Here is a 57,671-nt window from a genome sequence, read left to right on the forward strand (position 1 = left end):
AAAATTATTGTCTGGTAACTTTAATTTTATCAAAAGGTGTCCTTTTTGTATGCATAAAAAGAGCGGTACTCACCAACTTATTGGCGAGTACCACTCTTTTTAATTACTGGGGTTTTGTCCCAGCCTCTTTATTAGATGTCAAGGATCTTATGTAGTATTCTTAACAAATAATAATAAAAGGTTTATCTCAATATCCTTTAAAGCGAGGTGTGTTCCGACTTATTCATAGTTTGTTTCTCCTCTTAAACTACTTATCTCCAGATAATATGTTTTTAAGGCTATTCAACCAATTATTTTTAAGCGTGTCTACCGCTTCTTCTTTATATTTCTTATTTTCCAACCCATCAATAATCATGTCATGCTCATTAATAGACTTTTGTTTTGGGATGGCATTATGAAAGTAGAATGATTCTATTCTTATTATTTTCTCTTTTAATTTAGTTAATAGCTTTTCAAGCTCTTTATTCTTAGACATTCTAACAATATGCCCATGAAACTCAATATCGTATTGGAGACATTTTTTGGCGTTGCTTTCTTCAATAGCACTCTTATAAAGGTTATTTATTTCTGCAAGCTGCTTCAATTGTGAAGGAGTGGTGTGAATGAATGCTTCTTGTAGTGCAAGTGATTCCAGAGCAATAACTATGCTATAAGTTTCTTTAACCTCCGTAATGTTAATAGGTGCAACCATGGTGAAACTATTCGGTTTGCTAACAATAAAACCCTCATCCTCTAACCTTAACATAGCCTCTCTTATTGGTGTCCGGCTTATACCTAATTGCTCTGATAATTCCTTATCCTTAATCTTCATCTCAGGTTTTAATTCACCAGATATAATGGCATCTTTAATGATTTCATAAGCATTATTACGCATCGATACACGATTAATTTTATTCCCTTTTAAATTCATTTTATCACCTGCAAAAAAGTATTTACTTTTTGATATTTAATATGTAATATATCAGTTATGATGAGTTTATTCAAGTCTGGAGGGGGATTTATATGAAGCCGAAAAACATAAATGTTTTACTTGTTATTACAATTGTTTGTATTTCTTTATCAGCTATTTTCGTTAAATTATCTAATGCACCTTCTACCATTATGGTTATGTATCGGATGTTTTTAGGATGTCTGTTATTATTGCCGTTTGTTCTAAAGTATAGAAAAACACTAAAACAGATTACAAGAAAAGAATGGCTTGCTATTATCTTCGCGGGTATGTTTTTAGCTGGTCATTTTGGATTGTGGTTTGAATCACTTAATCATACATCTGTTGCAAGTTCTACTTTGATTTTAGCCTTACAGCCAGCGATAGCACTAATTGGAGGGCTTATTTTCTTTAAAGAAAAAATACATTTACGTACACTTTTAACTTTGGGCATTGCTTTTTTTGGAGTTGCTATTGTTGGAGGAGGTAACCTTGGATTAGGCAGAGATGTATTATTTGGAAATATATTATCACTACTATCTGTTTTTTCTGTAGTATTTTATCTGTTAATTGGTCAAAGAAACGTGAAATCACTTAATCATTGGGTTTACAGCTTTCTAGTTTTCTTTTTTGCGGGTACAACCATGATTATTTTTAATATCATTGGTGAAATTCCTCTTAACGGTTATTCAGCTAATGATTGGATGGTATTTATATTACTTGCCATTTTTCCAACTGGGGCACATATCATATATAACTTATTGTTGAATTATGTAAATACAACCACTGTATCTATGAGTACTTTAGGTGAACCTATCGGTGCTTCATTATTAGCTATTGTTTTCTTGAATGAAATGTTAACATTTGTAGAGATATTTGGTGGCTCTTTAATCATTATTGGGATTTATCTGTTCTTAAAATGGCAAAGTGGTACAAACAAGGTCTTATCAAAACAAGCAAAAAATGCTTAATGACTGATTAATCCCACAGATAAGAATTTGAATATTAAAAGAGCATAATTTAAAAGTTGATTAGACATTTTGGGTTAATAACCTTTTTTTTTGGTTTTTTAAGGATTCGTATTAAGTTATTAAAATAACAGGAATCCTTATCAAGAAACTCGAGCGACTATTCAATTTACGTTGATCGGATGTTTTTACCATGGTAAAAAAGGGCAGTTTATTTGGGAGGTAATTGGAAAGGATATGATTTTACATGAGATTATACGATAAGCCGATTAAAGCATATTTACATAACGATTTAAGTGCTGTTGAGGAACATGGTAGGCAACTCATATACTTTTTTGAAAAGGGGTACGTGACAGTTCTTGGTGAATTTGAATGTGAGAAATATATTGGAAAAACAGCTTATATTATTTTTAATCAGGAGGATGTTATATCTGTTGGTAAAGGAATGCAGCGATTTGTTGATGGCGAGGACAAATAAATCGTTCGTACTGCATGATGATAGGACTCTTCTTGAAGTCATTGGTGAAAGTGTTAAGTAAGGCGATCATTAATTTGGTCGTCCTTTTTTTAGGGTGTATTAATTGAATATTATGGTATTATTTAAGAAGGAGATATTGCTTAAGCGGCAAAGTAGCTAAAGAGTCCAATTGGATTGTGTTCAACAATCGAGCCATGCTGTTAAAGACCTAGCAATAACGAATAAGCAAATATTGGGATTGACTACTAGCATCTTTTTCTTTGACGAAGGTACAGGTTTGTTCTGCGGTATTAGAAAATTAAAAAGTTTTAAACGAGGGAGTTTGAAAATGGAAAATGAAGAAGTAAAAATGTTAAAAAGGGAACTGCACAAAGAAATTATTGTTTTGAAAAACGAACAAAAATCATTCAAGCGACGTGTCAGCACTATTGCAAACATAATTATTCCTGGAATTGGATTTGTCTTCTATGGTAGCTCTTTTTTAAAAGCTCTTATCTTTTTTCTTCTTTTCTTCTCCTATAACATTATATATTTTAATAATCTTTACCCTCTAATTGGTGGTATAGGTATTGCTATCATATATTATATTCCAGCAGTAATAATTTGGTTTGTCAGTACAATAATGGTCGCCAGTCTGGATGATTGAATTTTTCACGGGTGGGTGCATTCTGATTATCTTTACAATAATCCGGCAAGATTGGTGAAGTAAATTTAGAGAAGGTGCGCCTTTTAATTAATAAAACAGAAAGTAATTGTTTGAAAACACAGACGAGAAACGAGGTAGGTATGGTGTGGAAACAGAGCTTTATTGAGACAAGCCGAGGAAGATTTGAATATTTTCAAAAGGGAAACGGAGAGCCACTATGTGTAACTCACCTGTATAGCGAATATAATACAAATGGAAATACATTTGCCCAACCATTTACGGATCACTATACGGTTTATTTAGTGAATTTGAAAGGATGCGGTAACTCGGTGAAAGCAGTGCATGAATCAGAGTATCGTATGTCTGAAACGGTTAAGGATTTAGAGGCAATTCGGGAAGCATTAAACATTGCGAAATGGGGATTTGCAGGGCATTCAACAGGAGGAATGCTTGCATTAATGTATGGAGCAACAGCACAGGAGAGCCTAACAAAAATAATTGGCGGAGGGCTATGCGCATCAGCTGCATATATGGATCACCCAGGAAGTATCTATTGTAAAGAGAATCCGAATAACGCTCGTATAATTGAAATTTTACGCTTGCTTGATTCACCAACAACCCCGATTGAAGAAAGAAGAGCATTAAATAAAGAGTGGTTTTTAATGTCTATCTTCGACTGCGAACAGTACGAAGAAATTATAAATCGTCCAAACAGTGGAAAAGTGGTCAGTCCACGTCTCAACTATTTTTCATACCAAGAATTGAAAACCTACGACGTCAGACCCTTGTTACCTAGTATTCAAATTCCTGCATCTATTTATTGCGGGCTTTATGATGCGCAATGTCCGCATGTTTTTTCAAAAGAAGCAGCAGATTTAATGCCAAATGCAAGTATGACAAATTTTGAGAGAAGCAATCATAATCCATTTGTAGAAGAGGAAGAGTCGTTTGTTCAGTTTGTTCAAAGTACGGTAAGCAATTAGGTTAACTATTTAGAATATAAATTAGGTGGTGTAATAATGAGAGCTCTGCTCGTAATCGACGTGCAACATGCTATTGTAGAATGTAAAGATTTCCAGCAAGAACTGAACAATATAGAATCTATTATTCGTGATTTTAAAGAAAATGAGGAGCCCATAATTTTTATAAGACATTTAGAAGGTGATGAAAAAAGTCCATTTTATAGGGAATCCCCAAGCTCAGAATTGCATCATGCTTTAAAAAAATATGCAGATATTGTAATTGAAAAGAAGACCCCAAGTTCCTTTTTTCAGACAAATCTGAGTGAAAAGTTAGATCAACTCGGAGTAAATCATCTCTTTATAACAGGATTCGAAACAGAATTTTGCTGTCAATTTACTGCAATCGCTGCTTATGACAGAGGCTATCGGGTAACGTTTATTGAAGATGCAACTGGGACGGTTAATGACGAAGCTACTTATGAAATGAAAGGATTGGATATAAGAGATTTCGTTGGAACTGTATTGCATTGGTCAACTGTTATAGAAGTACTCGACCAAGAGGAGTATGTGGGGAAGTATCAATCTTCAACCAAAGCTTAAAAGATAGAACCTGTACGTGAATGGGCAGTTTCCTATAGGGAACTATCAGATTTATGATAAGATGATTGTATACAAAATCGTTAAAGAAGGTCACTACCCAATGAAGAAAAAAAAGATACAAAAAACGAATGCCATCCGCTTGTTGGATAAAGAAAAAATTGACTATACCATTTATGAATATCCGTGGAACGAGGAGCAGTTAGATGCTCGGACTGCTGCGGAAAAAGTAGGTATGCAACTTGATAAAATATATAAAACCTTAGTGACAGTCGGTGATAAGACTGGTGTGACGATAGCCTGTATCCCAGCTGAAAATGAACTCGATTTAAAAGCATTAGCAAAAGTAAGTGACAACAAAAAGATGGAAATGCTACCGATGAAGGATTTAGAAAAAACAACAGGCTATATACGTGGTGGCTGCTCACCGATTGGAATGAAAAAAAGTTTTTCAACGTATCTTGCTGCTGAAGCTAAAACGATGGGAAGAATCGTTGTCTCAGCTGGAAAAAGAGGGATGCAAATCGAATTAGCACCATTTGATTTGATAACTGTAACAAAAGCAGCCTATGCAGAAATTGCTTCAAGAAATAGTTAAATAATTTATTACCTTAGGAATCAATTCACCCTATAAGTGGATTGATTTTTTTCCTATTACCTAGTTATCTCCTTTAACTTCTCTAAAAGAAAAAACATTGCATCTACATCATACACCTTTCAACACAACCTAGAAAAAATTCGTAATGAGACAACCTTGCACTTTCATACACTATAATTGGAGTTTTTTTCGTGATTCACCGGTATGATTCACCATTCTTAAGGAAAGAATAATTTAATATACACAAAGAGAGGGAAATGAGTTATGAACCAGTATTTAACACATACGGAATTAGAGAACTTACATTATTTGATAGGTGAACATCAGAAAATTGCCAATCAGTTAGAAGTGCTTGCACAAACTTCAGCAAACCCTAAAATCAAATCGAACCTGAAAATAGCTGCAGAATCTGCGAAAGCAGCACATAATCAATTGTTATCATCTTTTCGTTAATGAGCCTGAGTATAAACTACTCGGGTTTCTTTATTTACCGATTCAAATCAGGATATGATGTTATCATTTAAAAAACCTGTCTCACTGATCCGCGAGACAGGTTTTCCGTATTAACGATTGTTGTTGTTATTGTTTCTGTTACGTTTATTATTGTTATCGTTGTTGTTATTGTTGTTATCTAAATCATCTAGAAATTCGTTCGCGAACTCAACGTTATTAACTTCCTGGTTATTATTGTTATGATTGTTGTTATTGTTGTTTCTATTGCGGTTGTTCTGTCTGTTATTCATGTTATTCCTCCTAGGATTTGTTTGTAAAAACAATTCACTACATCATAAAGTGGCTTTTACAATCCATATTGTGTACCATTTTAAAAAAAATACTCCTACAAATACAAAATATTATTTTTCATCTTGATTTGTTGGATCATTTGGTTTATCTAACTCCGAACTAAACTCTGTTTGGAAATATCGTTTTGGAAGGTAAACAACTTTGTTCTCCGTATTTTTTAAATTTCGTAACACTTCTCGCCTCATATATTGATGGAAAAATACTTCCCCAACGGTGATGACGGCGGCAGTTATAAATGCTGCTGAACCAATTGGAACGGATGCGTTAAAGAGCATATTTCCAATAAAGAGCACAACTACCCATGCAAGGATAAAATCGCTGATTAATGCCATGCTTTTTTCAATCAATGGTATAACAAACACATCACCAAGAAAAGCCAGTCCAGTAAGAAGCACACTTGTTGTTATTACTCCTGCAAAAGAAACATTGAAAAAGAGTCCAAGCACAATGCTTACAATGACAGTTGTTAAAATAAATTTAATGATTAACGGTTTGATATATTTCATAGAATCCGCATCCTCTCTATAGTGAACATACTTTTTATAGGTTATCCCATTCTAAGAGAAGTCATTCATTGGAAAATAAACATGGTTAGTTAACTATTCATGACAATAAAAAAGACCCCTTCAAAATTGAAGGGACCCAACTTCCTAGCTTTCTTTTTTTAATGCTTGGCGGATATAGGTAAGAAATTCATTTGCTTTTGCTTCGGGAGCTTTTGTTAGTAAACTAACTCCAATAAAAAGAATCGTTGAAATTCCAATTCCCCAAAGTCCCGAGGCAAGTCCAAATGGTTTCACTTGGAAAAACTCGAGAAGAATAACAATAATCCCAGCAACTAAAACACTGGAAAGAACACCTGCTGCACTTCCTCTTTTCCAAAAGAAGGTTCCAATGATTGCTGGTACAACTACAATTAATCCAGCCGAGGAAGCTACAGAAAGCACTGCAATTAAATTCAGTTGCATTTCAGCAAAAAGATAGGCAAGGAGAGCGATGATTGGAATAACAATTTTTCCAACTCGAAGCTGTAATCTGTCACTCGTATTCTTTTTGATATTTCCATAAACATCCTTAGCAAAAAGGGATGATAACGTTAATAAAATCGAATCGATTGTTGAAATTGCCGCCGCCATGATCCCAACCATGACGATAACCCCAAGGACAGGAGGTACTAATTCTGAAGAAAGCACCAATGGTGTTGCAAGATCGGCGTTTTCTAAGTTAGGAAACATGATTGCAGCAGAGTAGCCCCAGATAATAGCAACAAAGGTATAAATAAAACCAAATACAAGAAAGCCCATCAGCATATTTTTTAAGCTTTTTAAGGATGCTGGCATATACAAACGTTGACTGACTTGTGGATTGGAAAGACTAAAGAAGAACCAAGGAATCGTTAATCCTAGAAATGTAAGAAAACTAAAAAATCCGTTACCTGGAACCGTTAATAATTCAGGTTGCGTCGTTTCAATCGTTTCAAAGAATGTAGTAAACCCACCTAATCCGTTCACAAGAATAAGTACAACCACTGTAGAGCTAACAATCATAAACAATGCTTGAAGGGAGTCTGTCCATGCTACAGAACGAATACCGGCAATGTATGTAAAAACAATCGCAAGTAGTGTAGCAATAAGGACACCTGTCGTATAAGGAATAGCATTATTCGTAACACCTTGCAATAAGTAACCGACACCTGAAAGCTGAACAGCACTGTACGGTATAAGAAACAAACAGTTTGTAACCGCAACAACAATTGCAACATATTTATTATCATAACGATCACCAAGCATTTCAGATGGTGTCACATACCCATACTTTTTTCCCACCACCCAAAATCGAGGACCAAAGAAGGCAACTAATGAAACACCCATCAAGTATATTAGTTCAAACCCGAGTGCTCCTACACCACCACTATAGGTTAGACCAGCTAGCCCCACGAGCATAAATGCACTGTAAGTGGTAGCGCTGTAGCTAAGTGCTGAGACAAATCCACCCATTTTTCGGTCGCCGAGAAAATAGCTCTCCATATTATGCTGTTTGCCCGTTCTGGATAGAAATGCAATAACGAGGGCCAGCAAGACGTAAATCGAAATAGCCCACCAAACAAGAGAAGTTGTCATTATTTTTTACCCCAATTCTTTGTCAAGAAATAATTCATGATAATTGTAATAAGTGCCAAAGCAATCCATAACAAGAAGCTTCCATACCATTTTGTAACATTCGCGAGCACGGTATAGGGAAGGATAAATGCTAGTAAAACAATAACCAAGATAAGTAATGCCCATGTTAACTCATTTGTTTTCATCAAATACCTCCGAAACATGTAATCAATAATCTATTTTGCCACTGAAAGATAAGGTCATCCGTAAATCGTTTACAAATTGTCGTTGTCTAATTAAAGCATGAATATGATATTTAATGTGAAAAAATTCACATTAAAAGGACTACTTAGTATAAATTTTGGACAAACCTCCTATATCAACATTTAAAATATATAAGAATTATCATAGCAAATAGATTTAATTTTTGCCATATTTTATTTGAATTTATAATAGGTTTTATTTAAGTGGATATTGGAGTTGGGGGGGAGAATCTTGAAATAATTATACAATAGACGATCTATGGAGGAAATTAAAAAAAGCAGGTATCGTTAACAGATGCCTACTTATGAAATCATTCTTTCCATTGCTGTTCAATTTGTGAAATAGCTATTTGCAATATTTCTTCATCACTTGTATCGTTTGTTGTGATTACATTCGTGTTGTAGAGCTTACCGTCATAGTCGATGGTAAGATTAATTTGAATCATTTTGTGTCCTCCTGTCAAAAAAATGAAATTAATGTCGAATTGACTAAATATTATATCAATTACATTTATTATACGATAAGTTTACCTGTTTGTATAGGTAATTGCCTGCAATTTTACAAAAACTTAGTATGGAATTAATATGAACGTTTGCTAGTTAGACTGTGACTAGTCCGGGGAGGGGAATTGATGCAATGGCTTTAAGCGGTAAAGATAACTTGAAGACAATAAAAGCTACCTTAAAAGTAATTATCTTCTAAAGTAGCTTTTGTTGTCTTCTTATACAGTTTGTTTCGTGTCGATAATCCCACCAGTTTCTACATCTACATAAAATTCATATTGCTTATTTTCACCATCGATATTACGGGTAATGCCGCCGCGATAGGCATTATAAAGAAGGCCATTACGTTCGACTTCCTCTGGTTTCATATAAATCCATGATCCACTAATTGGCCCTTTGCGTTTAAACATTTCTTTTGCATGATTTAAAGCTTTCTCTGGAGTTACTTTTTGATAGTGGTTGACTTGTTCCCTTGCCAAGTATCCGATTGCAAAACCGAATGCAGCGGCAAGAATCACTTTTCTTCTGCTCAATACGTTCACCTCTTGAAAAAGATTAGTAGACTGTATATGAAGTGCGTGTTGAACACCTCTATTATGTGCAAGTATACAGGATTATCGCATAAAATGAAAACGATAGTGCGTGATAAGTGGAAAGTTTTCGACGGTTTCAGTTATACTAAAATTGGATGTTCTAAATCGTTTTTACCTATTTGGAGGGAAATAAGATGAAACAAGTTACACTTGAGCTATTTAAAAATCTGACAGAGCTGCAAGGTGCGCCGGGGAATGAGCATCTTGTCCGTTCTTTTATGAAAAAAGAATTAGAAAAGTATGCAGATGAGATCATTCAGGATAACCTTGGTGGCGTTTTTGGTGTAAAGCATGGAGAAGGACCGCGCGTTATGGTGGCAGGCCATATGGATGAAGTTGGCTTTATGGTGACGCAAATAACAGACAATGGTATGCTTCGCTTTCAACCACTTGGTGGCTGGTGGAATCAAGTAATGCTTGCGCAGCGTGTCCAAGTAATGACGAAAAACGGTCCTGTAATTGGTGTGATTGGTTCAATCCCGCCACATCTTTTAACAGAGGCACAACGTAAGAAGCCGATGGAAATTAAGAATATGCTCATTGATATCGGTGCAGATGATCGGGAGGATGTAGAGAAGATTGGCGTACGTCCAGGAGATTCCATCGTCCCAATCACACCTTTTGAGCCGATGGCAAACAATAAAAAAATTCTTGCTAAAGCTTGGGACAACCGCTACGGCTGTGGGCTTGCTATCGAATTAATGAAGGAATTACAACATGACACATTGCCAAACCAATTGTATTCTGGTGCAACTGTACAAGAAGAAGTTGGGTTACGCGGAGCACAAGTAGCAGCGAATATGATTGGACCAGATATCTATTATGCACTGGATGCTTCACCAGCAAATGATGCATCAGGCGATAAAAAAGCGTTTGGTCAATTAGGCAAAGGCGCATTGCTTCGTATTTTTGACCGGACGATGATTACACATCGCGGTATGCGTGAATTTGTTTTGGATACGGCAGAGTCGAACAACATTCCATATCAATATTTTATTTCGCAAGGTGGAACAGATGCCGGGCGTGTACACCTGTCTGGTGATGGTGTGCCGTCAGCAGTTATTGGAATCTGTTCACGTTACATTCATACGTCTGCATCCATCATTCATGTAGACGATTATGCAGCAGCGAAAGAATTGTTAGTGAAGCTAGTTAAAACGACAGACCAAAACATGCTTGAAGTAATAAGAAAGGCGTAAAGGAGTTTCGAGTTTATTGTTTATACAAGCACGAGGTGAATGAAAATGAAGATTATAATTGGTTCAAAAAACCCAACGAAAATTAATGCAGTTTCCGAAGTTTTTCCAGATGCTTCGATAACTGCTTTCAATGCAAGTTCTGGCGTATCGAAACAGCCATTTTCAGACGAAGAAACAATGCTTGGAGCAGTAAATCGAGCAACGCAATGTGCGGAAGTTGAAGACATAGCAATTGGCATCGGACTAGAGGGCGGTGTCATGTACGTCGACAGCAGGTTATATCTATGTAATTGGGGCGCACTTGTTACACCAGAGGGCCAGATATTTACGGCTAGTGGTGCTCGAGTTGCTTTACCAAAAGAACTAGAAGCTGGATTGCGTGATGGTGCAGAGCTAGGCGATCTAATGGATCGCTATGCAGAAAAGCAAGCAGTACGGACTCGAGAAGGAGCGATTGGAATTTTCACGAATGATCTGGTATCGCGACAGGAAATGTTCGTGCATGTTGTGAAGCTGTTACGCGGTCAATGGGAATACTGGAGTGAAAAAAATAACCGAAAGTAAGGGAGACCCCTTGCTTTCGGTTATTTCGTTCGGAGCGCAGTCGGTACATCGCTAATCAGGCACTTGCGCTTTTGTTCTTCTTATTCATAAATATATGCTAATACCTCTAATGCCTGATCGACTGTTTCTACTGTAACATTCGCTTTATTGGAAAGCTCTTTCAACGGATGAATTAAAGATTCTGGACGAATAATAATAGTTGGTTTATTCATTGCAATGGCAGCACTTGCGTCCATTGCAGTGTTCCATTGCTTATACTGCTCTCCAAATAGCGCAATCACAACATCCGATTTCTGCATTAATACTTGTGTACGGAAGTTATTTACACTGGAAGCGGCGTCGTCTTTATACAACTTGCCAGGCTGTTCACCTAAAATATCCTCTCCAATATCATCCGAACGGTCATGATTGGTTTGTGGTGCAACAAATTTTAATGGAAGATCTCGTTCCTTTGCTTTTTGTTGTACCTCATCACGCCAATCTGTATGAATTTGCCCCGCTAAATATACAGTTAGTTCCATTTTTATCCCTCCCAAGATTGATTCTACTATTAATAGTAACGAATTTTAAACTGATTGCAAAGAAATCGCTGTTGAAATTTTATTTTCCAGAAGTAATTCTCCTATCGGATAAACTATTACGCGTTTCTCGCAATGCAAACCTTGAATAGCAGTGCCAGCAATGATAATTTCAGGGAATCCGAAATCAAGAACTCTGCTTCTGGGAATGAAAATATATTCCATGCTGTTATGCCTAGTGCAATGTGATTAACAGCATCTTTCTTAAAGTGTATATATACCCTTTTTTTATGAAATAAATTCTTCACGAAAATTGTTAACAACAAAATATGGGGTCTCGCAAATTTCAGGTAGTCTTTGAAAATAAGCCCTAAATTACTAAAAAAAAATTCATTCATGTCTTAAGGCTGGTTTTGTTTTATTACACATAATCAATTTTACTTATCCATTAATAAATGACCTTTATAGTACTCGAAAAAATAAAGCATTACCTTAGCAATAGGAACAGAAGAGCAAATAACATAAACGATGGAAAAACACTTGATTTTTAAAATTTTCAAGCCTATCATATATCTTTAGTTGATATTGATAATCATTTTCAATTGTGTTTTATTGTAAAAGTACAATATTTTACGTTTTTAAAAAGTGATAAACAAAGAAAAAACTATGTATTTATACTTAAGAAATACAGGTGTAGTACAAAATTACCAAATGATAAAAAATTAAGAAAAATAGTTGATTTTCACGTTAATAGCGTCTATGATGGGTGTCAACGATTGATAATGAAAATCATTCTCAATTATTTTTTTTCACCCAGAACCAATTATTCGAAAGGAATGGTGCTATGAATGTGAGTGAAATCAATGGGAAAATTGCTGTCGTTACTGGGGCGGCAGGAGGGATGGGACAAATTATTTCCGAGAAGCTTGCTGAGAATGGTGCAGTAATTGCGGCTATCGATACAAATAGTCAAGTACTGAAAAAGTGCGTAAAAGAATTGCAGGATAAAGGCTATCAGGCTACAGGTTTTTCAATAGATATCAGCAATTTAGATGCTGTTGAGGAAGTTGTTGCTTTTATTGAATCCGATGTCGGACCTATCGAGGTCCTAGTAAATGCGGCTGGTATGCTGCGATTAGGAGAGATCGATGTGCTCGATAAAGAAGATTGGAATGCAAGCTTTGCTGTCAATGCTACCGGCGTGTTTCATGTATCAAGTTCTGTTTCTAGGCGCATGATCCCTCGTAAAAGTGGAGCCATCATTACGGTAAGCTCTAATGCGGCTCATATGCCAAGAATGGCAATGGCTGCATATGGAGCTTCTAAAGCGGCCGCAACAATGTTTACAAAATGTATGGGACTAGAGCTCGCCCAGTATAACATTCGCTGTAATGTTATTTCTCCCGGTTCCACGGAAACAAGTATGCTGAAAAAACTTTGGAAAGATGAACACGGTGCCCAAAAAACGATAGAAGGCCAATCTGAGGCATACCGAGTTGGAATTCCTCTGGGTAAGCTAGGCAAACCAAAGGATATTGCTGAAACGGTACTATTTTTAGTTTCCGATCATGCATCCCATATAACCATGCACGATATGGTTATCGATGGAGGAGCTACTTTAGGCATATAACATGGAGGAGGTAATTAGAAAGTGAGTAAAACAAGTGTTGCAAAACATAAATCGATGCTAGATGAGTATGCAGCAGGAGATTTCTTCCTAGCATCGCCAAATCAAACGATGGTAGGAAAAGGTATATTTTCAGTTATTGAGAAGGCAATGGAAACTGAAAATCAATTATTTAGCCTACCATCACGTGTAGAGGCTGCTCTCAATCAAGCGAAGCAGGCTGGACACCCTTATCCTGTTGCTGTGGGAGCAGTACCTTTTGATTACTCGGAAGATTCGGAAATAATTATTCCTGAGAAAGTGGATGTTTCCGAGCCTTTAGATATAGACGAAGAACAGCAGGAATCTTTATTCGACATGTATCCATATGAAATGCAGCCTATACCAGAACCAGAGGAATATATGAATGGTGTTAACCAGGGGTTGAAGAAGATTGCAACAGGACATATCGACAAGATTGTTGTTTCCAGGGCTTTGCATTTTAGCACAGTGGAGCAGGTTGATGTTAACCAGCTTTTAAGAAATCTGGCGCTACATAATAAGCAAGGGTATACATTTGCAGTCGATTTAACGGATGAAAAACCGACCAGAAAACAAAAGGAATCTAAAGGAAAACGTACGCTAGTTGGCGCAAGCCCAGAACTGCTTGTATCCAAATGCGGACATACTGTATTTGCAAATCCCCTTGCAGGTTCCCGTCCTCGCAGTGATGATTCAGTCGAAGATCAAAGGCGGGCCAAGGAGCTGCTAGATTCGGAAAAAGACTTATATGAGCATGCTGTCGTAGTTGACATGGTGAAGGAAGCACTTGCTCCTTTCTGTGAAACAATGGAAGTGCCAGAGTCACCGTCCTTAGTGAAGACAGAAGCAATGTGGCATCTCTCGACAGAGATACGTGGAACTTTAAAACAGCTCGAAACATCTTCGCTGGAACTCGCTATTGCACTGCATCCGACACCAGCTGTTTGTGGTTATCCAACAGCATTAGCTCGTGAAGCTATCTATGAGATAGAGCCATTTGACCGAGGTCTCTTTACCGGAATGGTCGGTTGGTGTGATGAAAACGGGGATGGAGAATGGATTGTAACAATACGCTGTGCCGAAGTAAAGGAACGTTCTATACGGCTGTTTGCAGGTGCGGGAGTGGTAGCTGGTTCAAAAGCAGAAGAAGAATTGAACGAGACTTCAGCCAAGTTTCGAACGATGCTCCAGGCAATGGGTATAAAAGACTGATAGAAGTTTTGCAGGAAACTATAAACGAATGAGCAGGGAGGAAACTATTTTGTTAGATGGATGTCAACCTTGGCCCCATGAAATTGCCGCATTTTACCGTGATACAGATTGCTGGCGGGGTGAAACATTTGGGCAAATATTGCGTGATAGAGCCGCTATGTATAGTGAGAATATTGCTTTAACGTATGGTGAAGAGCATGTGAGCTATAAAACATTGGATGAGAGAGTAGATCAATTAGCTGCAGGATTTCAGCGAATAGGATTAAAAAAAGAAGACCGTGTTGTCGTTCAATTACCAAATACAATTGCATTTTTTGAGGTTTGTTTTGCATTGTTTAGGCTGGGTGTATTGCCAGTGTTTTCACTTCCGACGCATCGATATAGTGAGATCCAATATTTCTGCGCATTTTCGGAAGCGAAGGCGTATATTATGCCAGATCATTTCAATGGCTATAATTATTTCGACATGGCTCGGGAAGTACGTGAAAATACACCTTCCTTGCAGCATGTTATTACACTTGGTGAATCAGAGGATTTTATGAAATTAGCCGATTTATATATCGATGATCAATATATACAGCCTGAAGTATCACCTAGTGACATTGCTTTTCTACAGCTTTCAGGAGGAAGCACAGGGCTTTCTAAACTGATACCGAGAACACATGATGAATATATTTATAGCTTGCGCAGGAGCAATGAAATATGCGACCTAAACGAGCAGAGCGTCTATTTGGCCGTTTTGCCGATTGCGCATAATTATCCGTTAAGTTCACCGGGGGTGCTTGGCGCACTTTATGCTGGTGCCAGGATTGTTCTTTCATCTGGTCCGAGTCCAGATGAAGCCTTTCCACTGATTGAAAAAGAGAAAGTAAGTATTACAGCATTGGTTCCGCCACTAGCAATTATTTGGCTGGAAGCTGTCAAAACACGTTCTTGCGATTTCTCCAGTCTTCAGGTTATTCAAGTCGGTGGTGCACATTTCAGTTCAGAAACTGCTAAAAGAATTCAGCCAGCATTTGATTGCAAATTGCAGCAGGTTTATGGGATGGCTGAAGGTTTAGTGAATTATACCAGATTAGATGATCCCGATGAAATTGTCATCCATACCCAAGGGCGTCCGATGTCCCCTTACGATGAAATCCGGATTGTTGACGAGGAAGATCGTGAAGTAGCACAAGGAGAAGCCGGAGAATTGTTAACTCGTGGCCCATATACAATCCGGGGATATTATAAAGCAGATCACCATAATGCAAAAGCATTTACTTCAGATGGGTTTTACCGTACAGGGGATTTAGTGAGTTTAAATGAAGCAGGATATATCGTTATGGAAGGCCGAGTCAAAGATCAAATTAACCGTGGTGGTGAAAAAATAGCAGCAGAAGAAGTGGAAGATCATCTGATTGCACATCGTCATGTATTAGATGTCGCGATTGTCTCCATGCCTGATAAATTTCTCGGTGAGCGGTCTTGTGCATTTATTATCCCATTTGAGCAAACACCGTCTGCCGCTGAAATAAAGGCGTTTCTGCAAAAGAGAGGGATTGCAACTTATAAAATTCCTGATCGAATCGAGATCGTTAATTCCTTTCCGCAAACACCTTTCGGGAAAGTCAGTAAAAAAGCTTTACGTAAGATGATTACAGAAAAATTAGCAAATGTATAAAATCAAAAATATGAAAGGAAGTGTTTTAATGGGTATTCCTAAGATTCCATCTTATTCAATGCCGAATGTATCGGATTTTCCAGAAAATAAAGTTTCATGGCAGGTGGACCCGGACAGGGCTGTTCTGCTTATTCATGATATGCAAGATTACTTTTTAAATTTTTATGACAGAGGTCAATCACCGGTGACGGAGCTGGTAGACCATATTGAATTACTGAAAGCACAATGTAAAAAACAATCTATTCCAGTAGTTTATACAGCACAGCCAGGTGATCAGAATCCTGAGGATAGGGCACTGCTAACAGATTTCTGGGGTGAAGGGCTTTCGGATGATCCAGCGCAGACTAGCATCATTGATGCACTCACACCCGAGGAAAATGATTTAATGCTTACGAAATGGCGGTATAGTGCATTTAAAAGATCAGACTTTCTGGATATTATACAGAAACAAGGGCGTGACCAGTTAATTATTTGTGGTGTTTATGCACATATCGGGTGTCTTCTAACTGCTGCTGAAGCATTTATGTATGATATACAGCCTTTCTTTGTTGCTGATGCAGTTGCAGACTTTTCATTGGATGAGCATAAAATGGCGATCGAATATGCAACAAAACGATGTGCAGCTACAACTTCTACTGCTGACATACTGCGAGAATTGCAAGTGATTGAGGGGAGCAATACAAAGGAAGAAACAGACATGACAGGATCATTTACTTTTGAAGCAATGCGCCAACAAGTTGCCGAACTTCTGGATTTGGAGGCTGAAGAACTTTCAGATACTGATGATCTGTTCGATTTAGGGCTTGATTCCATTCGGCTGATGAGTTTGGTTGAATCGTGGAGACAAAACGGATTAGAAGTTAATTTTATCAGGTTGGCAGAAAAAGGTAACTTATCAGCATGGTGGAATTTAATCGATAGGGTAAGTGACAAGGTATAAATGAAAAAGGAGGTTCAAAGATATGCCTAGATCGATAGTGGCGCACCATTCATTGACTGGTGCTCAGGCCGGTATTTGGTATGCACAACAACTGGAACCAGAGAATCCTATTTATAATACGGCTGAATATGTTGAGATTAACGGTAGTCTACAGCTTGAACACTTTGAAAAAGCACTACGGCAGGCAATCGAAGAGGCAGATTCGCTACATACCAGGTTTGGAGAGAGTGAAGACGGTCCATGGCAGGAAGTTCGTGAACAGAGAGATTTTTCCTTTCATTTTATAGATGTAAGTGGGGAGAAAAATCCGCGACAAGCTGCTGAAAGTTGGATGAAGGTCGACCTTGCTGAAGCAATTGATCTGACGCAAGATTTGCTGTTTAAGCAAGCCTTATTTAAGGTGAGTTCGGATCAGTATTTCTGGTATCAGCGTATTCACCATATTGCTGCGGATGCATATGGGTTTGCGCTCATCGCACAGCGAGTGGCAGATATTTATACATCACTTGTATATCGCCATCCTGCTGTAGACAAGCTGGGGTCATATCAAGATGTGTTAGAGGAAAATGAGGCATATCTAACTTCAGAGAAATACATGCATGATCGCACTTTCTGGATGAACCGTTTTAGCGATCAACCCGACGTAGTAAGTTTCGCAGATACTTCGTCGCGATTATCAAACCAGATCATCTATCAGACAGGCTATGTACCAACTGATACAGTGGATCAATTGAAACAAATGGCCAATAGAGGAAGTTTGTATGAAGTAATTGTTGCGGCTGTAGCTGTTTATATGCAGCGTTTAACGAGTGCTGAAGATGTTGTTCTCTGTTTACCGATGATGTGCCGTATGGGCACATCATCGGTAAAGGTACCTGCAATGGTAATGAATTTGCTGCCATTACGTCTTGCGGTGCGTCCAGGTATGACTTTTTCAGAATTAATGCAGCACGTGCAGCGAGAAATGCATGAAGTTCGTTTGCATCAGAATTACCGACATGAAACATTACGGCGAGACCTGAAATTGGTGGGTGGAAATCAGCGATTATTCGGTCCGCAAATTAATATGATGCCGTTTGATTATGAATTAAATTTTGCTGGAAGTATAGGGAAAACGCATAAGCTTCATACAGGACCAGTCGATGATCTTTCTCTAAATATTTATGATCAGCGTGATGGCAAAGGGCTAAGAGTCGATCTTAACGCGAATGCAGATATTTATAGTGAACAGGAAATAGAACTTCATCTCGGGCGTCTTTTACATGTAATAGAAAATATTGCAATGACAGAAGCAGATGTGAACGTTTCGAAAATGAATGTCCTTTTACCAGAGGAAAAAGATAATGTCTTATACAGATGGAATCGTACTTCGTTAGAGCAAGAGCAAGTAACTGTACAGGAAATGTTCGTAAGACAGGCGATATCTACACCGAAGTCTCAAGCGTTGATATTTAATGAAAAGACGCTTACGTATTCTGCATTGAATGAGAAAGTTAATTGTCTTGCCCACTTACTAAAAGAACATGGGCTGGGACCTGAGAAATTTGCTGTATTAGCACTGCCGCGATCAGAAGATATGGTTATTGCCATCTTAGCTGTTCTAAAAACGGGAGCAGCCTATTTACCGATTGATCCGGATTACCCATCTGATCGTATTGCTTATATGCTGGATGATGCCAAGCCTATGTGTATACTGACACATCAGTCAATACAGTATGGTTTGCCAGAAAGTGAAGTTCCGAATCTCGTGTTAGATGATTTAGTTGTTCAGGAAAGGTTAGCTGCCTATGCTAATATCGATTTTCCTTGCGTACCAATAGCACCTCAACGGCCAGCATATATGATCTATACATCTGGTTCGACTGGTCGGCCGAAAGGGGTTGTTGTGACCGCGGAAGCCTTAATGAATTTCCTTCATTCGATGCAAAACAGATTTAAATTAGGGGAGGAGGATCGACTTTTAGCTGTTACAACAATCGCTTTTGATATATCGGCACTGGAAATGTTTCTCCCGCTTATTAGCGGATCAAGTTGTGTTATTGCAGAAAAGGACATAGTTAAAGATCCCGTTTTATTAGCGCATCTTATTGAAGAAAGCAGTATTTCTGTCATGCAGGCAACACCAACTCATTGGCATGCCCTCGTCTCGTCATTCCCGCAAAAATTACGGGGACTACGGGTGCTTGTCGGTGGAGAGGCGCTTACAGCTAATCTAGCAGAAGCACTTAATGAACTTGATTGTGAAGTAACAAACCTTTATGGACCGACAGAAACAACGATATGGTCTACAGCGATGACCCTTAATCCGAAGCAAACAGGTATTCCTTCCATTGGGTGCCCGATTGGAAATACACAGGTATTTGTGCTGGATTCCAGCTTGCAGCCTGTGCCCCCTGGAATGAGCGGAGATTTATATATAGCTGGAAAAGGACTGGCACGAGGATATTTTAACAGACCTGATTTAACTTCGATAAGCTTCATTGCCAACCCATATGGGTCACCAGGAGATCGAATGTATCGGACTGGCGATGTTGTCCGTTGGGGAGCAGATGGCAGGCTTGAATATATAGGTAGATCAGATCATCAGATTAAAATCAGAGGTTTTAGAATAGAGCTCGGGGAAATTGAGACTTTTCTTGCAAAAGACTGCACTGTTAATCAGGTAGTAGCTGTCGTTCGGGAGGATCAGTTAGGGGATAAACGCTTAATTGCTTATCTTGTACCAGAAACAGGGGAAGAAATTGATCTAACTGAACTTCGCCAATCTGCACGAAATAAGCTGCCTGCCCATATGGTTCCTTCCGCATTTGTTATATTAGATGCCTTGCCATTAACGCCTAATAAGAAAATTGATCGAAAAGCGTTACCGGAACCGGATATCATGAAAGGCGATCAAAGCCGAGAACCAAGAACCCCACAAGAAGAAATATTATGTGATCTTTATAAACAAGTTCTAGGTGTTTCGCAAATAGGCATTGATGATAGTTTCTTTGATCTTGGTGGACATTCGCTGCTCGCTGCCCAGTTAGTTAATCGAATTCGTGAAGTGTTTGAGGTTGAGATCGGCATTGGAAAAATTTTTGAGACTCCGACTGTTGCAACTCTTGTTAAGCAGCTGGACAAGGGTAAGCAAGTAAGACCACCTATTGAGAAGGCAGAAGCTCAAGAAATGATTCCATTATCATTCGCGCAACGACGTTTATGGTTCCTATACCAGCTGGAAGGTCCTAGTCCAACTTATAATATCCCAGTTGTCGTTCATTTAAAAGGAACATTAAATTACGATGCATTACGGGATGCGCTGGTGGATGTGGTTGAGCGACATCAATCCTTAAGAACAATTTTTCCGGAAGAAGCAGGGGCCTCCCAGCAACTGATATTGGATACCGAGGCGGCCAAACCTGTACTGCATGTGCATCAAATTGAAGAAGTGAAATTAAATGATCAATTGAACAAAGCTGTAAGGTATTGCTTTAACTTGGCAGAGGAGCCAGCATTTCGGGTTGAACTTTTTGAAGTAGAAGCGGATAAGTATGTGCTTCTCCTATTACTACATCACATTGTGGGTGACGGATGGTCGCTCACACCATTAACAGAGGATCTAAAGCGGGCATATGTCAGTCGTTGTCAAGAAGAAGCTCCAAAATGGACAGCATTACCCGTGCAGTATACAGACTATGCGCTTTGGCAAGAAAAACTGCTAGATAACAAACAGGATACCAAAACTTTAGCTGATGAACAGCTTGCTTACTGGCAAGAAACATTAGCAGACTTGCCTGACTACCTAGAATTACCGACAGACTATTCCCGCCCATTGGAGTCTAGCTATCAGGGAGAGACATACCAATTTACGATTCGTCCGGAACTGCATCAGCAGTTGCTGGATATCGCTGCACAAAACGGGGTCAGTTTATTTATGACATTACAAGCAGGGCTGACAGCATTGCTGACAAGACTGGGAGCAGGAACGGATATACCTTTAGGGAGCCCTGTAGCAGGAAGAAATGATGATACGCTAACCGACCTTGTTGGTTTATTTATAAACACATTGGTATTGCGTACAGACACATCCGGTAATCCAAGTTTCCGGGAATTGCTCGACAGAGTGAGAACGGTCAATATCAATGCTTATGAAAACCAAGATCTACCGTTTGAAAGATTAGTAGAGGTACTAAATCCAGTTCGTTCGAGATCAAAGCATCCATTATTTCAAATTATGCTCGCACTACAAAATACAACTGCTCCAGACCTGAATTTACCTGATCTAGAGAGTGATTTATCGATTTATAGTGTAGGGGCAGCTAAGTTTGATTTTACGTTAGAGTTTCGTGAACGTTTTAATGACATTGGAAATGCAGATGGTTTAGATGGTTTCCTGGAATTTAGTACGGATCTTTTTACGGAAGAAACGATCGTATTGATGGTAAGACTGCTTATCCTGTTATTGGAATCAGCTGTGAAGGATCAGGGGCAACCGATTGGGCGTCTTGAAATATTGGAACAGGAAGAAAAGCAAAAGTTGCTTACACTTGGAAGTGTGAAGGAAGGTATGCAAGAGCTGTCCTTACCATCACTATTTGAAAAGCAAGCGATGTTTCATCCAGAAAACATTGCACTCGTAATTGAAAACGAAAAAATGAGTTACCAAACATTGAATCAGAAAGCGAATCAGCTTGCACATTTATTAATAGCTGAAGGTGTTGGCCCGGAGCAGTTTGTCGCACTTGCTCTACCAAGGTCATTTGAAATGATAATCGGTTTATTAGGGATATTGAAGGCTGGAGCAGGTTATGTACCGCTCGATCCGAATTATCCAAGTGAACGTATCGCATTTATGCTAGAAGATGTAGAGCCAAAGTTTATCATTACAAATGAAGCATATGCTGCCAAACTTCCGGAAACGGATGTGACTCCAAGTATTGTCTTGGACAAAAAAGAAATTGTAGAAAAGTTAAATGAAAATAAGGTTACAAATCCGACAGATCATGAACGAGTCCAGCCGTTGATGCCGCTTCATCCAGCTTACATTATTTATACTTCCGGCTCAACGGGTCTTCCAAAAGGGGTTGTTATTCCTCACCAAAATGTTCATCGTTTGCTTACAGCAACTGATCAATGGTTCCAATTTAGAGCAGATGATGTATGGACACTGTTTCACTCTTATGCATTCGACTTTTCTGTTTGGGAAATGTGGGGTGCTCTATTGTATGGAGGTCGTCTTGTCATTGTACCGCATACGATTAGCCGTTCACCTGCTGACTTTCTGCAGTTACTTGTTCAAGAAGGAGTTACCGTATTAAATCAGACACCTTCCGCATTTTATCAGTTAATGCAGGCAGATCGGGAACAGGAAGTAATCGGGCAGAATCTAGTATTAAGGTATGTCATTTTCGGAGGGGAAGCACTCGAATTAAGTCGATTGGACGATTGGTATGAAAGACATGCTGATGATACACCGAAGCTAATCAATATGTATGGTATTACAGAAACAACTGTTCATGTTACGTACATGGAGCTTAGCAAGAGAACACTTTCAGCACGAGCAGCTAGTATCATTGGCCAAGGTATACCGGATCTTGATGTATTTGTATTGGATAATTTTCTCCAGCCGGTTCCATTAGGTGTCGTAGGGGAATTGTATATATCCGGTCCTGGATTAGCGAGAGGTTATTTTGGCCGAGCCGATCTGACTGCAGGTCGCTTTGTAGCTAACCCCTATGGGGAAAGAGGTGCAAGAATGTATCGCACCGGGGATTTAGCTTGTTGGAAAGACTACGGGGTCCTGGATTATTTAGGCAGAGCCGACCAGCAGGTTAAAATAAGAGGATTCAGAATTGAATTAGGAGAGATTGAACATGTGCTTTCTGAACATCCTCAAGTAGAGCAAGCAACCGTGATAAGCAGGGAAGATCAACCGGGTGATCAACGGCTTATAGCTTATGTTGTCTTAAAGAGAAACGAAAATGGAGAGCATGTTGATTTACGGCATTGGGTTGCGAAACATTTGCCTGATTATATGGTTCCATCAGCGTTTGCAGTGATCGGCGAATTTCCATTAACACCTAATGGCAAACTCGATTACAAGGCATTGCCTCAACCTGACTATACAGCAGAAATGAACGGACGTGGGCCAAGAACACCACAAGAAGAAGTCCTTTGTAACCTATTTATGGAAGTACTTGAAGTGCCATATGTAGGGATCGATGATGAGTTTTTCCATCTTGGTGGTCATTCTCTGCTTGCTGTACAGTTGATGACGCGAATTAAAGAAACGTTCGGCATAGAGCTTAGTATTGGTAATCTCTTTGAATCTCCGACTGTTGCAGGGCTTGCTGAACGATTGGAAATTGGTGATGATCATAATGCACTTAACGTGTTGCTGCCACTGCGTAGAAGCGGAAGTCTTCCACCGATATTCTGCGTACATCCTGCAGGAGGGCTTAGTTGGTGCTATGCGGGGCTGATCAAAGCATTAAAGAAGGATTTTCCGATATACGGCTTACAGGCACGAGGAATTTCGGAGCCAGGCAACTATCCGAAGTCATTGGATGAAATGGCTGCAGATTATATTGAGCAGATACAACGTGTTCAGCCTGAGGGTCCTTATCATTTGATTGGATGGTCATTAGGTGGAAATGTTGTTCAAGCAATGGCCACAAAACTTCAACAACAAGGGGAGGAGGTTGCACTTGTCGCTATGCTGGATGCATATCCAAATCATTTTCTGCCGATAAACAATATGCCTGACGAATCAGAAGCACAGATTGCTTTACTTGCCTTGGGAGGATATGATCCTGAAAGTTTTGGGGAGAAGCCATTGGAATTGGAGCATGTAATTGAGTTGCTTAAGAAAGACGGTAGTGCATTAGCAAGCCTTGATGATGCTGTGATTATGAACTTGAAGAAAACATATGTACAGTCTGTACATATTTTGAGCCAATCAGAACCGGAACTATTTGTTGGTGATATTCTCTTTTTCCGGTCAACTATTATTCCAGAGTGGTTTGAGCCGATACATGTCAACGCATGGGAACCTTATGTTCATGGGACCCTTGAAGCGTATGATATTCATTGCCGTCATAAGGATATGTGTCAGCCGGAACCGTTGGCGGAAATCGGAGAAATTATTTCTGAAAAGCTAAACAGTATGTATCGACGTATCTTAATAGATTCATAGAGGAGAGATAGATGATGAGCAATCCTTTCGAAAACCCGGATGGAATTTATGTAGTCTTAATCAATGAGGAAGGCCAGTATTCACTCTGGCCCGACTTTCTGGATATACCATCAGGATGGGAACATGTTTACGGAGCAGACAATCACGAAAAGTGCCTGGATTATATTAAATCACATTGGCATAATCAGATGCCAAATAGTTTGAGAGTATCTGAAAGCATTGGTTCCAGGGCTTAGGAATGAAGCAATATTTTAATGCTAGAGTAGCAGTTGTCATTGTTTATGTACTTGCTATGTTTATGTCTGCTCTTGATAGTACCATTGTTAATGTAGCATTACCGGCAATTGGGGAAGCGTTCGACGTTCCCCCTTCTGCTACTGGAACAATCAACATCGGCTATCTCGTTAGCTTAGCAATGTTTCTTCCAGCAGCTGGTTGGTTTGGAGACCGTTTTGGGACGAAACGTGTATTTTTAGCCGCGCTTGCAATATTTACGATTGCGTCGGCATTATGCGGAATAGCTCACAATATGTTTACATTGAACCTGTTTCGAATTTTGCAGGGCATAGGGGCAGGTTTTCTTACCCCTGTTGGTATGGCGATTTTATTTAGAACGTTTACCCATGAAGAACGACCAAAGCTTTCACGTATACTTATTATACCGATTGCACTTGCACCTGCACTTGGCCCGGTAATTGGCGGATTGCTTGTAGATGTTCTTTCCTGGCGATGGATATTTTATATAAATATTCCAATTGGCATATTGGCCTTAGTAATAGGGAAGGTATACTTGCAGGAACATCTGGAGGAAGCGGTAGGGAAATTTGATTATAAAGGTTTTTTACTGTCGCTATCAGGTTTTTCGATGTCAATTTATGCACTCACACAAGGTGCGATAAAAGGTTGGACTTCTCCGGAAATTCTAATTACTGGTCTTGTCGGTATTTCTTTCATGATTGCGCTCGTTCTTGTAGAACTTCGTATCGATAAACCGATGATCAATTTAAGTCTCTTAAAAGATCCGATGTTTCGCACAATGAATCTAATCAGTCTCTGTTCAGCGGCTGGTTTATTGGGGATGCTGTACGTATTTCCGCTCATGTACCAAAACGCATTAAATGTAAGTGCTTTACACACAGGACTAACAACATTTCTAGAAGCGCTTGGATTAATGGCAGCTTCTCAAATCATGCCTTGGACCCTGAAAAGACTTGGATTGCAGCGTCTGCTAGTCTTTTCACTATTAGGAACCATTATTGTATTTATACTCATTGCACTATCCGCATCATCTAATCCATGGTTGCTCAGAGTAATGATGTTTGGTATTGGCTTTTTCCTGGGCCAGACCGTAGGAGCTGCACAAATTTCTGCATTTAAACATATCGATTCTGCTTCTATGAGCAGAGCAACAACATTATTTAATATGCAGAACAGACTAGGCTCTGTACTTGGTGTAGCTATATTGTCCAGTGTACTCGGTGCATCGGATGCAGCAGAGGCTGAACATATTGGATTATTGAACTACCAGTATGCATTGTTCGGAGCTGCTCTATTTCTAATTATCGCATGGGTTATTGCAATCAGGTTTAAAGAAACAGCAGATAAGCTAAATCCGCGGATACATTTGGATGAAGTCGAGAGGGGCAAACAGAGTGGTTGAAGTTTATATTTGTCAATTACCCGAAGAAAAAAGCCAATCAGAGCTAACATCCATGCTGGCATATGTATCTGGCGAAAGGCAAAAACGAATAATGCAATTCTTCCACCTCGCAGATGCTTACCGTACACTGGTCGGTGAACTGTTGATTAAGCATGTGCTTTATAAACAGTCAGGGAAGCGAGCAAAGGATATTACAATAGAAAAAAATGCATATGGTAAGCCATATTTTCCAGATTATCCTTCTATACAATTCAATATTTCACATTCTGGTGATTTTGTTGTCTGTGCGGTGCACGATCAGCAGGTGGGCATTGATGTAGAAGAGGTAAGGGTATTTGATTTATGTATGGCTAAGCAGCTTTTTACCGAGTTTGAATATTGGGAAATACTTGCAGCAGAGAATAAAAGCCTTGTATGCTTTGATATTTGGACAATGAAAGAAAGCTATGTGAAGGCATTAGGAAAAGGGTTGGCTATTCCTCTTGATTCTTTTCGGGTGAAAAAAATAAAGATGGACCAGGCTGTTATTATAGATATGGATAGAAATGAAGAGATTAAGGGCTTCATGCTAAAGCAATTTACAATTGCAAAAGACTACAAGCTTGCTGTATGTGCACATGGTGCAAGTGAATATAACTTTTGTAAATATCCGGATCAGATAAGTTTTCACCACTTATGTAACGATGTTATGTAGAAGTCAAAAGCTTTGGAAAAGGATAACCTATAATAGCATACAAATTGTTTTTATAAATTATTAAACGTGAGCGGTGGTCCTCTACTGCTCACGTTTATTTTGGGTGAACTGAGTATAACCAAATAGACTCTAAAGTGTTATTGGTTCTTTAGCTGTTTTCATCGACTGCCTCCAGTTTTATCACCTTTCAAAAATGTTCGATTTATCGAACCCCAAAAAATATGGATGAAGTTCGTACGTTGCTAACTAGGCACAGCCGCTTTTGTTCTTTAAAAATAAATCATTTCATAGTATCATGAACAATGGCTAAAAAGTACGTACTAGGAGGAAGCGTCGTGAAAAATTTAATCGTTACGCTATCTGTAACAGCTTTAGCTATTATATTGCTTGCTGGGTGTGGATTTAAATCAGAGGAAGAAGCAGTAGCTGATGCAAAAGAAGCGGCTGAAGCGGTATTTTATAGTGATACACCGGTTGAAACAAATTATGAAATGGAAAGTAATTCTATTTATATACCTGATCGTTTAGAAGTAGAGAGCAAAGATGAAAGTAATTTGATTCTTGTTGATGGGAAGCAAACATACATCGTTTTTTATAACGAATTTGAACCCGCTTCAAGTGAGTTGAATTACGAGGCTGCTCAGTCAGATCAAGCACTGGTGCTGGATTCGTACAGTGATGGTGATAAATTTGGGTATATGCGAATTCTGCCTGACGATGGAGAGGGCTACGAATTACAAATTGGCATTGGAGGCGCTAAAATCACCACATATACCCAAAAGTCTAGAATCAAGAATGATGCAAGTGAGTTAATGAACATTGCAAAATCAATTGCTATCGAGCAGGAGAGCATAGAGTAAACACATGTTCAACCCTTGATAATTGAATCATACTTGAAACAAAGCTATGATAGTAAAGGAAAGGGAGTTGAGACGAAATGAAACAGTTAGAAACAGTTGAGCAATTTAATGATTTAAAAGATAATGAACGTGTTATTTTTATATTTTCCGCTGGCTGGTGCCCAGATTGTCGTGTTATTGAGCCGATATTACCTGAAATTGAACAAGCCTATTCACAGTATCAATTTGTCGAAGTAAATCGAGATAATTTTATTGAACTTTGTCAGGACTACGATATATACGGCATTCCAAGCTTCTTAGCTTTCGTAAACGGCAAGGAAGCTGGTCGCTTTGTTAGTAAGGACCGGAAAACAAAAGAAGAGATTGAGCAATTTATTAACGGACTATCAGTATAAGCTCAGGTGGTACAGGAGGTGACGATTGCATGAAAATGACGAGCTTTAAAATGAAAAAAGTATTGGAAGAACGTTTTGCGAATGAATATTTTAAGACTTCGTTTAATCGTGATAAAGATACATTCAGAGTAGAATGGAAGGAATCGAACCAAGGAATTACAATTACATTACCAAATGTAATCGTAAAATACAATCAGCGTGGAGAAGTGGCTATTGATGAGCTGGAGGAGCATGTGAGAGAGGCGCTCCGAATTATGAATGAGGAGCATCAGCTTGCGGGAATGGAGAAACATATATACCCTGTTATGCGTTCACCGTCCTTTCCAACGGAAACCAAAGCCGGTACAAAGCTTGTCTATAAGGATCATACAGCAGAAACGCGTGTTTTCTATGCGCTAGATTTAGGTAAATCCTATCGGCTGATAGATGAAAAGCTTCTTGAACAAGAAGGTTGGACTGCTTCACGCATTGATGAAATAGCAACATTTAATGTACGTTCCTTGAGTCTTGATTATAAGCACGACCAAGTAGCTGATAATGATTTTTATTTTGTTGCAACACAGGATGGCTATGATGCAAGCAGAATATTAAATGAAGCTTTCTTAGAAGAGATGAAGGCGAATGCCAAAGGTGATTTAACTGTAGCCGTTCCCCACCAAGATGTGTTAATCATAGCTGACATTCAAAATAAAATGGGGTATGATATTTTAGCGCAGATGACAATGAAGTTCTTCGCGGAAGGACGTATACCAATTACCTCTCTTCCATTTATTTATGAAAATAAGAAGTTAGAACCAATCTTTATACTTGCAAAAAATAGACCTGAAAAAAGCTAGAAAGGATGAATGTAATGGATGTTTTTTACAATCCAGATGGTATTGGTGACGTGTTACTGATTCCAATCAAGGATGGAGACCGTTATGAAATCGAACACGAAAGATTCGGTCCAATTACAAAAATCACTTCAAAAAAAGGTGAGGTGCTTGGCTACAATATATTTGAAGCTTCGAAGCATTTTGATTTAGCAGAAAAGGGAAAGATAAAGTTGACGGAATCCTTCTTACAAGAGATTAAGCAATTATTCGCGGTAAATCAACTTAGTGATCAGCTTGATTTTGACTTGAGTCCAAAATTTGTAGTTGGCTATGTAACAAGTAAGGATAGCCATGAAAATGCCGATAAATTGAGTGTTTGCCAAGTTGACGTGGGTACCGAAACATTACAAATTGTATGTGGAGCACCGAATGTGGATGCAGGTCAAAAAGTAGTCGTGGCTAAAGTTGGCGCAACAATGCCAAGTGGTTTGAAAATCAAACCTTCTGAATTACGAGGAGTACCATCAAATGGTATGATTTGTTCACAAAAAGAATTAGGGCTCCCGAATGCGCCAGCGGAAAAAGGAATTTATGTATTGGATGATTCTTATTCAGTAGGAGAAGAATTTATCACGCATTAACGGGCTGGTCGACTTAGATCGCGACGTCCTGTGCGTTGTGATACCCACCCTCTTTGCGTAAGAAATACAAAAATGTGAAGGTGGGAGGGAGATAAATATCCCGTAACTCCAGATTCTGTTCAACTAACATTCAGTAAGGGAGGAAAAGAACCTCCTTTACTGAATGAAGTTTTACTTTATCGTTTAAATAAGGCAAAAGGACAACCTTTCACATGAGTGCGAGGTTGTTTTTTTCGTTTACCTGCCTACTTTTAATTAAGTTTTTTCATCTTCATCAAGTTACATAGATAATCGACATTGCTTGAGACCCAGAGAAGATGATGGTAAACCAGGTAATTCAACTTATGTTTTCTTACATACGTTTCAAAAAAACCTAAAAACTGCTAGAATAGAAAATGATTAACTATAATGTTATACCATTATTGTATGGGGATAGGCAGGAAAGGTTTCTATTTTCCTGTCCGCTAAAGAAAAGAAAGAGTGATAGATATGTTTGAACAATGGAAGAAAAAATTAAAAAATATATTTACAGAAGAAGTAGAAGTGGAAGTTGAAGAAATTGTGGAGATTAAGGCAAACCCTAGCCTTCATAATAAAGAAAATAAACAAGTTGAAGCGAGAATGATGTATCAGTATCCTGAGAAAAATTCATTTCGTTTTCCTGTTATACCTGATGTGCCAACAAAAAAAACGGTAAACCGGCCAGCTGAAAGTAAAGTTGATTATGAAACGTCTGCGCCCACATTTAAAAAGGAGAAGAAGCGGGAAGAAAGAAAGTTTGAAGAACCGATAAGACATGACAGGAAAGTATACAAAAAGAATCCTGACATTCCATTCGAGCCGACAGACGTACCATCGCCAATTTATGGCTATCAAAAGAGGCAGAAAGAGAAGGAAATAGAAAATGTTCCTGCATATAAACGGAAGGATCAAATACAGGAAGAAAAACGTAATGAAGAACAGATTCCTATCTTCTCAAAGATAGAGGAACGCAAACAAAAATCTGCGTCGCCAATAGAAGTGCAAAACAAGGCAGTTGAAAGTATTACAAAGGAATCTTCTCTTAATAAAGAAGAGACAAGCCCTGTAATCGAGGCAGAGAAAGAGGCTGCAGCTACAGAAGCTCCTCTAGAAAATGTAATAAAAACAGAAGATACGAGTTCCGAAGTGCAGGAAAGAAATCGAAAAGAAAAAATTAATCCGATTAGCACACAACAGAATCAGCGAGTATCGGAAAGAAGAAGTGAAAGAAAGTCGGAACCATTTAATGTTATCATGACACCTCGTGATAAAAAACGACTTTATGACCGAAAACGTAATGAAGTATGGAAGCAACAGGCAGCGACAATAGAAAAGATGGAAACAAAGGAAACGCAGCAGGAAGAACCTGTAACTCAACAAGGAGCAGTGGAGCAGGAAGTTATTGATATCGTACAGCAACAAGAGCTTGTACGGGAAGTCCCTGTTCACTTACTCAATGATCCGGTAGAAAAAAACAATGACGACAAGCTTTGGGTAACAGAACAACAACAGTTGCTAGAACAAACGCTAAAATATTTTAATGTACGTGCACGTGTCGTAAAAGCGACACAAGGACCATCTGTAACAAGATTTGAAGTTCATCCAGAGTTAGGCGTTAAGGTAAGCAAGATTAAAAATCTTTCCGATGATTTGAAATTGAACATGTCTGCAAGAGATATCCGTATCGAAGCCCCGATTCCGGGGAAAAATACAGTTGGAATTGAGGTGCCAAATCTGAAAGCAGAGATGGTAGGCTTGCAAGGTATTTTTGAAACGGAAGAATTTAAAGAAAGTAAATCACCGCTTAGCATTGCACTCGGCTTAACGATTGAAGGAAATCCAAAGATCACAAATATCCAAAAGATGCCACATGGTTTGATTGCAGGTGCAACAGGTTCCGGGAAGAGTGTTTGTATTAACACGATTTTAATTAGTCTCATCTACAAAGCAAATCATGAGGATGTTAAATTTTTGCTCATTGACCCGAAAATGGTCGAGCTAGCACCTTACAATGGCATTCCACATCTAGTTGCACCAGTTATAACAGATGTGAAAGCTGCAACACAAAGTTTGAAGTGGGCAGTGAATGAAATGGAAGACCGTTACGAGAAATTCGTTCAGGAAGGTGTGCGAGACATTGAACGCTACAACCAGAAGGTAATCAAACAAGGTCGTAGCAGTGTAAAAATGCCGTTCATCGTAATTGTTATTGATGAGCTTGCTGACTTAATGATGATGTCACCGCAGGATGTGGAGGATTCAATTAGCCGAATCGCCCAAAAAGCGAGAGCATGCGGGATACATTTATTATTGGCCACACAGCGTCCATCTGTTGATGTTATTACAGGACTAATTAAAGCAAATATCCCAACACGGATTGCATTTAGTGTATCGTCCCAAATTGACTCGCGGACTATTATTGATTCTAGCGGGGCGGAAAAGCTTCTTGGAAGGGGCGACATGTTATTTGTAGAGAATGGTGCTGGTCAAAGTGTCCGTCTACAAGGTCCGTATGTCTCCGACGAGGAAATCGAACGGGTAACAAGTTATGCTAGAAGCTTAGCTGAGCCGAACTATCTATTTGAACAGGAACAATTGCTGGAGCAAATTACCGTAGATGAGGATGCGGATGAATTAATGGATGAAGCAATTCAATTTGTTATGAATCACCAAAGTGCAAGCACATCGCTCTTGCAGCGTCATTTTAAAATTGGCTACAACCGGGCAGCACGCTTGATTGATGCACTAGAGGAACGAGGTATTATTTCTGGACAAAATGGAAGTAAACCGAGAGAAGTATTAATTAGTCCATCCCAACTAGATGAAATGTAATTTACCATGCATTTGCGAGCTTAACACCTCCACCTGTAAGTGTGAGAAAAGCAAAAACGTGAAAGTAGGGTTAACATCCCGTAAATTCCTGATTCTATTCAAAGGCCTGCGGGTCTCCCTTGTGGTGCTACCATTTAGCGGGGAAAGGACCCCCACAAAATGAAATTTCACTTTATTTGTCTAGTTGGGGAATTTTCTATATGATAAAAGAACGAATTGTTACTGATAAGGAGAGCCTATTATGAAAGAAATTGAACAAAAGCTAGAAGGTAAAATTAAACGATTAACGAACAGAACCTTTAAATTTGACGAAAGAATCCGTGAGGGATGGTTTTCAGCCGTTTATTTTCTTAAAACGAAAAAAATTGCAGAGGAAAAATTAGCAAATAATTATGTAACGATGCAATTTTTTCAAAAGGAGCATGCTGTATTATGTGGAACTGATGAGGTAATTGCATTGTTACATACATTTGCAGACCGTCCAGAAACGCTGAAAATCCACTCGCTAAAAGATGGAGATAGAATCAGTCCGTACGAAACAGTTCTCACAATTTCTGGGTCTTATCAGCAATTTGGCTTTTTAGAAGGAATTATTGATGGAATCCTTGCAAGAAGAACATCTGTCGCGACAAATGTATACAATGTGGTAAAAGCTGCACGAACCTCCGGGGAGCAAAAACCAGTTGTTTTTATGGGAGATCGTGATGACCACTACACGACTCAGGCAGGGGACGGATATGCTGCATTTATCGGTGGGTCCACTGCACAAGCTACGCACGCCATGAATGAATGGTGGGGTAAAGAAGGAATGGGAACAATGCCGCATGCATTGATTCAAATGTTCCGTGGAGATACCGTAGCAGCTGCTAAAGCCTATCATGAACTATTTCCTGAAGATGATTTGGCTGCGCTTGTTGATTACAATAACGATGTGATAACAGATTCATTAAAGGTTGCCAGAGAATTTGGAGATGCTCTTAAATCCGTTCGTCTCGATACATCCCGTACATTAGTGGATAAGTACTTTTTAAGAAACCATCATTTAATGGGAACTTTTGATCCAAGAGGTGTGAATCCCGAATTACTTTTTGCATTAAGAGAAGCATTGGATGATGACGGCTTCCAGCATGTTAAAATAATGGTTACTGGCGGATTCACAGAAGAACGGATTACCGAATTTGAAAAAGCTGGAGTACCTGTAGATATGTATGGTGTTGGAAGAAGTTTACTACGCTTAAATGTTGGGTTTACAGGAGATTTAGTACTGCTTAATGGAAGTCCGGAAGCGAAAGAAGGACGCAGATATAGACCAAATCCACGATTGGAAAAGGTTGACTATAACGCTCCAAACGCATGATACAGCCGTGCTTTCGAAAATAAGAGAAAAGTATTTGAATCTATATCAATTTTTGCTATAATGAATCGGTGTGAATATCCTTTCATACAATTATTTGCAGATGTAACGTTTGTATGAACAAGTTGGAGGTTCGTTTATGACAACTTACCATTTTATTGGTATTAAAGGGACAGGAATGAGTGCTCTTGCGCAGATCCTTCATGATTCGGGTGAAAAGGTGCAAGGGTCTGATTATGAGAAAAAATTTTTTACGCAGGAAGCACTTGAAGAAAAGCAGATTCCAATTCTTGCTTTTTCTGAAAGTAATATTAAAAAAGAGTTTACCGTTATTGCCGGAAATGCATTTTCAGATGAGCATATAGAAATTCAGGAAGCGAAAAGATTAGGCTGTACATTTTACAGATATCATGAATTCCTTGGCGAATGGTTGAAGCAGTATACAAGCATTGCCGTCACAGGTGCACATGGGAAAACATCAACAACGGGGTTATTAGCCCATGTGTTAGATGAAACATTCCCTATTTCTTATTTAATAGGTGATGGTACAGGCAACGGTCATGTTGACAGCCAGTATTTTGTTTTTGAAGCTTGTGAGTACCGTCGTCATTTCTTAAGCTATGAGCCTGATTATGCGATTATGACAAATATTGATTTTGACCATCCAGATTACTTTACGAGTCTTGATGACGTAGTCGATGCGTTTCAATCCATGGCAGACCGAGTAAAAAAATGTATTATTGCATGTGGTGATGATGAAGAACTGCAAAAGATTCATACGAAGGTTCCGGTAATTTATTATGGGTTTGCTGCAACAAATGACTTCCAAGCTCAGAATGTGCAGGAAACAGAAAATGGAACGCAGTTTGACGTGTTTGTAAGAAATACGTACTATGAAACGTTTACGATTCCGATGTATGGAAATCATCATATTCTAAATGCGCTATCTGTCATTGCGATTTGCCATTATGAAGGTATTCAAGCAGCAGATATTAAAAATCTATCTACATTTAAAGGGGTTAAGCGCCGCTTTAGTGAAAAAGAAATTGCTGGTCAAGTAATTATTGATGATTACGCACATCATCCAAGGGAAATTACGGCTACAATTGAGTCTGCGAGAAAGAAATACCCGAATAAGCAAATTGCAGCTGTTTTTCAACCACATACATTTACAAGAACAAAAACATTCCTGCAAGAGTTTGCTGATAGCCTAAATGAAGCAGATCACGTTTATTTATGTGATATCTTCGGCTCTGCTCGAGAAGAATCGGGTCAGCTGTCAATTAATGACTTACAGCAATTAATTTCAGGAAGTGAAATCCTCGAATTAAATCAAACAGAAGTGTTACAGCAGTTTAAAGACAGTGTTCTAATTTTCATGGGTGCTGGAGATATTCAAAAATTCCAAAAGGCGTATGAAGAAACGCTAAAAAACTCAATAAAAAACTAATGCCGTAAACCATCAATTCTAGTAATTGGTGGTTTATTTTTTACTTGTAATAAAATCAAAGTATTTTAATTAGACCACGTTTATACGGTTGAGATAAAATGATAGAAATTTGCTGTTTATGTTTACGGAATAAATTATATGGGAAAATAAGCTATACAAGTAAGATATATTTTTCATATGAGTAGGCAGGAATTCTATCATATTTGTCGAAATTGTTAAAGGAAAGGGTTATACTATAAGGGCAAAGGAATGAAGTGGCAAGCCGCTATGGAATAGAAGGTTTTGTGCTTTATTGTACTTATTCAGCGCGTTTCTTCGCTCATACATAGGTTTACCCTTTATAATTTGGGGTATTATTTTAAAAAGTGTATGATTGTATTAATAAAGAAATGCTCTTATTAGAACCAACACAATAGCAATACTACACGAAAAAGGAGCTGATTTTAGAAATGGAAGTTATATTATATATTGCCGCACTTCTTGCAGTTATCGCATTTATCGTGCTGGTAGTATATGTAGTTATTACATTAAAAGCAACAAAAGAAACGCTAAACAACGTATCAAATACAATGCAAGGACTAGAAAAACAAATACAAGGTGTTACAACGGAAACAACGCAGCTTTTGAATAAAACTAATCGTTTAGCTGACGATATCAATCATAAATCTGCAAAGTTAGATGGTCTATTTGAAGGTGCTAGTGGTATTGGTGATACAGTCAAAGATTTCAACCAAACATTGCGACAACTTTCCAATACAGTTTCCCGATATTCTAAAGAAGATCAGGAAAAGGCTGCACAAGCAGTGAAATGGGGAGCTTCCATATTGGAATATTGGAATAAAAGAAAAAGAAAATAATTAACTCTAGGAGGAATAAGGATGCCAGAAAACAATATTAATACAAAAGATTTTATTATCGGATCATTAGTAGGGGCAATTATTGGTGGATCAACAGCATTGCTGTTTGCCCCAAAATCAGGAAGAGAGTTAAGAAGTGATATTAACCAAGGTGCAACACAAGTTAAGGATCGTGCCAGCGGATTCAAGGATGCAGCCCAAGAAAAAGGAATGGAATTGAAAGATAAAGCATTCGCTACAAGTGCTGACCTGACTAAGAAAGCTGTTGATACGACATCACAACTTACTAAAAATGTTGCACAAAAGTCTCAGGAATTAAGAGAGAATGTTGCTCAAAAATCACAAGAATTAAAAGAAAATGCTTCTCAAAAAGCGAATGAAGTGAAAAAAGATGCTGCAGAAAAGGCTGAGGAAGTAAAAGCAGATGCCGAGCAGAAGGCAGAAGAAGTAAAGGCAGATGCATCGAGCAAAAAAGAAGAGGTTAAAAAAACTGCAAAAGCAGCAACAAAATAAGATAAAAAGGCTGTCACAAAAAAGTGACAGCCTTTTTAAAACCTTTTTTATTTAGTCTTCCCAGCGAATCTCTAGCTTATCTCCAGTGATAATTTTCTCATCAAACGAGGTCGGGAGATTATTCTTCAACAATTTAAACTTTCCGTTTGCCTTGGTTAAATCGATGTGTACATAACGAAAAACATCCTGAAAAATGAATGGCTCTATTTTTCTTTCTTTCAGCGTAAGTACATCGTGTGGCTGAATAGGGTCCTCTATACTTAATAAATCCTCATCTCGCTTGATTCTAACAAGAGGTTGTGTCAATATAACCTTTTCATCATTAAACGTGACAGTGACCTTATTTAAAGCTTTTTTATCAAGCTGCTGTAACAGATCATGGACGGTCGGTTGCTTTGCTAGTATGACTTCTATTCGATCATTTTGTTTTAAGGTGTCATCTAACGCTGATTCTTCATTGTTGACCAAAATTCTAGTTGTCCCAGTAGTTAGCGTGATAGAATGGTTATTGAGTCGTATTGTAAATGGTTTTGTAGTGATACTCGGAACCAAATTTCGCTCTAGTAAAAATGCACGGATTGTTCTTGTTTGTTTCCAGGTGACTTTGTCGCCATCTTTTATACTATAATTTGAGTTTTTAATACTGCCATTTACATAAAAGTCTGTTTGCAGCTTATAAGGCTTTTTGTTATAGAAGATAGTCATAGATGGCGCTTCACCAATAAGTTCCTTTAAAGTCGTCTGTACTGGCTTTCCATCGGCACCAGCAACAAATTCAATTTCATCCCCATCTATAATTAAGTCATCAACGTGGGCGGCGTTATTGTTTAAATAGATTTGCGGTGCTTTGCCAAAGCTGCCAGGTAGTGTTATTTCTTTACCATTTACAGTAACAATAGAGGCTAACCCTGGTTTTCCATAAAGCTTATTCAATTTGATCCCAGCTTGAATCAAGCAATCGCCAATAGTAAGTTGCTTCATCTCAAATAGTCGAATGACTTGCTTGTTCACTGTTACACTCACATAATGCACAGGATTTTGTCTGGCGGCAATTGCAATACCAATTGGCGTAACAAAGTCAGGACCCGTTGGGACACCTTCATGACGTAAATTTTGGATTGCGTCGCTTCCGCGAATAGCAACCCGATTATGCGGAAGATCCATTTTATCTGCAAGATTTGTTGTTAAGTTTGGTGTTAAGCTTCCTCCACCAACAAGCATGATTGCACGCGGAGCTTTTGCATTTAACTGAAGAATTTCAGTAGCTATTGCTTCAGCCAGACGCTCGACAGATGCTGCAATATCTTTGGCAAGTGTCTCATAGGTGATGACAGATTCAAAACCTAGTATATCTGCAACCGTGTATTCCCCGTTATTCACGATTGCTCGTTTCGTTTCCTCTGCCTTAGGAAAATCAAGTAAGTAATGATCACTTATCGCTTCAGTCACTTCATCACCAGCGATAGGTACCATTCCATAAGCTACAACAGTACCTCTATCCGTAATTGCAATATCACTCGTTCCTGCACCAATATCAACAAGCGCTACATTCAGTCTGCGCATCGACTCGGGTATTAACACATGTATCGCTGCTATTGGCTCTAGTGTTAGTGCCTCCATATCCAGATCTGCACGTCGAAGGGCTGCTAGCAATGATTCGACAACTATTTTAGGAAGAAACGTAGCAATTATTTCAACTGTAGCTTCTTCACCGCTCTGGTCAATGAGCGAGCCGATTTGTTCTTGATCTAACTTATAATTTAGAACAGAATACCCAACACAGTAATAGTTATTGTAATCATTATTTTTATCTTTTTTCGCTAGCGTTTGCTGTGCGTGTTGAACAGCAGTGAGCTCTAAATGCTTGATAACATCTAAATCTGTAATTGGGTGATGGTGCAATGAAATGGAAGCACTTGCTTCCACTGTTTTTAATGATCTTCCGGCTGCGGCAACACAGGTTTTGGTAAACGGGCTACCTGCTCTTTCTTCAAGTTTTTCTTTGACCTCTTGAATGACTTGAGCAACCGCTACTACATTATGTATTTGTCCGTCACGCATTGAGCGTTCTGTATGTTCTTTCATATAATAATCAATTACTTTGAATTTGTTATCGAGACTCTCCAATATAATGCCAGTAACGGAACGAGTGCCAATATCGAGGGCAAAAATAGGTTCTCCCATCGCTTAAACTCCTTCCTTTTAATAGTATGATAGTTTTTTACAATCTTATCCGTCCGGTGTCATGCCAGGCAGTTGTGCTTCTTAGTGCCTGATCTCAGTCTCTCCAAAACGGGTCTCAAAAAAGAGAATAGTAAAAAGATATCTATTATATTATAAACTTATTGGTGACAAATAAAAGAATTTTAGCTATAATTGTCTCTAATTATTAAAAAATGACTTCAGGGGGACTGGAAATGAGTAATGAAATGGAACAGCTTAGAGTTCAGATGGATGATGTGAATTTAGAAATTTTGGAATTAATAAACCGTCGTGCAGAGATTGTTCAGCAAATCGGTCAGTTGAAAACAAAGCAAAGTATCAAACGATTTGATCCAGTACGTGAAAGAGAAATGTTGGATAAAATTAAGGATAACAATAATGGTCCTTTTCAAAATTCAACACTGGAGCATATTTTTAAAGAAATTTTTAAAGCGAGTTTGGAATTGCAGGAAGATGATCATAGTAAAGCATTACTCGTTTCTCGAAAAAAGAAACCTGAAAATACAGTGATTGACATTAAAGGTGCTAAAGTAGGAAATGGTAACACTAGCTATGTTTTTGGACCGTGTGCAGTTGAAAGCTATGAGCAGGTGGCTGCAGTTGCGGAATCTGTAAAAAGTAAAGGACTTAAATTACTGCGTGGGGGAGCGTTTAAACCTAGAACTTCACCTTACGATTTCCAAGGACTTGGCGTAGAAGGACTCCAAATTTTAAAACGAGTTGCTGATGAATATGATTTAGCGGTAATTAGTGAGATTGTAAACCCAGCACATATTGAAGAAGCTGTTGATTACATTGATGTGATTCAAATTGGTGCAAGAAACATGCAAAACTTTGAATTATTGAAGGCCGCAGGGGATACAAATAAACCAGTACTATTAAAACGTGGTTTATCGGCAACGATTTCTGAATTCATCAATGCAGCAGAGTACATTATTTCCCGTGGTAATGGGAATATTATTTTATGTGAACGTGGTATCCGAACATACGAAAAAGCAACACGTAACACATTAGATATTTCAGCAGTTCCAATTTTGAAACAAGAAACACATCTTCCGGTAATGGTTGATGTTACACATTCGACAGGAAGACGTGACTTACTGCTACCGACTGCAAAGGCAGCACTTGCAATTGGAGCTGATGGTGTTATGGCTGAAGTACATCCAGATCCTGCGGTGGCGTTATCTGACTCTGCACAGCAAATGGACATTCCAACATTCGATATATTCTTTGAAGAGCTTAAAGGTATCGAAAATCGATTGAAATAGATAATAGTAGAAGAAAGGCTGCAATTATGCAGCCTTTCTTTTTTTGGAGGAGGTAATGAAAATCCTCCTTTCGTTATAATAATGAGTGCCATTAACATTGTCGATTATCACTAACGCTTATATAATGATATGCATATGAAGCCGTATGATCGTATAGCATTTTTGGAAATGTATTTTCATAACTTTCACTTCAGTAAGTAATAGAAGTATGCTAGTATTGTTTTTTGTTAAAACTAATAGTGGATGAACTCGCATTTGTGTACATTTTAGGACAATTTCTTGGTTTTTAAGATTTTTTTTGTAATTTTTTTCATCCTAGAGTATTATATAAAGAATAGAAGTCGATTTGTAATATTAGGAGGTAGACTTTAGATGAACATAACGATATATGATGTAGCTCGTGAGGCGAATGTTTCAATGGCTACAGTGTCTCGTGTTGTTAACGGAAATCCGAATGTAAAACCAACAACACGTAAAAAAGTATTAGCAACGATTGAACGATTAGGCTATCGTCCAAATGCAGTGGCTAGAGGATTGGCAAGTAAAAAAACAACTACTGTAGGAGCGATTATTCCAGATATCTCGAATATCTTCTTTTCCGAACTTGCCCGAGGAATTGAAGACATTGCAACGATGTATAAATATAATATTATTTTGAGTAGTTCGGATCAGAACAAAGATAAAGAACTGCAACTCATCAATACGATGCTAGAAAAACAAGTGGACGGAATTTTATTTATGGGAGGCAGCATCGACGAGGATCATATCCAACAATTCAAAACGTCTTCTGTACCAGTTGTACTTGCAGCTACGTATGATCCCGCAGATCAGATTCCTTCAGTAAATATCGATTATGAACTCGCGGCATATGAAGCGACTAAACATTTGATCGATAAAGGACACAAACACCCTGCATTAGTTGCAAGTAATTTAGATTTTGGTGTTAATACATTAAAATATAATGGATACGTTCGTGCGCTCAAGGAAGCTTCTATTGAAATTAATGAAGAATTCATTTACAGAGGCGTTTATGCTTATCAAACGGGATTAGATGCAGTAGAATATTTCGCAAACTTGGATGAAAAACCGACTGCTATATTTGTAACTTATGATGAGCTTGCACTAGGTGTTATTCATGGAGCACAGGACAGGGGATTAGATGTACCAAATGATCTCGAAGTATTTGGCTTTGATAACACAAGACTTGCAACAATGGTGCGACCTACATTGACTACAGTTGTACAACCAACCTATGATATTGGTGCAGTAGCAATGCGTCTGCTTACAAAATATATGAATAAAGAAGAAGTAGAAGATAATAATGTTGTATTACCACATCGACTTGAATTAAGAAACTCAACATTAGAAAAATAATACCGATATAAATAGTAAATTAGATAGATGTTCAAAATGTTACCAACCAATTTGAAGAGCTTATGCTGCGGAAATAGGTAACCTTTTGAACTCTTCTTGTTTTAGTAAAGTAACATAGGGAGCTAAATGAATATGAGAAAACGCGATTTCCTAACTCCAATTGGTATTACTCTAGGTTTTATTATGCTTATGTTAGCAATTATGACGAATAGTGGTACGGAGGGGGTTGCATCGTTTGCTGACATACCTTCCGTATTTATTGTACTCGGAGGCTTAGTTGCTTCCATGCTGGTCACATTCAAAATGGACCAAATTAAATTAACAGGTAAGATCATGAAGGAGGCATTTCATAAAAATGATATGCAGCTTCCTGAACTAATTAAACTATTCGTGCGTCTTTCAGAGCGGGCGAGAAGGGAAGGCATTCTCGCATTGGAAAATGAGCTCGAGGAAGTTGAAGACCCATTTATTAAAAAGGGTATACTGCTTGCGGTAGATGGTATTGATCCAGAGGTTATTACTGATATTATGAATGCTGAAATTACAGCTTTGGAAGACCGACATTACAAAGGGAGAGTACTTTTTGAAAAGGCAGGAGATTATGCACCTGCATGGGGAATGATTGGAACATTAATCGGTCTTGTTCTCATGCTGAATACGTTAGAGGATCCTGGAACGTTAGGTCCGAGTATGGCAGTAGCGCTCCTTACGACCCTTTATGGAACTGTACTGGCTAATCTGTTTTTCCATCCTATGGCTAGCAAGCTTGAAGCAAAGACAGAGGAAGAGGTTTTTACAAAGCAAATTATTATTGAAGGTATTATTGGTGTTCAATCGGGACAAAATCCGCGAATTTTAGAAGAGAAGCTTAGTGCCTTTCTTTCAAATGAAGCAAAAGAAAGAAAAGATGTTGGGCATAACGAAAGCTTCGTTGGAGAGCGTATAAATGAAGCGTAAAGAATTGAAAAACAGAATCTGATATCGATTCACGAGGCAAGAAGCTGTCTATAATGGACAGCTTCTTGCCTTACTTATAGGAATCTAATTTTCGATGTCTACCGAATTGGTTTCGTATACTTTAATAGACTTTTTAATAATTGTTCATTTTTCTCTGAGATCTCAGCCTTTCTAGGAATCTCTGGAATAGCTTCTTCACTATCATGCCAGTTGGCTGGTAGCCTGACAGGAGATTCGTTTTGCCACTTCTCTATCCATTGAACTGGAATAGCTCCTGCTGCTGGTTTGCCATGCTTCATCACATTCCATATTTGTGCCCAGGCACGCGGAACAACACGCCACATATCATACCCTCCACCACCAATTGCAATCCATTTTCCATTACAGTACTCGTGTGCCAATTCATGTGCCACGAACGGTATTCGATCATAAATTGCCATTGTGCCACAAAGGTGTGTTAAAGGATCAAAACAATGCGCATCAGCCCCATTCTGGGTCACAATGACATCCGGCTTGAAAAATGCTGCAATTTCTCTTACTGCAGTTTCATAGACATGCAGAAAGGATTCATCCTGTGTAAAGGCATCAATTGGAAGGTTAAAGGAATACCCATGCCCTTCCTTAATACCACGCTCATTCACATTTCCTGTTCCAGGGAAAAGGTATCTTCCTGTTTCATGAATCGAGAAGGTACATACATTTGGATCATCATAGAACGCCCATTGTACGCCATCACCATGGTGGGCATCGGTATCAATATATAACACTCTTAATTTGTATTTTTCACGAATATATTTGATTGCAACTGCACTATCGTTGTAAATGCAAAATCCAGAAGCCTTTCGCTCAAAACCATGATGTAACCCACCTCCAAGATTAAGCACATGATCTTTGTTGCCGCTAATCACTTCATCAACAGCGGTTAATGTACCGCCAACTAAAAAGCTACTTGCCTCATGCATATTTTTAAAAATCGGTGTGTCTTCCGTTCCTAAACCATACTCCTGTCCTGCTTTTTCGTTTAACCCGCCTCGCCCAGCTCGTTTCACCGCATCGATATAATCATAATCATGAAATAGTGCAAGCTCTTCATCCGTTGCCATCCTTGCAGGAATAATATCTTGCTTTGTTAAAGCGCCACTCAATTCCAATAATTCTTTCGCTAATTGCACCCTTTTGTGGTTAAAGGGGTGATCTTTATGAAAATGATAGGTAAGATAATCATTGGAAAAGACAAAGGCCGAATTGTTTCGCATTATGTCAGCCCAAGCCCATCGTTTGGCCACAGCAATTCATAGCCAGCATTGCGCAAGTCTTGGATAATAGGCATTGGATTCATTGTCTGAATACGGAATACGAGAACTTTATAATCTAAATCATTTTTATACGGATAAACTAAGACTGAGGCAATATTTGTTTTTCTTTTTCCGAAAATAGCTGTAACTTCAGGCAGAATTCCAGGTCTGTCAGGAACCTTTACTTCAATTAAGGAACTTTGAACATGGGTGCCTGTTAATTGGATCAATGTATAAAGCATGTCTTTTTCTGTAACAACCCCAACTAAACGATTATTACGGACAACTGGAAGACAAGCAATTTCTTTATCATAAAAAATCGAAGCAATTTCTTCGACAAAATCCATTGGATGAATCGTAATCACGGGATGACTCATAATTGTTTGGATTTCATTTTGCAATTCACTGTTGTCTGCATCTTTAATAAATGTTGATGGACTAGCATCACGCACATCTCGATCGGAAACAATTCCAATCACCTGGTTCACATCATCCACAATGATAATATGACGAATACGATGTTTTTCCAGTAGGTCTAATGCGTTTGCAATAGTTGCTCCAGGCTTGAGTATTACGACTTCCTTTTTCATAATCTCTTCAACATGCATATTACAAACCTTCTCTCATGTCTCGATATTTATTTCGTGCTAAAAAGCGAAGTTTATCGAATTGTTGAATGGACTCCTCGTGGACATTTTCCCCGATTCGAACCATTAAACAGTTTGCGGGGTGAGAAATGATTTCAGGGTCATCAGTAGGTGCTGGAAGTAACCCACCTGCGGCCATCATTTTCTCCATGATTTTACGGTAATTCCAAATGCTTAATTTCGTTCCTTCTAAATCCCAGTGCCAATAATATTCGGTAGAGATAATGATATAGTTTTCCATATATTCGTCCATCATGGAGACCTTTAAAAGGTTTGAGGCAACTCTTTCGCCGCGATATGAAGGAATCATTTCAATTGCGCCTAATTCTATTAAGTCTTCCATATTAAACGTTGACCATCTTTCCAGCGGATCGGGATGTAAGTATGTGACATAGCCGACAATTGTATCTGTTGTTCTGGCAACTATAATTCGTCCCTCTGGAAATTCAGCTATCTCAAGGAGGGCTTCGAATTGTTTTGCTGCAGGCCGGAAAGCGGTCAGTTGTTCATGGAAATAGTACTGGCTTAACTCGGTTGCAGATAATGGTCCTTCAATAATGATGGTTCCTTGAGCGGTCTCGTAGGAAATACTGTGAAAAGTCTTTACATGCTCCATTTGTTCACCACCTGTATTTAATCCGCTTTCATACATCTATTATACAGCATTTCAATTACTATTTTTAGTATTTTGTGAAAGTTTATCGAAAAGAATAGGCTGGCATTTAGAGGCATAGTAGGGGAGGTGGAGTGATAAAAAAAGAGAGAGCTAAAAAGCTCCCTCAAAAATATATCATCCATTAATCATCATCTGATTTGTTTTTATTATTGCTGTCATTTTTTTTATCTTTATTATCCGTTGCTTTTTCATCCTTGTTATCATCGTCTTTATCCTTATTGGATGTATCGTCATCCTTTGGTTTGTCACCAACCGTAAATTCAGACGACGCTTTGGATTCATTTCCAGAGTAGTCGATTGCTTTTATCGTATATACAGCATTTTCATCGCCAATATTATATTCGGTTTGACTGGAGTTGCCGACCAGTTTAAAATCTCCGCCGGATGAGTTTGCGCGATAAATACGGTAACCAACAATATCGTTATTATCAGGCTTACTCCAAGTTAGCTTATTACCTGACTTTTTAACTGATGTTGGTGCCCCAGGTGCTTTGCCATCATCTTCGATCGAGCTCCCCGCAGACCCACTAGGAATGCCAATTTTCCTCCACTTCTCTCCATCCTCACCTCTAGGGTACAGGACAGAAAGATCACTGAGTTTATCAAATCCATTTCGTTTTAACCATTCAGGATTAAAGGTAACTCCATTGCCATTCGTAAATTCACTAGGTGTATTGGAACCAGCTTTTACTGATTTTCCATCGACAAGCACTTGGTTTCCAGAAATAAGACTATCATCCTTTTCGGTAGGTACGAATTTTTCATTAAATAAATCAGTTTTTACTAATCCAGCTTTTTCACATAATTCCGATGGAAGCATTCCGGAAATAGAACAGTAGCTACGCTCGACGATTCCACCAGGACGTTCGAATTTATCCTTCGGTGCAACAAGCTCTGGTTTGATATCTGATGCTGCATTAATAAATTCGGACCAAAGCTTCATATTACGCTGGCTATAGTTAAGTGGATAGCTTGGATCATAAACGGATGCTGGAGTCTTATACCCAATCCAAGTACCAAAGGTAACGTTAGGGTTGATGGCAACAAACCAGGCATCCTTATAATCGTTCGATGTTCCGGTTTTACCTGCCCAATCAACTCCACCATGTTTTAATTGTGAGTTTAGGTATGCCCCGGTACCTGATGTAATGACATCGCGCATCATATCAAGTGTTAAATAACTTGTTTGAGGCGTAAACACTTCTACCGGATCGGATTTATGTTCATATAGGATATCTCCATCTTTTGATACGATTTTTTCGATCATATAACCGTCCGAAAAATTACCGTTATTACCAAGTGTACTAAATGCATTGATATTTTCTTCTACGGTTACACCTCGATCCATTCCTCCTAAGGAAAGGGAAGGTTGGACGTAATCACCGGATGTTAATGTAGTGATCCCCATTTTCTCTAAATATTCTTTAGCAGGGTTGTCCTGAATTATTTTCATATACGTATCCACTGCTGGGATGTTGTAAGAACCAGCTAATGCTCTCCGTGCAGAAACCATTCCATAGCTGGCGTTACCATAGTTGCTTACTTCATACGGTGCGCCTCCAGGGTTTGGGAATGTTCTTGGGTAATCCGCTATCGGAGTTCCAGGTTGGACGGCACCTTTTTCAAGTGCTGGTGCATAATCCAGTATAGGCTTGATCGTACTTCCGTTCGAACGGACTGCACGAGTAGCATAGTTATAATGATTATCTAAGCTTGGAGCACGATTACCAAAGAAGCTAATAATTCTGCCTGAATTGTTTTCAATCATCATTCCGGCAGCCTGTACTTCCTCTGTCCAGCTCGTTGTTTCACCCGTTTCATCATCCGTTACTGTAAACGTATGATCGCGCCCATAGTGCTCATAATTTTTACCGATTTCCTGGAAAGCATCATAAATTTCTTTGTCAATTGTGGAATGAATTTCATAACCGTTATTTCTTAGCGCACGTGATGCAAGCTCTTCATATTCCTTGTTTAAAGCTTCATTTTTATTAAGATCCCCTGATGTATACCCATCTTCTTCAGCGAGAATTTTTTTAATGAGCTTGGTCGCTCTTTCCTCAATTTCAAAGGTTAATACTGGATATGTTTCCCTTGGAGATGGACTTTTTTCAGAGAAATCTGCGACAATATCATATTCTAATGCTTCTTCGTATTCTTCCTTTGTAATGTACTCCATATCATACATGCGATTAAGTACTGTTTTCATTCGGTTTATTCCTGGTTGGATACCTGCTTCATCCTTTAGACCACCACTATTGACAAACGGTGTGTAGGATGAAGGGCTTTGGGGTAGTCCAGCGAGATATGCGGCCTGAGGAAGATTAACTTCATCAGCATCAATACCAAAAATCCCCTTTGAAGCTGTTTGAACACCAGCAATATTTCTGCCTGAAGCATCCCTGCCATACGGCACAATGTTTAAGTAGGCTTCCAGAATTTCCTCTTTTTCAAAAAATCTTTCTAAGCGCAGCGCGAGCAACATTTCAACTGCTTTTCTTTCAAAAGAAACCTCATCAGTAAGAATTTGGTTTTTAATCAATTGCTGTGTTAATGTACTCCCACCAGTTTGGATAGAAGAATTGGTAACTTCCTGAACCATTGCACGAAGAATTGCCTTTGGTACAATTCCTTTATGCTCATTAAAATATTCATCTTCTGTAGCAATAACGGCCTGCGTTAAAATTGGTGAAATATTCTCTAATGTTGTTTCTTCACGATGTATATCGGAGTTTATATCACCAAAGTAAACATCATCAGCAAAGTATAGTTTCGATGTTTCTGAGTAATCATAAATATCCTGAGCCATCGTCTCATAGCTGCGAATTGGTTCATCCTTTACAAGCGATGCGAAATAGCCCGCTCCAACAGCTCCTGCAAAAATAAATCCAATAAAACCTATAACAAGAACGAATAAAATAACATTCCACACCACATCGTAGGTAACGCGTGATGAACGCTGGATTTTCCCTGTTTTCCATAGGGTCGACAGCTTCTTCTTATATTCGAGCATTTTTTCTTTAAATTCCATTTGTGAACCCCCTAAATTTCATATATATTATAGCATATGAGTGTTTTTTGTTGTATCGTATTTAGAAATTAAATATTGCAATTGCATTACAGATGTGTTATGAATGTATATAATACATATTGCATGTTCAAGAACAAGGATAAAGAGGAATTTCTCAATTCTATTTAGCTGCTTGTTGAGCATCTTTTGATATGATGTGATGAAAGATCGCAGTAGCTTAGCAAATCCCTATTAAAGAGAGCTGGCGGAAGGTGCAAGCCAGTATACATTTGCAAGTGAATTACAATCTGGAGCATTTCTTTCGGTAGGAGTAGTGTATGTTTTAAACTAGGATAAAAAGGGCCAACGAAGAAATTCGAAGTGCCATTTTTACTGACTGTTGAACTTCCTTTACGGAAAGAACGGTGGAGACATCGTTAACAATCCCAAGTGGCTATTTTTTTAGCAACAAGGGTGGTACCGCGTGTTCAGCTCGTCCCTTTTTTTAGGGGCGAGTTTTTTGGTTTGCAGATAAGAAAGTGTGAAACTGCCTTATCTGCATAAGTGAACTAAGGTATTTGCTAAAAGGATTGCAAATGCCAGGTTTTTTAATAAAAAAGTAATGGAGTGTGGAGAATGGACATTTTACAAGATCTTGAAAACCGAGGGCTGGTCCATCAAGTAACGGACCGAGAAGGGCTAGAAAAGCATTTGAAAGAAAACCAAATTACATTATACTGTGGCTTTGACCCAACAGCCGATAGTCTGCATATTGGCCATTTAGTGCCATTAACCATGTTAAAAAGATTCCAACAAGCTGGACATAAGCCGATTGCGCTTGTAGGTGGAGGAACAGGAATGATTGGCGATCCAAGCGGAAGGTCCAGTGAACGTTCCTTGAACACGAGCGAGGTTGTCCACGGGTTTACAGAGAAAATCAGAGAGCAAATTAGCAAACTGGTTGATACTGATCAAGGTGATAATCCGGTACAGTCAAGAAATAACCATGACTGGCTTGGCAATATGACAATTATTGATTTTCTGCGGGATGCAGGAAAACATTTTGGAATCAACTACATGCTTGCAAAGGAATCTGTTTCTGCCCGAATTGAACAAGGAATTACATTTACCGAATTCAGCTATATGATTTTGCAGTCGCTTGACTACCTTAAATTGTACGAACAGGAAAATTGTACTTTACAAATTGGCGGTAGTGACCAATGGGGAAATATCACTGCGGGGATGGAACTTATCCGCCGTTCCAGAGAAGATGAAGACGAACAAATAAAAGTATTCGGACTAACAGTACCACTCATTACAAAAGCAGATGGTACAAAATTCGGCAAAACAGCTGGAAACGCGGTATGGTTAGACCCAGAAAAAACGACACCATATGAATTTTACCAGTTCTGGATTAATACAGATGATCGTGATGTTGCTAAATTCTTACGTTATTTCACATTTTTACCTGAGGAAGAAATTGCAGTCCTTGAGCAAGAAGTAGAACAGCATCCGGAAAATCGTGTTGCTCAAAAACGTCTTGCAGAAGAAATGACAAGATCAATTCATGGCGAAGCAGCGCTGAATCAGGCCATTAAGATATCAGCAGCATTATTTAGCGGTGACTTGAAGGAGTTATCCGCAAGTGATATTGAGCAAGGCTTTAAGGATGTACCAACATACGAAGCGGAAAAAGAGGATATTAACTTGGTGGACCTATTAGTGCAAGCTTCCATTTCTTCATCGAAACGCCAAGCAAGAGAAGATATTGGCAATGGAGCTGTATCTATTAATGGCGAACGACAACAAGATGTTAATTATGTGGTAACAGCGGATGATCGTATTGAAGACCAGTTTACAATCATTCGCCGTGGAAAGAAGAAATATTTTCTTGTGCAATTTTAAAGAGAACGAATACTTGGCACGGATGTAATGACATTCGTGCCTTATTTAATTTAGCTGCTTTAATTTTCGAAAAAATCCTTTATAATGAGTAGAACGAATGGAGGGATTCGATGATTAAAGAAGGCACTTATAGTGATTTGCCAAAAATTGAAACAGAACGTCTCATACTTAGAAAAATAACGAAACAAGATGTACCAGATATGTATGCATACTGTTCAGATCCAGAGGTAACAAGATTTGTTACGTGGAACCCGCATCAATCGCTAGCAGATACAGAAGCGTTCGTCGAATTCATCTTAAACAATTATAAAAAGAAAAGTTTAGCACCATGGGGGATGGAATATAAAAAGACAGGAAAGATTATAGGAACGGTTGACCTTGCATCATGGAACCCAACTCATCAAAGTGCAGAAATTGCATATTGTATCCACCAAGGCTACTGGGGATGTGGTTTAACGACAGAAGCGGCTAAGTCAGTCATAGCATTTGGATTTTCCAATATGGATTTAATCCGAATTCAAGCAAGGTGCTTTGTCGCAAATATCGGTTCCGAGCGCGTAATGGAAAAGCTCGGAATGACGTTTGAAGGGATTATCCGTAAAGGGATGCTAGTAAAGGGAAAACATGAAGACTTAAAGCTGTATTCGATTTTGAAGGAAGAATTTGAATTAATAGAAATGAATTAGTTTATGAAACGATTCGAGGGAGGAAGTTCATTTGAGTATTCGATTTCAAGTGCATCGAACCATTCATGCATCACAAGAAAAAGTTTATGAAAGCCTGATCGATCTAGATGATGCAAAAGAGTGGATGCAGGGCTTTGGAGGAATTGAGCGATTAGATGAGGGCCCAGTTCAAGAGGGGAGTCAGTGGCTGGAAACAAGAAAAATATTCGGACAAAAAGCGACAGAGCACTTTGAAGTTGTTCAGCTAGTACATCCAGAGAAAATCGTTCTTCGCTGTGATGGAACAAAAGGAACAACAGGGAAGGGAGAGTTTATTTACACGTATAATCTCTTTTCGGAAAACGATATGGATACGGATGTTACGTTATCTGGAGAAATTAATGAACTAACTGGTATGGCGAAATTCTTCGGTAAAATGATGGGTGGTACGTTTAAAAAAGCTTGTGCGAAAGATTTGGATGCGTTGAAACAATATATAGAAAATGGATTAAATGATTAATGTGAGTCAATGTATGGAAAAAACATGAACCTCGTTATAAATAGACCTCAAATTCTTGAGAGACAAGGATTTGAGGTCTATTATTATAAGGAAATAAACAGTTATCATAATAATTAGAATGGTTAATTCTCTGTAAAATTAGGATAACTACTTAAACTATTTTTGAAGTAATACGATATAGAATAGAAAGAGCTATATATTTATCAAGTTGATTTCGGAAAAGGAGTCAATAGAAGAAATATAGTAGACTACTATTATATAGAATGGGGTATCACAGCATGAAGAAGTTTTCAAACCTATTTAGTTTTAAAACCTTACGAGCTAAAATATTATTTTGCTTTTCTGTTGTTATTGTATTAACTATCCTTTTAAGTGGCTTTACCATTTATTCGATTAATGAAATAAACAGTGATTTAGAGGGGATAATCGATACGGAGCTTGAGCTGTTAATTGTAGAGGAAAAGCTAGCATATGATATGGTCGAGCGTGAGAGTTTGATTCGTGGGTATTTATTATTTGATAGCCAACAATATAAGGATGATTTTCAAAATGGAATTGAAGCAAGCATTGCTTTAGAGAATCGTGCATTGGAGTTAAGTGATTCAGATGAGCTGCAAGTATTAATCGATAAAAAAATAGAGTGGGGAACTTTAACGGATGAGGTTTTTGCTGAATTCGAAAATGGGAATGAGGAAAGCGCAACAGAAATCACGGAAAATTCCGTACAGCCACTAGGTAATGAATTAATTGCTGGTTTTAATGAATTGGCGAGCGAAAGAGAAGTCATTATACAAGAATTAGGAGATACGGTAAAAGCAAACGGAGATTTCATCATGATCCTTGGGATTGTTATTTCCGCGTTAGTTATCGTTTTAGGCATTATCGTTGCCATCGCTACAGCTGCATCCATTACTAGACCTTTACGGATGGTAATGAATCGCATGCAATTAGTTGCTAATGGTAACCTGAATCAAGAGCCGCTTCAGGCAAAAACTACTGATGAGATTGGTCAGCTTGTGACAGCTACCAATGATATGAGTGAAAGCATGCGAAACATTATGGTTAAGATCAATGATGTATCTACTACTGTAACTGCCCACAGTGAGGAGCTTACACAATCAGCGAATGAAGTACGTTCAGGAACAGAGCAAATATCCACTACGATGGAGGAATTGGCATCCGGTTCAGAAACGCAAGCAAATCAGTCAGGTGAAATATCTAGCATGATGGCAATCTATACAAAGCAACTAGAGGAAGTAAATGAAAATGCAGACCAAGTACAAGGGGAGTCTAGCCAAGTAATACAGATGACTAGTGAAGGTTCTACTTTAATGGACTCATCCATGAATCAAATGGAAAGTATTGATACCATTGTGCAAGATGCAGTACAAAAAGTACAAGGTTTAGACGTTCAATCTCAAGAAATTTCGAAGCTAGTAGTTGTGATTCGGGATATTGCCGATCAAACAAATTTATTAGCTTTGAATGCAGCTATTGAAGCGGCGAGAGCTGGTGAACATGGGAGGGGCTTTGCTGTTGTTGCAGATGAAGTCCGAAAACTTGCAGAACAAGTCGCGCATTCCGTAACAGATATTTCCGGTATCGTGGATAATATCCAAAATGAATTTAGTATCGTTACGACTTCACTAAATAGTGGATACGAAGAAGTTAAACATGGAACACAGCAAATACGATTAACAGGAGAAAAATTTACAGGAATTCAAAAATCGGTAAGTGAAATGATAGACAATATAAATAACATTACTGCAAATGTTTCTGAAATAGCATCAAACAGTCAGAAAATGAATCATGCCATTCAAGAAATCGCTGCTGTATCTGAAGAATCAGCAGCAGGTATTGAGCAAACATCAGCATCTTCACAACAAACAAGCAGTTCAATGGAGGAAGTTGCAGGAAGTGCAGATGAATTAGCTAAGTTAGCAGAGGAATTGAATGGGTTGGTAGGGCAGTTTAAGCTATAGATGGTTGTTAAAACAGGGTCGTTCTACTGATGGTGAACGATCCTGTTTTCTGGTTGTAGCTCAAGGACATTTTTATTTGTAAATGAAAAATGGTTACAAAGAACACTTTCGTTTGTCATTAAAATTTTAGTTCATTTTGTAATGGTGAAAGATGATTTAATCTCAATCTGGATACCAGGTTACCAACATTAATAATTAATATTTCAATAGGCACTGTCTTAACTACATTAGGTAAGATTGCTTGAAGATATGAGGGATAATAGCAGAAAAATAGCATAAGCATCTGAATAGCCTTCAATTTTAAAGGATTCAGCAGGAAAAGAGAAACATTGTTACCAAAGAATAGTTGAAATAAAAGCAAACTGGTAATTCTAAGATTGTTTGTCGAAATTTAATAGTTGAGGAGGGAGTGTATATGAATTCCGGGTGGACAAATAAAGATTGGAAATGGCTAACAAGTATTCTCGTTGCAGTTATAATACTATCTTTTTCTTTTTGGCTAAGTGATTACAGTATTAATTTTAATATAATTTCCAGTTCCGTGTCTATAGCTTTAGCTATAGTTGCTATATCAATGTCCATGCAACAAAGTAAAGATAACCAGCGTACCTTAACATCTGTAGCTGATATGAGAAATGAAGTAATAAATCATATAAAAGATGTAGGTATAAAAGTAGATAAAATATCGATGACCGATATAACAGATTTGGTCCAAATTCTGGATAAAAAGATGAACGATGGTGGTGGTAAGGAAAAACAACACGAACAAGATAAACAAGAAAACGTAGTGCAAGGAGAAAAAACAAAAACATCAAAAGAGGAAGAGGAGAAGATAAAATTATACAACAAGTTTCTGGAATTTAGTACATTAGGTGAGAGTAACCGCAAATATAAATACCAATTTAAAATTCGAGTAGAGAATAGTGAAGAAACAATGGAATTCATAAGTAAAGTTATTGCTAAACATTTTAAAGGTGAAAACATCCTATACAACAAAGTGGGAAAGTATGAATATGAATTTGTTTTTGTTTCAGATATTCCAGAATTATATTTACTAGGTGATTGGATAAATACAGTATTACAACATCAAAGCACAGAAGTATTAGGAATCTTTCAAATAGGATAACTTAAGACACCTTAAAAAGAGGTGAACGTTTTAAAATTGCTCACATGTATCGTCTCATGTTATTGATTGGCGACTTTCCTCAAAATATAGGGAAAAAAACGCCCAAAAATCACCAACTTTAAATACATTAATCTACACTATAAAAAAAGAAACCCCCTAGAACACTTGATAAAACAAGGTTTCTAGGGGTTGAAATACTATTGAATATAAGCGCTTGGCTTAACGAGAGTAGAACTCAACGATAAGTTGTTCGTTGATTTCAGCTGGAAGTTCAGAACGCTCAGGTAAACGAGAGTAAGTTCCTTCCATTTTCTCAGCGTCAAATGTAGTGTATTCAGGTACGAAGCTGTTCACTTCAATTGCTTCTTTAACGATATCAAGCTTTTGTGATTTTTCACGTAAGCTGATTGTTTGACCTGTTTTTACAGAGTATGACGGAATATCTACGCGCTTGCCATCAACTAACACGTGACCGTGGTTAACTAGCTGACGTGCTTGTCTGCGTGTGCGAGCAAGACCAAGACGGAAAACTAAGTTATCTAGGCGAGATTCAAGTAAGATCATGAAGTTTTCACCATGGATACCTTTCATTTTACCAGCTTTGTTGAATAGGTTGCGGAATTGACGTTCGTTTAACCCGTACATGAAGCGAAGTTTTTGCTTCTCTTGCATTTGCAAGCCATATTCAGACATTTTTTTGCGTTGAGTTGGTCCGTGTTGACCAGGTGCGTAAGGGCGTTTATCTAATTCCTTACCAGTACCAGTTAATGAAATGCCAAGACGGCGTGATTTTTTCCAGATAGATCCAGTATAACGTGACATAGGACATATCTCCTTTATGTTTTATTTGCATAAAATAAAACGAGCGTGTCCGGGTCGTTGTTCATTTTGTTTTCATGTACCATCGCTCCAGCAGCAGAGAGTTACACGATACACCTTGGGGGGCTAGTGCCACCGCGAAGGAACAAAATGAGTGCAAGCGTCGGTTCACTTAGGCTACTTAATTATTTTACACAAAGGATAGTATATAATTATTAGAGATGAAAGTCAAGGAGAAATTGCAAAATAAATGAAGGCAGGGAGTAAATCAGGCTATGAATGCTGTTTCTGGTAAAAAAGCTGATATTCAAGCAAAATTGGCTGATAATCAAGAGAGAAAAGCTGATATTCAGGTAATAAAGACTGATGTTCACAATTAGCCGTACAATAAATTGTCCCAGCACTGAGTCGATCCTTTTAGTAAAAACAAAACTAGCAGCTTGGATTCGCTGCTAGTTTTGTTATACTAAGGTTATTGTAAATGCTTTTCTAAAGTAGTAACAAATTTTTCTAAGTAGGTTTGATCGATTTCATCAAATCGATTCTTAATAGGGCTGTCAATATCAAGTACACCGTATACTTTATCATTGATTATGATTGGTACTACAATTTCCGATTGGCTCGCACTGTCACATGCGATATGCCCTGGGAATTGATGGACATCGGCAATGCGTTGTGTTTGTTTTTCTTTTACAGCAGTACCACAGACACCTTTACCGAAGCCGATGCGAATACAAGCTGGGAGTCCTTGGAATGGGCCGAGTACAAGTTCATTATCCTTCCAAACGTAAAAACCAACCCAGTTTACCTCTTTTAAGAATTGATTTAATAGTGCTGATGCATTGGATAAAATAGCAACCTCATCCTTCTCACCATCTGTTAAAGCATCTAATTGTTTAATTAATAGTTCGTAACTTTTTACTCTGTCGTCTGAATAAGTTGTAGCCTGAAACAAAATAAATTCCCCCTTTCTAAATTTAAAAAATACAAGTTCTTACGTCCAGCTCCAGCGCCCAGCGACTAGCGAGACTTCCCTCACCTCCGTACGATAAAGAAGACTTGCCGACTGGCTGTGCCAGAGGCTTAGTCGCACTTATACCCTTGTGGTGAAAGTCAACATCGGCTTCCTACGGTCGCCGTGTTTCCTTTATCTTCTGCGTAAGAATGTTCGACAAGTCGAACCACCCCAAAGTACGGGGCGCAGTCCGTACGTCGCTAACCAGGCGCTTCTGCTTTTGTACAATTTCGACATGCATACAGTTTTTGTCGAGCGAAAATTGCAGGAAAGACAAGGTTCTTTGTCGTATTACTGATGTAAGGAGATGAGAATTAATGAAAAAGAACCCAACCAAACAAAAAGTAATTGAGGCAGCGTCTTCCCTGTTTTTCCAAAAAGGTTTTCATGGAACTTCCGTACGTGATATAGCAGATAAAGCAAGTGTTAACGTGTCATTGATCAGCTATTATTTCAAAAGCAAGCAAGGTCTTTTGGAATATGCCGTTACGAATTATTATGAAGAATACCTGAAAACAGTTGAAGAATCATTGGAAAATGCTGCTAATCTATCTCCATTAGAAAAGCTGAATGGACTAATTTTTACTATTATACAGTATAAACAAACTAATCATCAATTGACATGTTTCATTCAACGCGAGCTATCTTTAGATTCTGTATTCGTTCGAGAGATGGCTGTTACGTATTTGGCAAAGGAAAACTTTTATATTAAGCAAACGTTCTTTGAAGCGTTAAATGGTAGAGTAAAAGGAGATACACGTGAGTATATGCTAATGCAATTGAAAGGACTCTTAATAACGCCTTACATTTTACACAATGATTGGAAGGAACAAGTTGTCGGGGCGTATTCACATCAAGCTTTTGTAAGGAAATATGTTAAAACAATGCAAAATTGGCTTGATTTTATAATTGAGGGAGCTTCTACGAAACGGAATCAATTTATAAAATGAAGCTTTATTCATTGGGACCCTCCATATTCAATGGCTTTAGTTCCCGCACTTTTAGATATGAGGGTATTACAGCACGCTGATGTGTGGAAAAAACAGAACTGAACCGCTCCAGTTTTTTCATCATATTGTGATAAAATGAAAAAACGTGGCGAATCTGCAATTAATTTGTATTTTTTTAGCCAAAAATGCTCATTCCATGGTATCATATGTAATATATTTACGAAATGAATATTCCAATAAAAAAATAAGACCATTTATAAGTGATTTTTTTATAGAAATAGAACTTTTGACAGGGAAACCTCTTATTGAAACTGGTTGGGAGGCATAGTATGGGGTACATCATCGGAGCGATTTTAGCAATCATCGTATTAATTATCATTGGACTTATTTACCGGAAACGAATTTATGACAGGGTGGATCAATTAGAGAGCTGGAAGATGGATATTATGGAGAGAAATGTCGCATCCCAGCTGAGTAAAATTAAGAAGCTTAATTTATCCGGAGAAACGCAAGAGAAATTCGAATCATGGAAAGAGCGTTGGGAATACATCATTACAAAAGAACTTCCAAACATAGAAGAACATTTATTTGATGCGGAAGAAGCGGCTGATCGATTCCTTATCAAGAAGGCAAATGCGGTCTTGAGAAAATTGGAAGAGACACTTCAAGGAATAGAAAAAAGCATTGAAAGTATTTTAGGTGAGTTGGATGAATGGCTTAAAACCGAGGAATTAAGCAGGCAGGAAGTTGCTGATTTAACACCAGTGTTGAAGGCATTACGGAAGA

At 38.3% G+C, this 57,671-nt stretch carries 51 protein-coding genes and 1 other annotated feature (1 of these 52 running past the window's edge); of the genes, 36 read left to right on the forward strand and 15 right to left on the reverse strand.

All coding sequences use genetic code 11. The features are described from left to right. Nucleotides 1-247 precede the first annotated feature (247 nt). Nucleotides 248-910 (reverse strand): GntR family transcriptional regulator, encoded by a 663-nt coding sequence (locus D1B32_RS07370; RefSeq protein WP_118889017.1) that lies wholly within the window; start codon nucleotides 908-910, stop codon nucleotides 248-250. A gap of 92 nt (nucleotides 911-1,002) precedes the next feature. Here D1B32_RS07370 and D1B32_RS07375 point away from each other — a divergent pair, with 92 nt between their 5' ends. The 7 genes from D1B32_RS07375 (at nucleotide 1,003) to D1B32_RS07405 (ending at nucleotide 5,630) form a co-directional block, all read left to right on the forward strand. Further along, nucleotides 1,003-1,899, forward strand: coding sequence for a DMT family transporter (locus D1B32_RS07375; protein ID WP_095307412.1), 897 nt, complete (start codon nucleotides 1,003-1,005; stop codon nucleotides 1,897-1,899). A 244-nt stretch (nucleotides 1,900-2,143) separates the two neighbouring features. Then, entirely contained in the window at nucleotides 2,144-2,374 is a 231-nt protein-coding gene (locus D1B32_RS07380; RefSeq protein WP_118889018.1) for a hypothetical protein, read from the forward strand. A 328-nt stretch (nucleotides 2,375-2,702) separates the two neighbouring features. Further along, nucleotides 2,703-3,020, forward strand: coding sequence for a hypothetical protein (locus D1B32_RS07385; RefSeq protein WP_118889019.1), 318 nt, complete (start codon nucleotides 2,703-2,705; stop codon nucleotides 3,018-3,020). Nucleotides 3,021-3,163: 143 nt separating this feature from the next. Beyond that, on the forward strand, nucleotides 3,164-4,003 hold the full coding sequence (locus tag D1B32_RS07390; protein WP_118889020.1) for an alpha/beta fold hydrolase: 840 nt from the start codon (nucleotides 3,164-3,166) through the stop codon (nucleotides 4,001-4,003). Nucleotides 4,004-4,039: 36 nt separating this feature from the next. Continuing rightward, entirely contained in the window at nucleotides 4,040-4,582 is a 543-nt protein-coding gene (locus D1B32_RS07395) for a cysteine hydrolase family protein (protein ID WP_118889021.1), read from the forward strand. A gap of 100 nt (nucleotides 4,583-4,682) precedes the next feature. Next, a complete protein-coding gene (gene ybaK, locus D1B32_RS07400) occupies nucleotides 4,683-5,177 on the forward strand; it encodes a Cys-tRNA(Pro) deacylase (RefSeq protein WP_118889022.1) in 495 nt (164 codons plus the stop codon). A gap of 264 nt (nucleotides 5,178-5,441) precedes the next feature. Beyond that, nucleotides 5,442-5,630: a hypothetical protein gene (locus tag D1B32_RS07405; protein ID WP_095307408.1), complete on the forward strand. Its 189-nt coding sequence runs from the start codon at nucleotides 5,442-5,444 to the stop codon at nucleotides 5,628-5,630. Between the two features lie 110 nt (nucleotides 5,631-5,740). On the opposite strand, the gene D1B32_RS07410 is transcribed toward D1B32_RS07405, so the two are convergent. The 6 genes from D1B32_RS07410 to D1B32_RS07435 all read right to left on the reverse strand — a co-directional run bounded on the left by D1B32_RS07410 (nucleotide 5,741) and on the right by D1B32_RS07435 (nucleotide 9,380). Then, the gene (locus D1B32_RS07410; RefSeq protein WP_118889023.1) at nucleotides 5,741-5,920 is read right to left on the reverse strand and encodes a hypothetical protein; all 180 of its coding nucleotides are present in this window, start codon (nucleotides 5,918-5,920) and stop codon (nucleotides 5,741-5,743) included. Nucleotides 5,921-6,031: 111 nt separating this feature from the next. Then, a complete protein-coding gene (locus D1B32_RS07415) occupies nucleotides 6,032-6,487 on the reverse strand; it encodes a YndM family protein (RefSeq protein WP_095307406.1) in 456 nt (151 codons plus the stop codon). Between the two features lie 144 nt (nucleotides 6,488-6,631). After that, a complete protein-coding gene (locus D1B32_RS07420) occupies nucleotides 6,632-8,101 on the reverse strand; it encodes a sodium:solute symporter family protein (RefSeq protein ID WP_118889024.1) in 1,470 nt (489 codons plus the stop codon). After that, on the reverse strand, nucleotides 8,101-8,286 hold the full coding sequence (locus tag D1B32_RS07425; RefSeq protein ID WP_095307403.1) for a hypothetical protein: 186 nt from the start codon (nucleotides 8,284-8,286) through the stop codon (nucleotides 8,101-8,103). The genes D1B32_RS07420 and D1B32_RS07425 overlap by 1 nt, the downstream gene beginning before the upstream one ends. Nucleotides 8,287-8,654: 368 nt before the next feature. Further along, a complete protein-coding gene (locus D1B32_RS07430; RefSeq protein WP_095307402.1) occupies nucleotides 8,655-8,789 on the reverse strand; it encodes a BA3454 family stress response protein in 135 nt (44 codons plus the stop codon). A 276-nt stretch (nucleotides 8,790-9,065) separates the two neighbouring features. Beyond that, nucleotides 9,066-9,380 carry a PepSY domain-containing protein gene (locus D1B32_RS07435; RefSeq protein ID WP_095307401.1) on the reverse strand — a complete coding sequence of 105 codons (315 nt, stop codon included), beginning with the start codon at nucleotides 9,378-9,380 and terminating at the stop codon, nucleotides 9,066-9,068. Between the two features lie 194 nt (nucleotides 9,381-9,574). Here D1B32_RS07435 and D1B32_RS07440 point away from each other — a divergent pair, with 194 nt between their 5' ends. Then, nucleotides 9,575-10,639 carry a M42 family metallopeptidase gene (locus D1B32_RS07440; RefSeq protein WP_118889025.1) on the forward strand — a complete coding sequence of 355 codons (1,065 nt, stop codon included), beginning with the start codon at nucleotides 9,575-9,577 and terminating at the stop codon, nucleotides 10,637-10,639. A gap of 45 nt (nucleotides 10,640-10,684) precedes the next feature. Further along, the gene (locus D1B32_RS07445; protein WP_118889026.1) at nucleotides 10,685-11,203 is read left to right on the forward strand and encodes a DUF84 family protein; all 519 of its coding nucleotides are present in this window, start codon (nucleotides 10,685-10,687) and stop codon (nucleotides 11,201-11,203) included. Between the two features lie 80 nt (nucleotides 11,204-11,283). Here D1B32_RS07445 and D1B32_RS07450 read toward each other — a convergent pair whose 3' ends face one another. Beyond that, on the reverse strand, nucleotides 11,284-11,724 hold the full coding sequence (locus tag D1B32_RS07450) for a YtoQ family protein (RefSeq protein ID WP_095307397.1): 441 nt from the start codon (nucleotides 11,722-11,724) through the stop codon (nucleotides 11,284-11,286). Nucleotides 11,725-12,565: 841 nt separating this feature from the next. On the opposite strand from D1B32_RS07450, the gene D1B32_RS07455 reads away from it, so the two are divergent. From D1B32_RS07455 to D1B32_RS07535, 17 genes are all read left to right on the forward strand, one after another. Then, nucleotides 12,566-13,351, forward strand: coding sequence for a 2,3-dihydro-2,3-dihydroxybenzoate dehydrogenase (locus tag D1B32_RS07455; protein ID WP_118889027.1), 786 nt, complete (start codon nucleotides 12,566-12,568; stop codon nucleotides 13,349-13,351). Nucleotides 13,352-13,405: 54 nt separating this feature from the next. Further along, on the forward strand, nucleotides 13,406-14,581 hold the full coding sequence (dhbC, locus tag D1B32_RS07460) for an isochorismate synthase DhbC (RefSeq protein WP_118889145.1): 1,176 nt from the start codon (nucleotides 13,406-13,408) through the stop codon (nucleotides 14,579-14,581). 49 nt (nucleotides 14,582-14,630) lie between these two features. Further along, nucleotides 14,631-16,244 carry a (2,3-dihydroxybenzoyl)adenylate synthase gene (locus tag D1B32_RS07465; RefSeq protein ID WP_205126978.1) on the forward strand — a complete coding sequence of 538 codons (1,614 nt, stop codon included), beginning with the start codon at nucleotides 14,631-14,633 and terminating at the stop codon, nucleotides 16,242-16,244. Between the two features lie 28 nt (nucleotides 16,245-16,272). Beyond that, nucleotides 16,273-17,184, forward strand: coding sequence for an isochorismatase (locus D1B32_RS07470; protein WP_095307394.1), 912 nt, complete (start codon nucleotides 16,273-16,275; stop codon nucleotides 17,182-17,184). Nucleotides 17,185-17,206: 22 nt separating this feature from the next. Further along, nucleotides 17,207-24,361, forward strand: coding sequence for a non-ribosomal peptide synthetase (locus D1B32_RS07475; RefSeq protein WP_118889029.1), 7,155 nt, complete (start codon nucleotides 17,207-17,209; stop codon nucleotides 24,359-24,361). A gap of 14 nt (nucleotides 24,362-24,375) precedes the next feature. Further along, on the forward strand, nucleotides 24,376-24,597 hold the full coding sequence (locus tag D1B32_RS07480) for an MbtH family protein (RefSeq protein ID WP_095307392.1): 222 nt from the start codon (nucleotides 24,376-24,378) through the stop codon (nucleotides 24,595-24,597). A gap of 2 nt (nucleotides 24,598-24,599) precedes the next feature. Continuing rightward, a complete protein-coding gene (locus D1B32_RS07485) occupies nucleotides 24,600-26,021 on the forward strand; it encodes an MDR family MFS transporter (RefSeq protein WP_118889030.1) in 1,422 nt (473 codons plus the stop codon). Beyond that, nucleotides 26,014-26,715 carry a 4'-phosphopantetheinyl transferase family protein gene (locus D1B32_RS07490; RefSeq protein WP_158586220.1) on the forward strand — a complete coding sequence of 234 codons (702 nt, stop codon included), beginning with the start codon at nucleotides 26,014-26,016 and terminating at the stop codon, nucleotides 26,713-26,715. The genes D1B32_RS07485 and D1B32_RS07490 overlap by 8 nt, the downstream gene beginning before the upstream one ends. Nucleotides 26,716-27,050: 335 nt before the next feature. Continuing rightward, nucleotides 27,051-27,575: a hypothetical protein gene (locus D1B32_RS07495; protein ID WP_095307388.1), complete on the forward strand. Its 525-nt coding sequence runs from the start codon at nucleotides 27,051-27,053 to the stop codon at nucleotides 27,573-27,575. 77 nt (nucleotides 27,576-27,652) lie between these two features. Continuing rightward, complete coding sequence (locus D1B32_RS07500) at nucleotides 27,653-27,970, forward strand: thioredoxin family protein (RefSeq protein WP_095307387.1); 318 nt, start codon at nucleotides 27,653-27,655, stop codon at nucleotides 27,968-27,970. 29 nt (nucleotides 27,971-27,999) lie between these two features. Beyond that, nucleotides 28,000-28,806 carry a DUF1444 domain-containing protein gene (locus tag D1B32_RS07505; protein WP_095307386.1) on the forward strand — a complete coding sequence of 269 codons (807 nt, stop codon included), beginning with the start codon at nucleotides 28,000-28,002 and terminating at the stop codon, nucleotides 28,804-28,806. Nucleotides 28,807-28,820: 14 nt separating this feature from the next. Then, a complete protein-coding gene (ytpR, locus tag D1B32_RS07510; protein WP_095307385.1) occupies nucleotides 28,821-29,426 on the forward strand; it encodes a YtpR family tRNA-binding protein in 606 nt (201 codons plus the stop codon). A gap of 489 nt (nucleotides 29,427-29,915) precedes the next feature. Beyond that, a complete protein-coding gene (locus D1B32_RS07515; RefSeq protein WP_095307383.1) occupies nucleotides 29,916-32,279 on the forward strand; it encodes a DNA translocase FtsK in 2,364 nt (787 codons plus the stop codon). Between the two features lie 241 nt (nucleotides 32,280-32,520). Continuing rightward, nucleotides 32,521-33,636: a nicotinate phosphoribosyltransferase gene (locus tag D1B32_RS07520; protein ID WP_095307382.1), complete on the forward strand. Its 1,116-nt coding sequence runs from the start codon at nucleotides 32,521-32,523 to the stop codon at nucleotides 33,634-33,636. Between the two features lie 136 nt (nucleotides 33,637-33,772). Then, nucleotides 33,773-35,083: a UDP-N-acetylmuramate--L-alanine ligase gene (gene murC, locus D1B32_RS07525; RefSeq protein ID WP_095307381.1), complete on the forward strand. Its 1,311-nt coding sequence runs from the start codon at nucleotides 33,773-33,775 to the stop codon at nucleotides 35,081-35,083. Between the two features lie 449 nt (nucleotides 35,084-35,532). After that, nucleotides 35,533-35,940: a DUF948 domain-containing protein gene (locus D1B32_RS07530; RefSeq protein ID WP_118889031.1), complete on the forward strand. Its 408-nt coding sequence runs from the start codon at nucleotides 35,533-35,535 to the stop codon at nucleotides 35,938-35,940. Between the two features lie 21 nt (nucleotides 35,941-35,961). Next, the gene (locus D1B32_RS07535; protein WP_118889032.1) at nucleotides 35,962-36,453 is read left to right on the forward strand and encodes a YtxH domain-containing protein; all 492 of its coding nucleotides are present in this window, start codon (nucleotides 35,962-35,964) and stop codon (nucleotides 36,451-36,453) included. Nucleotides 36,454-36,504: 51 nt separating this feature from the next. On the opposite strand, the gene D1B32_RS07540 is transcribed toward D1B32_RS07535, so the two are convergent. Further along, nucleotides 36,505-38,637 carry a cell division protein FtsA gene (locus D1B32_RS07540; protein ID WP_118889033.1) on the reverse strand — a complete coding sequence of 711 codons (2,133 nt, stop codon included), beginning with the start codon at nucleotides 38,635-38,637 and terminating at the stop codon, nucleotides 36,505-36,507. A gap of 233 nt (nucleotides 38,638-38,870) precedes the next feature. Here D1B32_RS07540 and D1B32_RS07545 point away from each other — a divergent pair, with 233 nt between their 5' ends. The 3 genes from D1B32_RS07545 (at nucleotide 38,871) to motP (ending at nucleotide 42,275) form a co-directional block, all read left to right on the forward strand. Continuing rightward, on the forward strand, nucleotides 38,871-39,944 hold the full coding sequence (locus tag D1B32_RS07545) for a bifunctional 3-deoxy-7-phosphoheptulonate synthase/chorismate mutase (protein ID WP_095307376.1): 1,074 nt from the start codon (nucleotides 38,871-38,873) through the stop codon (nucleotides 39,942-39,944). 372 nt (nucleotides 39,945-40,316) lie between these two features. Beyond that, nucleotides 40,317-41,318: a catabolite control protein A gene (ccpA, locus tag D1B32_RS07550; protein WP_095307375.1), complete on the forward strand. Its 1,002-nt coding sequence runs from the start codon at nucleotides 40,317-40,319 to the stop codon at nucleotides 41,316-41,318. 132 nt (nucleotides 41,319-41,450) lie between these two features. After that, entirely contained in the window at nucleotides 41,451-42,275 is an 825-nt protein-coding gene (motP, locus tag D1B32_RS07555; RefSeq protein WP_118889034.1) for a flagellar motor protein MotP, read from the forward strand. A gap of 98 nt (nucleotides 42,276-42,373) precedes the next feature. Here motP and D1B32_RS07560 read toward each other — a convergent pair whose 3' ends face one another. The 4 genes from D1B32_RS07560 to D1B32_RS07575 form a co-directional block, all read right to left on the reverse strand. Further along, entirely contained in the window at nucleotides 42,374-43,531 is a 1,158-nt protein-coding gene (locus D1B32_RS07560; RefSeq protein WP_118889035.1) for an acetoin utilization protein AcuC, read from the reverse strand. After that, nucleotides 43,531-44,178: an acetoin utilization AcuB family protein gene (locus D1B32_RS07565; protein WP_118889036.1), complete on the reverse strand. Its 648-nt coding sequence runs from the start codon at nucleotides 44,176-44,178 to the stop codon at nucleotides 43,531-43,533. Before D1B32_RS07565 ends, D1B32_RS07560 begins: the two co-directional genes overlap by 1 nt. Nucleotide 44,179: 1 nt before the next feature. After that, a complete protein-coding gene (locus tag D1B32_RS07570) occupies nucleotides 44,180-44,833 on the reverse strand; it encodes a GNAT family N-acetyltransferase (protein WP_118889037.1) in 654 nt (217 codons plus the stop codon). A 181-nt stretch (nucleotides 44,834-45,014) separates the two neighbouring features. Then, nucleotides 45,015-47,924, reverse strand: a complete 2,910-nt coding sequence (locus D1B32_RS07575) for a transglycosylase domain-containing protein (protein WP_118889038.1) — start codon at nucleotides 47,922-47,924, stop codon at nucleotides 45,015-45,017. Between the two features lie 190 nt (nucleotides 47,925-48,114). Next, nucleotides 48,115-48,407 (forward strand) — a binding site (T-box leader). 132 nt (nucleotides 48,408-48,539) lie between these two features. Between D1B32_RS07575 and tyrS the strand changes: the two genes are divergently transcribed. From tyrS to D1B32_RS07600, 5 genes are all read left to right on the forward strand, one after another. Next, entirely contained in the window at nucleotides 48,540-49,808 is a 1,269-nt protein-coding gene (gene tyrS, locus D1B32_RS07580) for a tyrosine--tRNA ligase (RefSeq protein ID WP_095307368.1), read from the forward strand. A gap of 110 nt (nucleotides 49,809-49,918) precedes the next feature. Next, nucleotides 49,919-50,494: a GNAT family N-acetyltransferase gene (locus D1B32_RS07585; protein ID WP_118889039.1), complete on the forward strand. Its 576-nt coding sequence runs from the start codon at nucleotides 49,919-49,921 to the stop codon at nucleotides 50,492-50,494. Nucleotides 50,495-50,525: 31 nt separating this feature from the next. Further along, a complete protein-coding gene (locus D1B32_RS07590; RefSeq protein WP_118889040.1) occupies nucleotides 50,526-50,993 on the forward strand; it encodes an SRPBCC family protein in 468 nt (155 codons plus the stop codon). Between the two features lie 278 nt (nucleotides 50,994-51,271). Continuing rightward, nucleotides 51,272-52,975, forward strand: a complete 1,704-nt coding sequence (locus tag D1B32_RS07595; RefSeq protein ID WP_118889041.1) for a methyl-accepting chemotaxis protein — start codon at nucleotides 51,272-51,274, stop codon at nucleotides 52,973-52,975. A gap of 415 nt (nucleotides 52,976-53,390) precedes the next feature. Further along, complete coding sequence (locus D1B32_RS07600; RefSeq protein WP_118889042.1) at nucleotides 53,391-54,101, forward strand: hypothetical protein; 711 nt, start codon at nucleotides 53,391-53,393, stop codon at nucleotides 54,099-54,101. A gap of 219 nt (nucleotides 54,102-54,320) precedes the next feature. Here the strand turns inward: D1B32_RS07600 and rpsD are convergent, their stop codons facing one another. Then, nucleotides 54,321-54,923: a 30S ribosomal protein S4 gene (gene rpsD, locus D1B32_RS07605; protein ID WP_095307362.1), complete on the reverse strand. Its 603-nt coding sequence runs from the start codon at nucleotides 54,921-54,923 to the stop codon at nucleotides 54,321-54,323. 469 nt (nucleotides 54,924-55,392) lie between these two features. Further along, a complete protein-coding gene (locus tag D1B32_RS07610) occupies nucleotides 55,393-55,875 on the reverse strand; it encodes a free L-methionine (R)-S-oxide reductase MsrC (protein WP_095307361.1) in 483 nt (160 codons plus the stop codon). 377 nt (nucleotides 55,876-56,252) lie between these two features. Between D1B32_RS07610 and refZ the strand changes: the two genes are divergently transcribed. Together refZ and ezrA are read left to right on the forward strand one after the other, a co-directional pair. Continuing rightward, a complete protein-coding gene (refZ, locus tag D1B32_RS07615; protein ID WP_118889043.1) occupies nucleotides 56,253-56,885 on the forward strand; it encodes a forespore capture DNA-binding protein RefZ in 633 nt (210 codons plus the stop codon). Nucleotides 56,886-57,214: 329 nt separating this feature from the next. Then, nucleotides 57,215-57,671: the beginning of a septation ring formation regulator EzrA gene (ezrA, locus tag D1B32_RS07620; protein WP_118889044.1), read on the forward strand. 1,238 nt of this gene lie beyond the right edge of the window; the window shows 457 of its 1,695 coding nt (coding positions 1-457); it begins with the start codon at nucleotides 57,215-57,217; its stop codon lies beyond the right edge, outside the window.

The organism is Oceanobacillus profundus (genome assembly GCF_003515705.1).
In the GTDB taxonomy this organism is placed as follows: Bacteria; Bacillota; Bacilli; order Bacillales; family Amphibacillaceae; genus Oceanobacillus; species Oceanobacillus profundus.

What these genes read in the sequence shown, in the direction of transcription:
- D1B32_RS07500 (WP_095307387.1), top strand. Translation starts at nt 27,653, where the DNA reads ATGAAACAGTTAGAAACAGTTGAGCAATTTAATGATTTAAAAGATAAT.
- D1B32_RS07480 (WP_095307392.1), top strand. Translation starts at nt 24,376, where the DNA reads ATGAGCAATCCTTTCGAAAACCCGGATGGAATTTATGTAGTCTTAATC.
- D1B32_RS07385 (WP_118889019.1), top strand. Translation starts at nt 2,703, where the DNA reads ATGGAAAATGAAGAAGTAAAAATGTTAAAAAGGGAACTGCACAAAGAA.
- D1B32_RS07595 (WP_118889041.1), top strand. Translation starts at nt 51,272, where the DNA reads ATGAAGAAGTTTTCAAACCTATTTAGTTTTAAAACCTTACGAGCTAAA.
- D1B32_RS07560 (WP_118889035.1), bottom strand. Translation starts at nt 43,531, where the DNA reads ATGCGAAACAATTCGGCCTTTGTCTTTTCCAATGATTATCTTACCTAT.
- D1B32_RS07505 (WP_095307386.1), top strand. Translation starts at nt 28,000, where the DNA reads ATGAAAATGACGAGCTTTAAAATGAAAAAAGTATTGGAAGAACGTTTT.
- D1B32_RS07445 (WP_118889026.1), top strand. Translation starts at nt 10,685, where the DNA reads ATGAAGATTATAATTGGTTCAAAAAACCCAACGAAAATTAATGCAGTT.
- D1B32_RS07370 (WP_118889017.1), bottom strand. Translation starts at nt 910, where the DNA reads ATGAATTTAAAAGGGAATAAAATTAATCGTGTATCGATGCGTAATAAT.
- D1B32_RS07395 (WP_118889021.1), top strand. Translation starts at nt 4,040, where the DNA reads ATGAGAGCTCTGCTCGTAATCGACGTGCAACATGCTATTGTAGAATGT.
- D1B32_RS07450 (WP_095307397.1), bottom strand. Translation starts at nt 11,724, where the DNA reads ATGGAACTAACTGTATATTTAGCGGGGCAAATTCATACAGATTGGCGT.
- D1B32_RS07535 (WP_118889032.1), top strand. Translation starts at nt 35,962, where the DNA reads ATGCCAGAAAACAATATTAATACAAAAGATTTTATTATCGGATCATTA.
- D1B32_RS07545 (WP_095307376.1), top strand. Translation starts at nt 38,871, where the DNA reads ATGAGTAATGAAATGGAACAGCTTAGAGTTCAGATGGATGATGTGAAT.
- D1B32_RS07485 (WP_118889030.1), top strand. Translation starts at nt 24,600, where the DNA reads ATGAAGCAATATTTTAATGCTAGAGTAGCAGTTGTCATTGTTTATGTA.
- D1B32_RS07415 (WP_095307406.1), bottom strand. Translation starts at nt 6,487, where the DNA reads ATGAAATATATCAAACCGTTAATCATTAAATTTATTTTAACAACTGTC.
- ccpA (WP_095307375.1), top strand. Translation starts at nt 40,317, where the DNA reads ATGAACATAACGATATATGATGTAGCTCGTGAGGCGAATGTTTCAATG.
- ytpR (WP_095307385.1), top strand. Translation starts at nt 28,821, where the DNA reads ATGGATGTTTTTTACAATCCAGATGGTATTGGTGACGTGTTACTGATT.
- rpsD (WP_095307362.1), bottom strand. Translation starts at nt 54,923, where the DNA reads ATGTCACGTTATACTGGATCTATCTGGAAAAAATCACGCCGTCTTGGC.
- D1B32_RS07565 (WP_118889036.1), bottom strand. Translation starts at nt 44,178, where the DNA reads ATGCATGTTGAAGAGATTATGAAAAAGGAAGTCGTAATACTCAAGCCT.
- D1B32_RS07575 (WP_118889038.1), bottom strand. Translation starts at nt 47,924, where the DNA reads ATGGAATTTAAAGAAAAAATGCTCGAATATAAGAAGAAGCTGTCGACC.
- D1B32_RS07475 (WP_118889029.1), top strand. Translation starts at nt 17,207, where the DNA reads ATGCCTAGATCGATAGTGGCGCACCATTCATTGACTGGTGCTCAGGCC.
- D1B32_RS07455 (WP_118889027.1), top strand. Translation starts at nt 12,566, where the DNA reads ATGAATGTGAGTGAAATCAATGGGAAAATTGCTGTCGTTACTGGGGCG.
- D1B32_RS07430 (WP_095307402.1), bottom strand. Translation starts at nt 8,789, where the DNA reads ATGATTCAAATTAATCTTACCATCGACTATGACGGTAAGCTCTACAAC.
- ybaK (WP_118889022.1), top strand. Translation starts at nt 4,683, where the DNA reads ATGAAGAAAAAAAAGATACAAAAAACGAATGCCATCCGCTTGTTGGAT.
- D1B32_RS07470 (WP_095307394.1), top strand. Translation starts at nt 16,273, where the DNA reads ATGGGTATTCCTAAGATTCCATCTTATTCAATGCCGAATGTATCGGAT.
- D1B32_RS07410 (WP_118889023.1), bottom strand. Translation starts at nt 5,920, where the DNA reads ATGAATAACAGACAGAACAACCGCAATAGAAACAACAATAACAACAAT.
- D1B32_RS07540 (WP_118889033.1), bottom strand. Translation starts at nt 38,637, where the DNA reads ATGGGAGAACCTATTTTTGCCCTCGATATTGGCACTCGTTCCGTTACT.
- dhbC (WP_118889145.1), top strand. Translation starts at nt 13,406, where the DNA reads ATGCTAGATGAGTATGCAGCAGGAGATTTCTTCCTAGCATCGCCAAAT.
- D1B32_RS07405 (WP_095307408.1), top strand. Translation starts at nt 5,442, where the DNA reads ATGAACCAGTATTTAACACATACGGAATTAGAGAACTTACATTATTTG.
- D1B32_RS07380 (WP_118889018.1), top strand. Translation starts at nt 2,144, where the DNA reads ATGAGATTATACGATAAGCCGATTAAAGCATATTTACATAACGATTTA.
- D1B32_RS07530 (WP_118889031.1), top strand. Translation starts at nt 35,533, where the DNA reads ATGGAAGTTATATTATATATTGCCGCACTTCTTGCAGTTATCGCATTT.
- D1B32_RS07570 (WP_118889037.1), bottom strand. Translation starts at nt 44,833, where the DNA reads ATGGAGCATGTAAAGACTTTTCACAGTATTTCCTACGAGACCGCTCAA.
- murC (WP_095307381.1), top strand. Translation starts at nt 33,773, where the DNA reads ATGACAACTTACCATTTTATTGGTATTAAAGGGACAGGAATGAGTGCT.
- D1B32_RS07420 (WP_118889024.1), bottom strand. Translation starts at nt 8,101, where the DNA reads ATGACAACTTCTCTTGTTTGGTGGGCTATTTCGATTTACGTCTTGCTG.
- D1B32_RS07515 (WP_095307383.1), top strand. Translation starts at nt 29,916, where the DNA reads ATGTTTGAACAATGGAAGAAAAAATTAAAAAATATATTTACAGAAGAA.
- tyrS (WP_095307368.1), top strand. Translation starts at nt 48,540, where the DNA reads ATGGACATTTTACAAGATCTTGAAAACCGAGGGCTGGTCCATCAAGTA.
- D1B32_RS07600 (WP_118889042.1), top strand. Translation starts at nt 53,391, where the DNA reads ATGAATTCCGGGTGGACAAATAAAGATTGGAAATGGCTAACAAGTATT.
- D1B32_RS07520 (WP_095307382.1), top strand. Translation starts at nt 32,521, where the DNA reads ATGAAAGAAATTGAACAAAAGCTAGAAGGTAAAATTAAACGATTAACG.
- D1B32_RS07375 (WP_095307412.1), top strand. Translation starts at nt 1,003, where the DNA reads ATGAAGCCGAAAAACATAAATGTTTTACTTGTTATTACAATTGTTTGT.
- D1B32_RS07440 (WP_118889025.1), top strand. Translation starts at nt 9,575, where the DNA reads ATGAAACAAGTTACACTTGAGCTATTTAAAAATCTGACAGAGCTGCAA.
- refZ (WP_118889043.1), top strand. Translation starts at nt 56,253, where the DNA reads ATGAAAAAGAACCCAACCAAACAAAAAGTAATTGAGGCAGCGTCTTCC.
- D1B32_RS07585 (WP_118889039.1), top strand. Translation starts at nt 49,919, where the DNA reads ATGATTAAAGAAGGCACTTATAGTGATTTGCCAAAAATTGAAACAGAA.
- D1B32_RS07425 (WP_095307403.1), bottom strand. Translation starts at nt 8,286, where the DNA reads ATGAAAACAAATGAGTTAACATGGGCATTACTTATCTTGGTTATTGTT.
- motP (WP_118889034.1), top strand. Translation starts at nt 41,451, where the DNA reads ATGAGAAAACGCGATTTCCTAACTCCAATTGGTATTACTCTAGGTTTT.